The following is a 57671-nucleotide window of genomic DNA, read 5'->3' as shown; positions in this document are numbered from 1 at the left end:
GTTCCATGTGTCAAGGCAATAGAATGACAATCCATTGAAAAATAAGTCTCTCCAGTTTGTATCAAGAAGAGTTAATGCATACTGATAAGCGCCTTCATTGCCCTGCAATTTCATGAGGTAATACGATACAATGCGAAGTTCACGAATACTCCAGATACTCATATCCTGATTATTCTCCTTTGCATTTTTGATTACCTTCATGATGACTTCGTCAATCGTCTGTTGGGAAACTTTTACTGTTGTGTCTGTCATCATGCGCTCCTCAATTTCTTTTAAGGTACGCATGTCGCGGTTGATGGCCAACTCTGTCTGATGGTCAACAGCACGGTCTGCTTGCAAGTGGAAATCTTGCAAGATACCTTTATTGATATTTAAGAGTGCATATATATCTTCCATTATTTTTTCTTATTTATTAATCGCTTGTTAGCAATATCTTCCAACTGCTTTTCTGCGTTTGTTCTTACTCGAAACTCAACACGTCGAGACAGAAATTTATCTTCTTCACCATTTTTCTTGTAAATCAGATGGCTTGATGATAAGCCGTTGGCTGTTACGAGTTTCTTCATCCAGATAATATCATTTGGTGGCATCAAACTAAAACAATATTGGAGTACAGATCTTGTTCTGTCCTGTGACAACTCCATGTTTGAGTAGTAGCCTCCATTACTGTTTGTATGTCCCTCGATACGTATCTCAACGATGTTGTCGCGATATTCCGGGCGTTTGAGAACTGCGATATATCTAGGAAAGAAATCATTTAGAATCTCCTTGAATCTTGGCTTCAATTCCTGTTTGCCTTCATCAAACAACATCGATGGTTCTTGAAAACGTATGCACAGTGAAGAGTCGATGGTCGCCCTCCATGTTGCCAAATCATCTTTGAACTCCTTTTGGAGGTCTATATATAATTGCGTCTTGGTCTTATCGTATTTCTTAACGATTTCTTCATCTTGTTCTGCGTTTTTTTGCACCTGTAAAAGTGCACCCATCAGCAGCAGAATAAAAATGAATAGAAGACCAGCCATCAAATCGCCTGTAGAGAGAGAAAATGCATTTTCTTCTCTACCTTCGTATTCAATATGTCTTTTCTTCATTATTTCTTATAACGTGAAATTGTATCTGTCAACATTTCTGTAACCTCATTCTGTCGTTCGATAGTTGATGCCAAGGCACCTGTTGTCTGAGTGAGACTAGAAGTGTAGCTTGCAAGATACTTGTCTGTGGTATCTTTTACTGTTCGACTATATTCTGTCAAGCCACTTTGCAATTGTGAGAAGATAGAACCAAGTCCTTGTTTGATGAGATCGAACTTTTGTACATACTCATCTGACAATTGCCCAGAGTTTTTGAGCATTTCAGTAACTTGATCAATACCTTTTTGACTTGCAGTCTGGAGTTGAGCTAGTCTTGCAGCATAGTCATTTTGTCCCTTATTGAACAATTCGGTTGCAAGCTTCATATCACTACTGATAGTTCGAAGATTGCTGGTACTTACAGTGATTTCACCCTGAGCTTGTTTGAAACCATTCATAGTGCCGCTTACATACTCATTCATTTTTTCCAATCGCTCCAAACCCACATTGAAATTCTCAAGCAGCTTCTTTGTTTGAGAGGTTGTATCTTCCTGGAGAGCAATAAGGTCTGTTTGCTTGCTGTTGATGTCATCTGTGATACCTTTGACTGATTGCTGTACAGAGTTAGAAAGGGTAGAGATTGTACCTGTAAGGAATGATCCCATCTTTTCTGCAGCATCAGCAAGTTTGCTAACCATTTGATTGTTTTGCTCTTGTGATGATTGAGAGATACCTGACATGACTTCTTTGACCTCTGTGATAGCATTGCTGATAGCTCCTGTAGCATAAGTAATCTGCTCCTGCATCTGCTGCATAGCCGTTGAATTGGCATTAGCAGATGTGTTTGAAATCTCTGAAATGGCATGTTTGACTTCTTCGATAGTAACTTGCAGTGTAGCAGATATATTTTCCATGTTTTTAGGGAAATCTGCCATTGCTTGTGTTGCAGTGCTAAGCTGCATCGCAAGATTTTCGAGTTCTGATGTTGCAGACCCAGAAAGACCCGTACTAAACTCATTTAAGAGTGATTGCATGCTTTGCTTCAACTCATCTACCACATTCTGCATCATATCGGTAGCTGGAGATGAAACCGTATCTGCCATCTTATCGATATGTTCTACAACAGCCTTGGTGGTGGCATCAACACTTTCCATAAGTGGTACAATCTTTTGTTGCATCTGTCGTGAGAGCGTCTCATCAAAGCCCTGGTTTAGTTCCATTGCCAAATCGGTAGAGAATGACATGAGAGCTTTTGATTGCTTAGTATTCTCAGTAAGAATCTCACGTATAGCATTACCTATTGTGACATTTTGACCTTCTGCATTGGTATAAGTAAGTTTATTAGCTATTTCTAATGCCTGCTGCTGAAGATCATTTTTCAAAGCTTTGTATAACTGGTTGACTATATTCTGTTGATTAATATTTGCTAACACGAGGTCATCTATATAATACTCGGAATCCAACTTGTCTGTTAGTTCTTTGACATCTTTATATAGTCTATGTCTTAATGCTTTATCAGCGGCTGTAAATAAAATAGAGAATGTCATTCCGAGCAACGATGTCAAGAACGCTGTACCCATACCAGCCAATAACCCTTGAATACTTTCATTGATTCTTTCTGTATTGCTACTATCAAAACCTTTAATACCCAATGTCAAACCAAGGAACGTACCAAGGAGACCTAAACCAACGAGAGTTCCTGCTGCAGTGTCGAGCATTCGTAAGTTAAGTTTGTTATATTTACACACGCTATAGTCATTAATATACTCAGAGGCAGGAATGTTAGATTTCTTGCCATCGTGTGTCTCAATATTGATAGTTTTACTATAAGTCTCCGCAAGGGGAGCAATCTTAGTTTCTTTGAGAGAATCCAAGATATTGTCATTATTAAGGAGCTTTTTTATTGCTTCCTTAATATTGTACAACTTATACTCTTCCTTACAAAATAGCAGGAAGACGATTATAATGACTGCGGCCGAAGCCCATGTTGTAAAATCAGACATAGTCTATATCTTTCGTTTTAATATTCAAATATAATAATCTCTTTAATATTTACTTTGCACTCATCTTCATCGGTAATATACCGGTAATTACCAATAACATAGAGAGTTTGAATAAGTGCGTTCTGTATCGATAATACAATTGTTACTTTATTTTCTGTAAAATATCACCGAACTTTGCGTAGTTCACTATCACGCCATCGTCGAGGTCAAAACTGATGGCTTGCTCGGCTACTACTTGCAGGCGCTCGTGGTATTCACGGCACTCGTCTAGTTGCTTCTGCAGAGCCTGCAGCTGCTTGGTCTCCTTGGTAGAGAGTTCTGCACGGCGGGCATCGAGCTTGTCGATTTCAGCCTCCAGGTGTTCGATGTAAGGGAGAAGATACTTCGAGCGCACACGTTCTGCGGTGTAGGCATTCATGCGATGCATGTAGGCGATGACCTGGAAGGCACCCTTCTTGGATGAGAACAGCCAGTAGATTGGGCGGTTCTGATACATCTTCTTGTGGTCTTTCCAGAAGTCCTTTACGAAGTATTGCTCCAAGGTCTTGCCGAGGCATTTCTCCACATAGTTCAGGTTTGCCACATGATCTTCGTTGCCCAATGCCACACGGATGAAGTCAGCAAAGCGAGCAGAGGCGTTGTCAGAGAAGCCACAGTCGTTTGGCATGAGCGGCATGATTCCGTCGTCATCTATTTCCCATTGCTCACCGTTGTATTCGTAAGGAGCAATCTCCTCATCGGTCGGGTTAGGGTGGGCAATGTGGAGCCCCGGCTTGTCGAGGCGGTAGCGACCGAGCATACAACCCACAGCATAGCTGATGAGTTGCTTGGTCATTATATCCTCGTTCCAGGTAATGCCATTATCTGTTACATCAATCTCTCCCTGCTGAAGGATAGTGATTTCATTCAATGGAACATCAGGAGTCAGCTCGTCTTGCAGGCCATAGATGTCGATGAACTGGCGGTTGAGCTCTTCCTCGTTCTTATGCAGCTGCATAAACTTGCGCTCCCACTTCGTCTTGTATTGCTCCATGCGCCATTCCAGACTGCCTAACTGTGGGGCAGCAGGGGAGAGGCTGATATGTTCGCCTGTTTCCTCGAAATGTTTCTCCATCTTGTAATCGATGTTCTCCGTGTAGGTGGAGGTGTCGATGGATAAGAGCTCGTTGCGCTGGAAATCCCAGGAGGTTTCGTGAGCATCCCAGTCTTGCTTTGAAATATCAACATTTGAATGTGCAAGGAATGTAAGTTCAGAACTACTAGTTAATTTTATATATGGTAGTCTAACTACATATCCTGGAGCAAGACTCAATGTTGGATTGAGTATTGGCAGAAGATAAGATGTTATCTTGGAGTTCAAGAACCCAATTATGTGATAGTAATCTTCTGGATTCTTTGCAAATAAAGTTGGCGTTCCTGTACCACATATGCAATTTTCAATTTGTCTGAAAGCCTTATTTTCAGTACTTCCAGTGTATGACCATCCTATAGCCTTTTTGAAATATGAATCTTCGTCACCTCTTCTAATAGATTTGTTATAGAATTTGTCATCCCACAAATCCTTAAGTTTAAATACATAATCATTATTTCCATAATACTTACGATTTGTACCACCTTTTTGAAAAGTATGGAACTTCGCATATGGCTTTTGAGGCAAAAAAGAAATATCTTTAAAACAAACCTCATGCCAGTACTTTACAAAATAGTTGTCATCGCCAGATACAATGCCAGCTTTAGATATGGCAATATCATTTATCGACTGTTTACCAAATAGTTTAAGCCAGTTTATACTTAACCAATATGCTATTGGGCAACTTGGTATAGTGTCAAATTTAAGTTGATCTACGTTTCTATAGTGTCCATAATCATTTAAAAACAACTGTTCTTTTGCTGCACAATTATTTCCAGTTGATAATTTATAGTAATCCCCAGCATGATTTGGTCTGTTTTTTGAAATCACAAACGTTGTATTTTGGACTACTTCACCACTTAGTTCGTCAAAAGTATTTGGACCAAGATGAAGCATGTTGTCAATCTGAAAATTTTTAACCAAATACATTCTTAAAGCCTCAAAAGCATCAAGGAACATCCAGCTATGCATGTTAATCATAGACATTTTGGCGTTAATTTCAAGTCTATTGATTGCTACAAGCATAAATGTTGCAAACAAGTCCCACTTCCCTAATGCGTAATTGTCGTGAACATACTGTGTTATCAAATCGTTCATACCAGAACGTCCCATATAAGGAGGGTTCATTACCAGTGCATGATACTTTTCTGTCAAAGCAAGAATCAGTTTGAACGCAGGTATTTGAGTATGCACTTCCTCTGGTACAATCCCTTGATTGCACCAGTAATCGGTAGTCTGCTTGATAAGAAGGCGTGTACTTTCGCTGATGTCGAACTTCATGATGGATCCGAGCGAGTCTGAATCCTGCATAAGGTCAAAGCAGCCCATAATTTCTTCCTTCTGTTGATTGGTAGCCTCACCTTGGAAGTAGATGTGAAGCATGTCTTGAATAGGGCCTTGCGTCTCTCTGTTCCATGGCTTAGGCATCGTGAGCACATTAGGCATGCTATGTGCATCTGCAAAGGCGGCATCCTTCTGGCAAGCCTTCAGCAAAAGGGCAAACTGACTCAACTGCTTGGCACGGGTATCGAGGTCGATACCCGTGAGGTTGTGGCTAAAGATATTCTCTACAGCCTCTCCACGGCCATAGCCTTCGGCAATATAAAGGTCATAGAGTAGGTCGAAACATTCGTTGAGAATATGACCCGATCCGCAGGCTAGGTCTGCTACTTTTAAGTCCTCTAATTCGTTGTATTTCAGTAAAGCCTTATCGCTTGGCTTTTTTGAGGGTTCAACGAGATATTGCCACTTTTTTTGCAACTGTGTCTCGTATGGATTATTGTCCAGATAGATTCTGCCCACGGTGTTCTGCACCATGTACTTCACAATCCAGTTAGGGGTGAAGATCTGTGTGGCTGCAGGAATCTCGTCAGCCTCGAACTTGCCCTTCTTGGCAAACACTTCGTCCTTGCGCTCAGAGATATAGAACTGATAAAGCCATCCAATCAATTCAGGTGACTTGAAGTCTTCATCGGTGATAAATTCTGTATGGTTGAGCATATCTACGAAACCGCCTTCTGCCAGGATATTGTTTGGCAGAAGCAGCTCGGTGTAGTCGGCAATGCTGCCGAAACACTTGTTAATGATAGGGTTGTCGTGACACCAGGCTGTAATGAGGATGGCAAACTGCTCTGTCACCTTGGTGTCATCATCGAGGAGTTCCACGAGTCGCTGGCGCAACTCTTCACCCCCTACGTTTCCCCCGTTATCGGGGGACAGAAACATCTGCGGAATGCGTCCCTGGCGGGCTTCATCCACAATGACAGGAGTGCGTGCAGCATCAGCATACGCCAGAACCGGGCTGCAGAGATTGTTCTTCTGCAGGATTCGGATGGCACAGAGACGATTGAACCATGTGTATGCAGCTTCCTCATACACCTCGCTGATACCCTTCTGCTGAATACGGTTATAGAGGGACATCCACTGGTAGTAGAAGCCCTCTGTTTGTAACTGGTCATTCCAAAGTGAACCGCCCTGCATAAGCTGTGGACGATGCTCTTCAGCTACATTGCCTTTCTTGTCGAAGCCAAGCGTAGTAATCTTGGCAGCAATGCCGGCTTTCAATATATTTCGTGCTTCGGTAGCGAAGCGTTTGATTCTATTTGTGTCCATACTTAATCTTTAGAACATGGATTTTTATTTGATAATCATTACACCATCCTGGTCAACAAGCAGCTTTTCGAGCTGCTGGCGCAGACCTTCCAGGTAGCGTTCTATATCCTCTGCATTCGTAATAGGCAACTTTGTCTTAGTTTGCAAAGATGCCTTGCGGATGCGCTTGTCTGGAGTTTTTGGTGGTTCTGGTTTACCGTCTCCTTCACCTCCTGGAGGCAGAGGTGGGTTATAAGACATAATCTTATCCACCTGCTCCTGATAGAATGTATCTGTATTGACATTGTTCTGCAGTACCAGAATATTGGTAGGAGTGGTCTTGACACGGATAACTGTTTCACGGTCAGACAGTACACTCTCAGGAACATGCTGTTTCTCGGCCACCTGCTTCAGATAGTCGAACATATCATTATAGGCTGCTTTGATTTTCTCTCGGAGTTCATCACGTACACCATCCAATATGCCTGATAACTGGCGTTGCAGCTTGATGTAACCACGAAGACCAGAAATTGGCCATGGGTCGTTCTTCAACTTATTGAAGTCGGTGACTGCTCCCTGCATCTCCATTGGAACGAATGGGAAGTTATACTGGTTGTCATCCAAGAATTGGATAAGCTGCTTGTATGTATCAAGCTGGTCGTGAGTAAACTGCACCACTTCCTTGCACTTATCTATGAGTACCTTTGCTTCATCCTTTGCTGTAATGACGAGGTTGAAGAACTTCTGCGGATCACGCTCGTTAAGCCATGACTCGAAGAGGTCTATAGCCTCACGGATAGGCTGGCAGAACTGGTATCCTGCAATCTGCTGCTCAATATCCTTATAGCCCTTGATGAACTTGGCAAGGCTGCGGTCGCTCTCTATGTCTCGACAGGCACGGAAGAGCTGAGTGCTGTCTGTAGAACTTGGAACGGCAGAAATACCGAAAATCTCTTTCCATGCTGCAATGAAGTTCTGGATTACCTGCGGAGAGATGACCTTAGCCTGGCGCAATGTGAACTTGTTTGACTCGCTGACGATGCGGTTGGCAACTGTTGATGTCTCCACATTCGGATTGTTAGAGTAAGAGTAGTCACGATTATGACGACGTACCAACTCATTGATAATATAGAGTGTGCAGATGTTGTCCCATCCGTATGGAGCCTTTGCAAACTTGGCAAGCACATCAGAAACGTTTACCTCAGCAAACTGCTTGTTGAGATAAATCTCTACTTCGTGCTCTGCATCAGTAAGCACGGCATTCATGCCATCGTAGTCGCCAGGGTTGACATTTCTGAGAATTGCTTTCTTCAACTGTTCCGTGGTGCGAGGCATGCTTGGGTAATCCACCAGGTTTGCCTTGGTATAGATGCTGGAAAGATGTTTATCCATTGCTACACGATAGCGGTCATTGCCACGCTTCTGTCCCAGTTCGGCTTCATCTATCACGCTGAGGCCAGAGACGATAGGACAGGTATCGAGAATCTTCTCAAACTCCTTTCTGATGATTCCGTCGTAAAGTTCATTGGCACGTTTCTCAAACTCATCACGTGTCTTTTTGTTGTCCTCGCTTGTTACCGGAGTAGCCATGTATCGGTTTGCCTGGCAATACCAGTAGAAGGCATTATACAGACGCTTGTTGTCACGATATTGAGGACCCACATAGTAAACCATACGGTTCACATTGCTGTTCTGCAAAGCCAACTGCTCAGCACTTTCGTAGTCAGCATCCATTACGAACTCTACCTGCACATCTGGATTGTTGCTGAGGAAGGTGCGCTGTTTGATGGTAAGCCCCACGGAGAAACTGCGAGTCTTGTATTGCTCCTTGTTACGGAGTGCCGTGATGTAACGGTTGAAGATTTCCTTCAGCTGCTCTGCCTGGGTATTGTTGTCAACCACCTGGCTCTGAATGAGCTGAGCTACCTTCATTTCTTCTTCACTATAGAAGGCGTAGGTTTCAGGTGCGCCCTGCTTTCCCTGCTCACGACGGATGATGTTGTTGTCGCAAAGGAATTCTATTACCTTCTCTACCTCGTTCTTGATATTGAGGCGAGGAGTCTCCATATCGTTGATAAGGAGTGAGGTTACATTATCCAAGGTTGCAGGGAAGACCAGCTGGTCGGTCTGCGAAATATTACAGATCATGAAGAGCACGTTGGCTACTCTCACGGCAAGACGGGTGCGCTCAGGGCGGTCGGTCTGGTAGGTGCGAGCCATGCGCAAAGCATTATCCACAGCCTTCTGTCCACGAGCCTGCAATCCTTCTTCGAACATATTGTTATAGAGTTCGTCGAAAGAGATGAACTTGCCCAACTCTGCATCTGCATTCGTCTTGGCAGTAGAGTGAATCACCTTGATGATGCTTCGCTCGTTACCCTTTACCTCCTTGGCTACATAGCCGAGGTTGAGGAACGAGTTGAATACCTGCATAATCAGCTTGAACTGATAAGGCACGAAAGGGTAGTAGTCCACGAAATCATCTTGTGTTTCGTAGCTACTATATGATGTAGGCAGTTTGAACTGAAGGTCGAAACCTGCCTTATATTTATTGTAGAGGGCTGCAAGTTCTGGCTTCACTTCCTCTTTCTTGTCGAGAATACGCTTCTGGGTGATTACCTCTGGCTGTGTACCTTTCAGGGAAACCTTCACTTCGAAGCGTCCCTTAATCTTGCCTTCTTTATCCTTCTCTTCTGCAATATGACAGTCGTCCATTATCTCAGAAAGGTCTTGCTGGGCAGTACAAGCCACCCATACCTTGTTGTCGCAAGCCTCAGAGAGTTTGGTGATAATCTCCTGGAGGTTGAGATAACGGTCACGTTCCTTGTTGATGAACTGGCTCACCTCATCGGCAAGGAGAATCAGACGGTAGTCATCGCCCTTGTCCTTCAGGTAGGAAGCCAGTTCCATACCGAAGCGGTCGATGCTCATATTGGTGTCTCGCTTGATGATGCGCTCACGGATGCTATCTACAGAGAGGGTAGGGGCAAGCTCTTTGGCAATATCCAACACCCAATCCAGCTCGTTGTCAATCAGGTCGGCAGCCATACCTGGGTCGTTCCAGTCGCCACCTTCCTCGGCAATGCGCTCCTTGAAGGCTTCGAATACGCCCTTTTCGGCAAGAGGTTTTTCCAGGTTCTGTGCCAGGGTGATATTGAACTTATTGAATCCACGCTTGCCGTTGAACTCATTCCAGAATACGTGAAGGAAAGCCTTCTTCTTGTCTGTAGAGTTATCGTAACTGGTTTCCAGATTGAAGATGCAGGTGTCGATAGTGGCACGCTTCAACCAGTTGGCGATAGAGAGCAACTCATCGTAATCGAAATTGAGGTTGTGCTTCTCATCGAGTGGGTCGATGGCTTTTACGGCTGCCAGAAGACGGTTTACGGCTCTCTCACGGGTTGATGGAGTGATACAGTAGTCGAGATATTTCAGAAAGTGAGACTTACCCGAACCATAGTAACCGTCAATCCAGATACCCACATGGTCGTATGGTTTGTTGTTCTTGATGGCATCAAGTATGCGGAAGAGACCATTGATAATCTCATCCGTAAACACGTATTCCTGTATTTCTATTCGTTCTGTCTCTGGGTCAAACTTGGTAGCACTGACGGCAGGATTGACAGCACGGTTGATTGGCTTGCTATATAAATCTTTCAGTTTCATAAGTTACTCATTGATAAGTAGTGTTGCACGATAAGTGTGATTGTCTGGGAGTGTATCGAACAGACGGAAGGAGTTCTGGTCACGATGACCTGGGTAGAAGACGATAATCTTATACTTCCCGGTCTCGTTGTAGTCCTCATAGAGGGCAAGAAACTCGTTGACTCTCAGATATGGGAACATGCTGCCGATGCCATACAGGAAAACGTATGGACGGCGGTATTGATCCTTGATGGTGATATGGTCGATGATACGTTGATGAATGTACTGCACGAACTCAGGAGAATGGGCATTACGGGTCAGTGTGTCCTGGGTGTTCTTTGCCTTTGACGGATCTGCCTGCTCTTTCTCCAACTGGTATTTCAGCATGGATGGATGACGCAGGAACTTCTTCTGGTCGAGAAAGTTGCAAAACTCCTCAAACAGATTCAGTGTAAGCACATCCACATAGTTGACCGGGCGAATGAGATTCGCCTTGAACTCCTGTATCTGCCGACGGATGTCATACTCCTTCTCTGCCGGATATTGGTAGATGAAGAAGTTGTAGAACAGGTCGCCGTTCTCCGTGTCCTGGAAGCCAGGGCTGTTCAGTTTATCATCAAGTTCTTTTATCGTCATATCACATTGATTTCTTTATGTTATCTATTTCGTATGGCTGCAGGAGGCTGGCTTCCAAGAACCATGGTTCTCCCTTTGCCAAGTAGTAGTCGTAATTGTTGCAGACCAGGGAATGAAGACGGTTGTCATTGGTCAGCATTCCCACCTTTCTCAGGATAGTGAGGTATGCTCCAGCAACCTTCCCCTTTGTGGTGTCACTCCACGAGTCAACGAATTCGTCTTTTGCAGAGATTTCATTAAACTCCATCATGAGGTCTTCCTTGTCTATACTCTTCGAAATACTGTTCCACTTGCGCATGGTTACATTCACATGGAAGTCGAAACATATCTTGTATGTTTTGAGAATCACATAGAACAGTGCGATGACCTTATCACTATCACTCATTTCCTTGAAGTCATCCCAGAATGAAGGTGCCATGGTTTGATACCTGCGTCTGATTTCTGTTATGACCTTCTTCCTAGAAGTTTCTGCATTGATATGCAGCAGATTGTTGTTAACCTTTTCTTCTTGGAGCAGTTCTTCACTGTTCTCAGCCTGAAGTAAAGGCAACAGGGTGAGTGTCTCTTCGAAAAGAAAGCCCCCACCTGTCAATGCTGCTGTATATGGACTATTATTCTTATTCATTATTATTAAATACTTTTGCAAATGTAATACTAATCGGTGCAGTCTATCTGCATTTCATCATAATTCTGCAAATTACGACGTAGATTTGCCAATATCTCTTGTTTGAAAGGCTCTGGTCCGAGCACTTTAACGTCAAATCCAAACGAAAGTATCAATTGCGTAAACTCGTATGTAGGTCGTACTTCAACAGCCAGAATGCGATTTTCTGCATCTACTATTTCCTGCGAATGATGCAGGGGCTTGGACACGATATAGGGATATTGCTTTTTGGAGAATTGAAGCAGAACCCTAATCTTTTCAACGTCTGATGGCGGTATTGTCACACCGAACACATCATCGAAGTAGTGTTCAAAATCGACCTCTTTATTTGGTATGTATGCCACATCTTCCTCTACATTGAAGTTCTGTATTCGGTCGAGGGCATAGTTTGATATTCTGTCAGCCTCGGCATCATACGCCATAAGGAACCATCGGTTGTTGTATTGCTTGATGTACCAAGGATGCACAACAACGGTGTACTCCTCATCGCAATTCTTATAGTTGCGATACGTGATTCTTACAGCTTGATGGCTTGTAGCAGCATCTATGATGTCAGGCAGTAAGTTCAGTCCCCTGAGATAGGGGTTTTGTTCAAAGCCAATCATGTTCTCCTGCTTGCCTCTAAGTCCAAATCGCCATTCCAGATTGGAGATGACTTCATCCACCCATGCGTTGCTTGGCAATCCTCTGAAACGCCTGAGAGTGATGATAACAGAGCGAAGCTGTCGTGCTTCATCTTCTGTCAGTGGTTGGGCATTGATGGTAAAGTCAGGATCACGGTAACGATAATAAACCCTTCTGCCATCTTGCTTTCTTTCAAGCGGCACACTCCAGCCTGTTTCACTTTCCATAAATTTGATGTCCTCAAATATCTGTCGCCGACTCACTCCTCCTACGCCATTATAGTAGTAGATGGCCTCTTCGCACTTGTCGATGAGGTCTTCAATGTAGTATCGATGTCGTCTGTCTCGAAAGCATTTATCGAGAGTCTGGTAGCGTATAGCTGCATTCTTGTTTGTTGGCATACTGGGTTCCTTTTACATTATCGAATTAAATCATTGACTGTGACTCCAAGACACTTTGCAATCTCAACAAGATTCTCCAAATTCGGTTGTGCATTGTTGGTACACCACTTGGAGATCGTTGCTGGATCTTTACCTAATTGTTCAGCGAGCCATTTGTTGGTTCTCTTTTTTTCAGCTAGAACAACTTTCAGCCGGTTCAGGTCTTTATTTTCCATAATTGCTTATTTAATGTTTCTACATATGCAAAAGTAGTGTTTTTATTCGATATATCATAATAAAATTGGAAAAAAAGAGGTTTTACGCTCAAAAAAATGATAAAAACATCAATTTATGTCCAAGTATTTTGTATCTTTGCCCCAAAATTGGGTGTTTAAGGCATTCAAGAAGATTTTATCGATTTTTATTTTGAGATGCAGATAGGCTGCATAAATGAGATTTACCTTTGCCAAAGAATTGAGATTTTTAATAAACAATGATATGAAAAAAGCTCAAATAGAATATAATTCTAAAGGCAAAATTGCTTCATGGGATGCCAACAGATTAGTGAGGGAATATATAGGCATCGCCTGGATGACGAATGACACGATTCCTTTTCAAAACCTTCCTTGGGACAGCCAGGTAAGGATTCGTAGGGTAGCAGCTGTAATAAGTGGTTATCTCGATTACAATTTGAAAGAGTCGGATCCATTCGAAATCATCAGCCTTGTATTCTCAAATTTCGACAACAGAAAAGTTCTGTCGGAATCGAATATCGATGTGTCGGACTTTGAGCAACTCAAAAAGAAGCTCTGTGAAGTGTCCGATGAATCATGGCGAATGGAACATCTGCTGAAACAATTTCAGCTAAACGAGGACAGAGAGCAACTTCTGAATGTTCTTCTTCGTTATAGAATTGCTACGGAGGAATTGGAAAATACTTTCTCTGGTACTTTGGAAGCACGAACAGGAGCATACATTGGTACAAAGGCTCTTCAAGGTCTTTACAATTCCAAGCTCCAAGAGTGCAACAGGAGGGTAGATGATATGATAGTTCTGCTTTTAGGCAGTACTTTCAAAAGAACATTTACGGAACGAGAATTGATTGAGCATTACAACTATCCAACAACAACGGATGATGAATTGCTCGATTGGCAAACAGATAATTTATAAGTATGAATACAGAAGATAATGGAATACTCAGATAATAATAAACAAATAGCTCAGATTCTTTATGATAAGATGAAGACTTTGCCAATAGGCACAGAAATGTCCGTTTCGGAACTGAGTCTTATAGCATTGGAAGAATATCAAGCAGAAGATGGTTTTCCAATGTTTGATTTGTGGAATGTCATGAATGCTTTGCGCTATATGATGAATAAGGAAAGGAAATTGCGTATGGACTTCACTAAACATGATTTTCTTTGTGAAGGTCTTCCATTCAACATTCCATTTGTTCTGCTAAAATGGGGACAACGTATCTATACCAAAGAGACACGTATAGCAAGAAGTTTTGCTAAGGCAAACAGCTTGTATGGTGTTAAGTTTGTGTGCTATCTCGATGAAAAATGGGTGTTTCGCATTACAAATGAACCTGGATTGGTGGTTGATCCTGCATATCCTCCAAAATATATAATTGTTACAGAGGAAGGCGAAGTTCGATTCTCTACTCCAGAAGAAGGTAATGATGTTTATCAACTAACAAATGTTCTATAGCTTATGATTGGTGCGATAATTGGCGATTTGGCAGCATGGACGTATGAAAATGATAAAGATACGTTTTGGAAGCAACTCATTTCTGAAGATTGTGAGAAGATTGAGTTGTCGGTGTATGGTCATGCCTACTTCCGAGCTGCAAGCAGAAATGTTCTTTATGTCCCTGAGCAGGATGTAAGTATTATAAGAACAAGTGAAGATTTATCTTTTAGGGAGAAGTTAAAGGTAAATGGCCAATGGTTGATGTGGCAACTTATGTGTGCCTGGCACGATAATTTAGAAACACCAAGAGATTTGGAAGACATTTTTTCTACAGACAAGGAAGAAGGGTATGCTCGTATGTTTGTCATTGGTCTTATTAGATGTCTGAGAAAGGGAATGACAAAAAGTGAAGTTTATCATTCTGTTGATGCTTTTGAAAATCTTAGTAAATCTTGGGAATGGAAGTCTTACCAGCAGGAAGCAACTGAATGCAATAACAGATATAGTATTTTGTCTTGTGTGTTCCGTGCATGGGATTCGTTTTATCGTGGCTTTGACTTTACATCTTCGGTACATAATGCAATGAAATGGGAAGGTGACAGACATCTGATAGCCATTATTACTGCGTCTTTTGCAAGTGCGATGTATGGTTGCAAGTATAACCTTATCAAAAAGAAGTATGCAAAGGATGGAGAAATAACATATACTTTTGATTTGCTACAGATAGGAGAAAACTTTGGCTATCATCATGCTTTATGCAATGAACTTATTGGCGATTACTCTAAATACAGAACGTTTTATCCTAAAAACATGGCATTGACGAATGTAGAGCGTCATCATTGGAAAGATACAGCAAACCTTTATGAGTATATATTTTTCTCAGAAAGTCAGAAGCAATCGATTCTAATGTGTTCACCAACTGGATGGGACAACCGATATGGATTATATCTTGACGATGGTTGGATGTATGTGTACAGAAGTGGTTGCCTTATTGGTCGTTTCCAATTGAAAGAAAGATCTGAAAAGTGGCATATATCAAATACACAACTTTCAGGAGAACGTTCTTGGGCAGAATTTTGTAATGCTTTATCTTGTGCATTGAATGAAAGTTGTCATTTAATAAACCTCCCGATACTTGCTGAAATACAGACTCGTGCATCTATGTGTAAATACTACCAAGGCGAGAAGGATTGTCCGTCTGAATGGAAAGATACAACGAAAGGAAAATTTTGGTATGGGGAAATGAGATTTTGTACTGGTCGTATCAATATCAAAATGTGGTCTGAACTTGCAACTGAAACTATCGAAAGTTTAACGGGCGAGGCTCTGCAATTTGCTCAGTCAATGTCTGTTGAAAAATTAGGTATGGTTCTCTACATAGAAGCATTATTCCAAAAGTGGTGTCCTTACGATGATACCAAATGGATATTTGAGTATTAAGGAGTTTGTACATCTTCAAGTCTCATTATAAAATGCTCACATTGTGGGTCATTAAGAAATATACAATAGCGACCACCTTCCTGCTTGTGTGGACAACGGCACAGGATAAGGTGGCCGTCTAAAGCTTTACTATGCCAATCGTAACTATTAGCACAATCCTTACAATGGTAGATTGTTGCAGTTGCGATTGGCTTTATTTGTTTCTTTCTTGGTTTGGGCATAAATCAATCTTTATAATAGTGTTATCGGCGAAGACTTCTGGTTTCTTCTCTTTGTAGAAGAGTATCGCTCATAGCAAATGAAGCAGCTGTTCCACAGCCAAGTGCTTTGACAGCTGCCTTTGCGGTGTTGCCTGTATCTACTACATTGTCAATGAGATAAGGTGTACGATTCGAGGGTAAGTCTTTATATTTGTAGAACCCCATATCTTCGGCAGAAAGCGTCTGGCCTCTTTTCTTGGCATCATATTGTGAGCCTCGCTCTATGCCACGGAGGGCTTCAACGATAGGGAGATGAGTATATGACGAGATAGCCTTTGCCAACTGCATGGTCTGTTCGGCTTTGCCATGATGTCCTGGGATTGGAACGAGAACCGCATTTTGTGGTAACAGCTTTGCTATCTGGCGTGCAGCATAGTCTATTGCATCATTGTCTCCATCTTTCAGTTTATGAGCTACCCACCGGTTGATACCATCATAATATCTACCAGTGGATAGGAATGTAATACCGTCAGAAACGGTTTTGATTGGTTCGTTCTCTGTCATGGGATAAATAATAACATGAGTTCTGCATATCGTCTGCGCTCAATGGAAGGGATTCGTTTCCCTCGCCAATGGCAATGATTCACATAATCGTCTCTGATGTTCCGGTTGCCTACTTCGAGTTTCTTTAAAACAGAACTTTTAGGGTATTTGCCCTTATATCCAGTCACCTTGTATGGTCCGATGTTATAGGACAAAGCAGCAAGGAGTAGGGAGTCCTGACCATAGGAACGAAACATAGCACATAATTCTCTGAGGTCTTTACGAAGAAGTTGCTCTGCTTCATATGTTGACATATTAGCAGAGTAACGCTCTCCAGGTCTGAGCTTATGCCCATAACCAACATAAGGATAGTCCTTAGCTCGGTGCATGCCTTCATAGAATCTGATGCAGCATACCGCACGCTCGAAAGGTGGCAATTCAAAAATGGAAGCCGACGTTGATGCCGGTCCCTCTGTTGGCATTCGAGCCTGGACATTCGCAACCAGACTCAATGATATGAGCAGGAATAATATTATCTTTCTGAAAGTCATTTTATCTTGAATTTGTTTATCTCGTCAATCATATTCTTGACATCGAGGTTTACACTCACGAAATTCTGATACAGGATTCGCTCCTTGGCATCCTTGGATGGGAAGGTGTAGAACTTTGGTATCTTGAAGTTCGCATAGTCAGCTTCTTCCTCAGCAATCTTCTTCATATCGAAGTCCGTCTTGCAATAGAACTTAGAGGTCTGGAACTCTGCCGACTCCTGGATGTTCATGCTGTCGCCTCGCCCGGTCTTTGTCTTTATGAAGTCACGGGCAGACTGACCGCATATCCAACCTGTAGGCATGTCTGAGATTTTACTTGCAGGAACAAGGCTGTCCATGTTCTCATTGAGATTGATGGAGGTCTTGTCTCGGTCGATGGTCACACCTTTCTTTAATTGAACTACCTTGCCGAAGATGTCGTTGGAGAGCCATTCCAATGTCTCTTTTGCTCTTGCTGAACCACTCACTACGTTACCGACTGTGGTGATAACCTTCTGCATACCTACCTTGCCGTAGTCAGATTCAAGCTGTGGCAGCTCCTGAAAACCGAGAGCTACGCTAACTTTGTTGCTTCGGGCAGTACCGATAAGTCGGTCAATCTTGTGGAAGTAGAGCGTAGGCAACTCGTCCACGATGATGCTGACAGGAATATTCTTGCCCTGACCAGTGTTGACACGGGTAACAAGACGGTTCAGAATCAAAGCATTCAACGCACCAATGATACTTTCCATCTCTGGGTCGTTGGCTATGAGCAGATATGACGGATTCTTAGGATCAGACACCTTCAGGTCAAAATCATCACCATCCTTATGGAATATCCAATATGACTCCTTGGTAGCCAATCGAGAGGTATAGACACGGAGCGTACCTATCATACCTTCCAACTGTTCCATAGCCTTATTCTTCATGGCAGTCTGGAAAGGACCGAGGAGAGGAGCAACCTCTGGATCTGTTTCCAAAACCTCAAAGATTGTCTGGTAATCGAGATTAAGGAAAGAAAGGATATGGGGCATGTCACTGTACTTGCCCAACCAATACTCTGGTTCCACCTCTCTGCCGGTATGGTCGAAGACTCTGCCTGTAGGTTTCGGACGATGAGTCTTTGGTTCTGTTGTCATCTCTGCAATAAGAGGATTGCCGTTCTTGTCGTATGGCACCTTCTTGTAGTTGACAAAGAAATAGATACAAGCTGCCAGGAAGTTGACCGCTGATGTCTGGAAAAACTGGTCGCTACCGCCACCACCTTCCTTCTTGCCTTTCTGCAGAGACTCCAAAAGGGTTTCAGCCGTTTCACTGGCTGCAGCAAGATTGCCGATGTATTTTTGCTGAATAGGATTCACACGTCTGGAGTATTCCACATCCACAAAGTTGATGATGTTGAACTTGCATCCATGTGGCACCTTCCCGGCCTTCTGGTTTATCTTATAGTGATAATACAGCTTCTGCGCAAGCGTCGGAAACTTATAATCATAGACAACCATAGCAAAACCCTTGGCACTGTGCTGGCGGATGAACGGCTCGATGATGGAGAATGTCTTACCGGAACCAGGGGTGCCAACTACCCATGTTCCTCGGAAAGGGTTCACGATATTCACCCAACCTTTGCGAAACTTGCCCTTGTAGTAATAGCGCATCGGGATGTTTACGCTATACTTGTTCTCCTGCAGTTCCTGGCATTGCTCAAAAGACTCGTTCTCGAAGTTGAAACGGTCTTTGAGCAATCCTTCCTTCAGGTACTTTGAGATATTGTCAAGGGCAACATGGATGCAGATGGTACCAAGAATAGAGGTAGCCATGTAAAGCCAGATGTTCAGACTGATGGTATAGAACCTCATATCCATACGATGACCGAAAAGCCATACAGACAGTATGGTAACGAACAGTCCACCTACCAACGGATAGAACACCTGACGGCGAGCGTCAAACTCCAAATGTTTCTTGTTTCGGGTGCCAATGCAGGTGATACAAATAAGCACGATGGTAGCAATCTTGCTCCATACGAGGTTGCCATCCATATAGATGAACCACCGCTTTACACGGCTATGTATGTCACAAACAATGCCACCCCAATAGTCAAGCAACGCTGGGTCTATAGCATACTCAAAGAACTCCACTATCAATGATAAGTATATCAGACAGCGGAATATCTTATACATGGTCTGTAATTCTTTTGTTTCCTCCATGAAACCTTATTCTTGTGTTATAGTGAATATTTAATGCTAATTATATAAAGTGATGATAGGACGGACTTTATGTGCTTGCGTTTTTGGTGTTTCTTGAATTGCTCCTGAGGCTAACGAGTATAACCAGGCTTTGGCTGTTTCCTGGTCTTTAACCTCTGTCGATGTCCAATACCAACACTCATCCGGATTGTCTGGAATCACATCGCCTCCGCACTTGCGAATATACGTATTAACCGCACTACGTGCTTGATACAAGAGTTTTATCTGAGCAACTGAAGGGATGTAGGCACTCTGACCATATTGCCACATGTCAAAAACTGCTGAAGCTGCAGGCGAAGTTCCAGTGGAATACATAGCATGAGTATTGCCATTGCCATCAAATGCAGCAATATCAGCTGATGTGTTATGCTTCATTCCGAGAGAGTCAGAATAGGCAAACGGTTCAATGTCCTTTAGATAGACAGCATAGCCTGTGCCTTGTATGTTCTCGTTCTGATTCACATAGAACACCACAGCAATAGGAGTCTTGTTTTGGGACTTAACTTCCTCGAATCTTACGACTTTGCCATCTGTACAGAGGATATCGCAGGTCTTCATTGCCGTATCAGGAAAGTCTCGATGCTCATCGCATGAGGCAAATGCTACTGCCATGAGAGTAGTACAAATGATATTTAGTATCTTCATTGTTGCTATTTCTTTAATGTGGGTATCTTGAATCCTATCACGATGCCAGTGCGAAACAAGTCTTCCCGTTTGGGAAGAGTGAGGTCACATTTGGCTTGAACAAACAATCCCCATCCGTGACGAAGGGCAACGTTATGCTCGTAACCGACATGCAAGCCACCAACAAACTTGTCTGTGTCACTGCCAGCACTTGCGCCAATACGGAGGTTTCCGTAGTTGTTCCTTCCTCTTGCCACACAAGGCTTGTAGGCAGCACCTATTCCCCATGTACGGTAGTTGTTCCAAAATGACTCTGGACAGACGTGTCCGCATGATGCACATTCATCCCATTTGATGTAGCCGTTGATGAAGTACTCCCATGCATTGTGATAGCGTGTTTCATGTTCCCATGAGATTGTGGCATCCAAACCTCTCTGATACAAAGCACCTACACCTACGGATATGCGGTCGCTATGGCTCTGGGCGAATGATGAGACTGATACGCACAGTCCCATCATCAATGACAATATGTATTTCTTCATCGTCTTATTCCTCCATCATTAAATATGAATTGAATGAGTCGGCATACAGAACATCTTCGTAGTCTATATCCAGATTGATAGTTCTTCCGCTAATCTGCTTCTCTGAAATCTCGATAGTCAGCACCTTGTCGTTAGGGAATGTCATCTTTTTGAGCACAAGAACGTTTCTATAACCATACTTGAAAGTCTTGGACTGGTCAAGCACCATAGCTGGCGTAAGCTCAATCATCTGGGCATTAGTTGCCTTGGAAACCTTCTTGTCATTCAGTTTGATACGCATCTCATCAATGTCAAAGCGGATATTGGTACGGTTCTCAATGCTGAAATCAATGAAGAAGTATTCTCCAACAGAGTAGATGTTGTTCAACCTCATGGTCATTCTGTGCTGCTTGGTGCTCACGTTTCGTATTCTTGCCGGTGAGTTCCATATCTTTCGGGCATATCTGGTCATATCCTCAGTACTCATTGATACAGAAGGATTATGGTATGGAATCTTCTCAGAGGCAAGAATCTGTTTGTCTGTGACTGCTTCCTGCATTCGTGTAGTGTATATCAGAGCATACTGGGTTCTGTAACGCTCGGTAACTATCGTCACTATAGCAAGGATGTCACCATCGGCATGTACGGCTGCACCTTCCTTGGGTTTCAGACGGATGGTATTGTTGATTGGCTGGTCGCCGACCACTGCATCCGTAGAAATATCAACGAAGCGTACTGGCTCAGAGGCGGTAATGACTGTTGTGACATTCTCATTGATGGTTAGCTGCTCCATTTCCTGATACGTCTGTTGTGCCATGGATGGGAGAGAGGCTAATGCGCATACTACCAATGCGCAGAATTTCTTGATAGTCTTCATATTCGTATATGTTTATTATTTATCTTTCTGGTTTGAACGTGAATTGATGAGATACACAAAGGTTCCATATTTCAGCTTGGCTGAGTTCTTCTTGATGGCCTTGCTGATGGCGTTGCTTGTCTTCTGAACGGCATTGGTAACGGCTTGTGCACCCCAGGATGCCAGATTGCCACCTCCAGTAGATGTACTGTTGGTAAGGGTTGAAGTATTGCTCAAAGCACCGCTACCAACATCTTTTGTGGTCTCTCTGAACTGGCTGCTTGGTACATATAATCCTTCAAGTCCGTCGGTATCATAGAGCGAAAGGTTTACCTTGACGATGTCATCATCTACCATGATACTCTTGACTGTGCCCTTGACACGCTGTGAACCGAAGCCGCTCATGGTGGCATAGATGTAGGAGCCTTTATGAATGACCGTTTCATTGATGACAATATCATCGAGCAGACGAAGTCGTACTCTTGATCCATCCACCGCCTTGATGTTCTCGTCTATGATAGCCTTGATAAGTCCAGCTTCCTTGTCATTATCACACAGGGTGTTGAAGTAGTCGGAAGTAACCTTGACCTTCTTGACGACCTCATGCGGTTCATCATCGGTCTTCTTCTTTTCCGGAATTTCAACCTTTCCTTCCTTGACATCGCCCGTTTTGGCAGTTACTTCGGCCTGCATGGATGGGGTAGAGACCTGCTGAGCCTGAATCCTTGCCTGGGCAATGGCTCGATTGAGTTCTTCCATCGCCTCCTGCTCACGCTGTTTGCCACGAGCTAAGCGATCATTTTCTGCAGAATTGTTGCCTTTGGCGATTTCCTGGCCTTTCTGTGCGCTCTCCTGTAGCTGCCTTTGCATCTCAGAGAGTTTCTCGGCTTCCTGGGCTTCCACCTGTTTACGTTCTTCATCTGAGTACTTTGTATCATACTCTTCCTTGGTATCTTCTTCATTGCGTTCAATGTTTCCTACTGCTGAATAATCGTCTATCTTACCGTATGATTTGAGCATACTCTCATACTTGTTACCAATACCGTCTCCCTTCATTTTGGCATCAGGCAGGTCTGGATTAAGATACTCGGTCGTAGTGAGACCATCAGGAATCTCAGCCTTCTCCGTATGAAAGAGGTCAATGACGAAGTAGCCGACAAACAACAGAGGGAAGTAAATGATAAGCGGTATCATATACTTGGGCTGTTTCCAGTTAATCTTTTTCAATGCGTCCATCGTTATCTATCTTTTCGTTATTATTCTTTTGATTATCTCTATTCATGGCAGGATGCGTGGTGTAGGCATTTTCAACAGCTTTCCAGACTTTGCTGTGTCGCAGACGCAACATCTGCTCTTGCCTTTCCGTAGCACTTTGTCTTGACTGTTGATGACTATACACCACTACCAACCTGTAGATGTTCAGACCAAAACAGAAGATTATGAAACCAAATACAAGGTAGAGGAACAACAGTTTATGGTCATTAGCAAACAGTTGTACCTTGGCTGCAAGCACATCAAGCTTCATCGTCTTGGCAAACTTGCGTCCTGCCTGCACCTCAGTCTCATATCTCTGACGATATTGAGGATCATCTTTGTCTGGCATCTTTTCACCGATAAATATATTCTTCCATCCCATATCAATATGTCAGTTTGGTCTTTTGTTCTATATCCTTATTGAGAAGGGTTCTCCAGTTGGTGATGAGCAAACCATGTGGGTTATTGTCGGTTCGGGGAACACGCTTCAAATGACCTGCCGTCACAAGTTCTCTGGTAAGAATGCTTGTGCGTCGCTCAATACGCTGTCTGCCATAGTAGGTGAACTCCATCTTCTCCTTGTCGAACTTGATACTGTCACAGAAGATACTGAATACGGCACTCGTACCCATGATGTTTGAGTAGAAGCCTTTCTCCTTTAATGTATTGTACTGCGCAAGACCCGTTTCATCGACCAGATACATGGCTTTATCCATTGTATATTTGATGTACTTGTCATCTGGCGCAAGAGTGAAGAAGTAATGGTGGAACATCTCCACATGACTCTTTGCTTCCACATCGAGCGTTTCTTCCATGGTGCTGCGCTGTACGAGAATAGGAACATTGCCATCCAACACGTACACTTTCTGATGAGCATCTGAAACCATTTGCTTGGCTGTCCAAATGCTGGAGATACAGATGATGATGCAGCCCACAAGGAAGAGTGAGCAGATAATCATCACCAACTTGATTTTGTTTTCGAGATTCTTTATTACCATACCTTATTATATATGTATTATTTGCTGTTTACATCACTTTACTAATCATGCCCTGGGTTGAAATCTTGGCTTGCTGTGCCACACCTTCACCGAAGTTTCGGGTAGAGAATGCTGTGTCGCCCTCAGGAATCATCCATGCAGCAAGGTCTGGAACGAGGTTCAGACATTTTAATGCTACAATGCTTGCTGCCATCAGATAACCGGCTGAGAAGAACGAGTTCTGCAGATATGCTGCCATCGTCTGCTCACTTTCCGTAATGGCTGTAAGGTTCTCCACCTGAATGCAGAGCACTATATCAAAGAGTAAAAGGACATAAAAGCCCACGAAGTATAGCATTGCTCCATAGAAATGTACCGTGAGATAACGTATCAGCCACTTTGCCCAGGCTCCTTCCCATTTCGGCAAGAGAGAGAATGCCCATTGTATCGGACCGAATATCGTCAGCATACCCAGGAGTATCTGTTGGCAATAGATAGTTGCCCACCAGCCTATACGGAAGACTATCAATGCTATGAGCATAATCACCTTGTCTATGCCTACCACCGCACCAGCTGTGAGTGATGTGAACCAGAGCTTCGAAGCATCAGTTTCCATGTTTGTCACTTCATCCACACCAGCCTGTTCCATGGTGGACTCTATTAGGTTTGGATCCGATGTGCCAGAATGGGCTACGTCAGCCTGGGCTTGTAATGAGTTATAAAGAGTATCACGTGTATAGATGAGCTCCTGGACTTCTTCAAACTTATCCTCAATCTGTGCGGACTCAGCTTCATACAAGTCGTGGGTGTATGAACCTATGCAGTTAGGGATATAGGAGAGAAAGTCAAGTACACACCAGCTGCTGCCGTTGTTTGTAATGCCGGTATCTGCAGGTGGGTACCACCAACAGAGGATGACACTGACCACAAGAGGCTTGAACAGCTTCATGATGTCTATCGGCTCATGCTTTACCATCATCTTGTAGGCCATACTGCCAGCTACGACTATCGAGAACAGCGCAGCCAGAGCCATACACATCTGCAATATCCACCAAAACGGACCTTGTGAGCCTGTGAACGTGGCATCACAAAGGAACTCGTTGGTCTGGAAAATCACATCATCAATCTCCTGTTCGAGGATCTTGATACCGAAATCGGAAAGGATGTTTGAATCTGCCATGTTTTATTGTCTTACTATGTTATTTTCGTCGGAGTCATCAGTTCCTGAGCCTCCGGAGTTATTTCCTATATTCTTTTTGCCTGCTTCACGCCATCGGCTGATTGCTGATGATGCGTGGCTGGCCACATTGTTTCTTCTTTCAAGTCGAGCAGCAAGCAAGGAGGAGGTCTTTCTCTTGTTGCTTAGTTGGACTAAAAAGGAGATAAGTGTCTCATTCTGTTTGGTAATGTCATCATAGATGGCAAGATACTGCTGCTTGCGCTGGGCATTAGGCATATAGGCATCCTGCATCTCCTTGATGGCGGTCTTATACATCTTGTAGTATTCTGTCCATCGTGTTTTGTCAGAAACAGAACCACCAGCGCTTACTATTCGGTCAATATTCGCCTGAAAGTCCGAGAGCTTGGAGTTGATCTTGTTTCCTTCTGCAAGCCAGGCAATGTCAATCTGCCGGTCTGCAATGTTGAGTGCTTCGATTTCTGCTCGTTGGGTAAGGGAAGCTTTGATGCTGTCTGCAACATCCACCTGCTGGTATGCAGAGACTCCTGCCATGGTTCTGAAAAACTGCTTGTTCTTTTTTGCTGCAGACTTCTGATAGCTGTTGTGTAAGGCATCATAATAGAATGCAGGAGTGAGACCACCGGTACCAATCTCCTGAACCGTAATCTGATTCATCTTGGCTGCATCATGGTTGTAACTCACATAGCCTTGGGCTGATGCGTCAAAGCATAACGTCAAGCCACATAGACAAAGTGCTGTCCGTGAAGAGATTAAATGTTTCATATTCATTGAGTTTTTATTTATAATCCTAATAGCCTAAATATCCTGCGCCTCTCCATCGTCCAAAGGCATCACTTATGATTTCCTCCTTGCTCTTGGCACGGTACACCTGCTTTTTCCAATAGCCTATTCTCACTTGGATATATCTCCATGTTTCAAAGTATGCCTTGTTGAGATGCTTGTTGATGTTGTCGAGCGAGTTGTTGATGTTTGTAAGAATGAGAAGCAAGTCTGACGTTGAACATGCCGCAGCTCCAGTAGCATATAGCAGCAAATCACTTACAGACCTATAGAGATTGTCGCCTTCATCTGCAATCTTAGCCAAAGCCTTGGTGTTGATGGTGATGATCAGCGTATCGGTACTCATGATGTTTCCTCTTTCCAGGCATTTCTTCCTGAAATCATTTAGCATCTTTCTATAGTCACCGACTTTGTCACTCACATTCTCATAGGTGCTGTACACATTGAGACTGGTGCGGAGTGACTGGTACAGAATGTCAATCACATCAAATGCCCTGGTGTACTTATCCAGTTCCTTGTTGATGTCTCTGAAGCCTAAGTTGGCATCGCCGCTATAGTCATGCAGCAGTTTATTGCTTGCCTCCAAGGTGGAACGCACAAGCAGCAGACTGCGCTGTTGCTTGTGATCTTTGATATAGGCCTCGATAGAAACTGCATCAAAACCCACCTGAGCCTTTGCTACCGAAGGCAAAAGAGTAAACAGACAAATGAGTATTGTCAATATCTTGCTATTCACTGTTTTCTTCTTCATCGTCATCATATTTTCCGTTATAACTATCTGAATGTCCGCTATCAGCTGCATGTCGCAACCATCGTTTCCTGCACTTTTCTATGAGCGTCAGTCTTCTGCCTTGCTCGTCATTCAGTGGGGGAGCGACACTCCTCAGAATGTCTATGATGGAATGCTTGTAATGCATCATCTTCTCCAATGACACCAGATCGGCAAATATCTTGGTGAGACGGCTGTCTATCTGACGTGCAATCTCCAGTCGGTCACTTGACCAGAGCAAATGATAAGTATCATCCGTATTGTCTGATTCCACAGGGCTACTCTTGGCATATTCAACCGTAGGGTCACAGTCTGGATAGTCACGGGCTATCTCAGCAAGTTTGGCATTCACTTCGGCTGCTTTCTCCTCATCGGTTTTAGCAGGATCGAGGTTTACTACAGCCACAACTTGCGTATCGCTATATTCCGTGGTCAGAGTCCATGAAATCTGCACGATGGCACGGTGTATCTTGATGCCCATGAAGTACTTAGGCTTTCTTGCTATTGAAACTGTTGCCTTGAAAGTAATGACACCATTGATATTCGGCATGGAAGCAGTACGAACGAAAGTATTACCTTCCCAAGCCCCCGAACCATTCCAACTGAGATTATAGGCAGTCTTGCAATCTTGCATGATGGCCGGAATGCGGTAATAATCGTCTGTCACGGCATTTTCTCCATCAATAGCCTCTTGCTTTGCCTTTTGGTACTGGGCAAGTTCTGATTCGGCTTTGCTCTTATCTGACTTCAATGCTGTTATACGGTCTTTGTTGGCATTGTACTGTTGACGATACCTCGCTGCATCATTCACATTTGAATTCTTGATTCTTCTCAGAAGTTCCGTATTCTCTGCCTCCAAGTTTGTGATTTCAGACTGTAGAGAAGCTATTTTCCTCTCTGTTTCAGCAATTTTGGAATCAATCTCAGAAGTGTTGACGCTTTCATGAGTGACACTCGTGGCCATGGCACACTGCTTGGTGTGACCATTCACGCTACCTCCGCAACTCGAACACTTGTATTGGGTTGATGCTTCACCAAGTTTGGTACCGCCATGGCAGGTAACACTGATAGTTGCTGTTTCACATCCTGCAATCTTCTTGGCATCGGTTGTCTGATAGTATCTCTTTGCATCACTTGAAAGATAGTAGGTGTAACCTTCCTCGTTATCATTGAGTTCTTTCAGTCGTGCATTCAATCCGGCTTTGAACGTGTTCATGTCCATTGTGTAGGAATCAAAGACATCCTCAAAGGCAACTTCCTTTTTGTACCAGCTCTTTGAAACATGAATCTCGTAAGCATAGGCTTTAGCATATTGACCACTTTTCTTCTTGCTGAGAATATAGCCTGACATATAGTAGGTTATGCTATAATTGAAGCCGTCGTTTGAGTTGTTATGCTGCAGAACATCACTTCGACTCCATCCAGCATGGCTTTCTGAGTTTCTCAATGCTGCTTCTCTTTCTGCCGATGTTGGAGTATAGTTTTTGTCCTTTGTGCTGATACGATACCAGTGATCACCTTTGATGATGGCATCATTGTCTGTAGGTGGATAGTAGTCGCACAGCTTCACATTACCGGCATCAACTCTATAGATATACCATCGCTGGGTGTAGTATTGTCCCATTCCTTCACGGGCATAGTCTGTTACCCAAGAGGTCAGATTGTAGTTCGATAAAGAGAAGAGATTTGCAATGCTGTCCCTTCCTCCAACAAACTGCAAGAGCGTATTGCCTGCATTTGCAGACAGACTGTTGTAGAGTCCATACACATTTTCTGCAATCTCAATGACGCTGCTTGTCTTATCCATCATCGTACCACTGAAACTACTGTTGCCAAGGATTGAGCCTACAGCATTACCAGCTCCAGCAGAAGCAAGGTTGACTCCCATGGCATACAGGTTGTCTATGTCTTCCTTCAGATTCTCCTTCGTAAAGTTGGAACCGAACCCGGAAAAGTTGTCAAACATCGCTTCCCAATCCACGTTGCCCAACTCCGAGAGTTTCAGAATAGCCGCCAATTCCTGGTTGATCTCCAGAAATGCAATATCCTTGAACGAGAGGGTGCTGTTGGTGACGATTGACTCAAACTGATAGCAGAGAGTCTTGGTCTCTTCACATACCTTATATAAATAGCTTCCCCAGTAGAGAGCATTCTGTGGACTTTTAAGCATCATTCCAGCTACAGTCCATATCTTCGGCATGATCTTGGCCGACACCATGTTGTAGATACGGCGGTAATAGTAGTTCTCCGTCGAACTTGTCCATAGTCCCAGATGGGTGAGGGCTTTGCGGTCAAGGAACTTGGATGTGAAGATTCCTGCCGCTGCCACCTCTGCCGCCTGATAGTGTTCACGTATCTTGGCTACCTGTTCGGCATAATACGCCTCAGTAGCTGCCTCTGTTGCAAAAGCGGCTGTCATTGCTTCTACAGTGCGCTTGTCATAGTTAACACTGTAGTACTGTGCCATCGTAGGTACTACGGCACAGAGATTGAGAGTAAGTATTATCAGATAGCGTTTCATTGTTTGAATATTATCGTTTATGACTTGTTACATATACTCATCAAATTTCCTCTTGGGTTTGAGGTTCAGCACATGACCAGTCTGGTTCACCTTCTGGGCAAATGGCAGGGATTTGGTGATTCCTGACAGTTCCCAATCTCGGCAATAGGCTTCGATGGCATGCTGATGGTCGCATTTCAACTCTTTCTTGTAGAGTTTCAGAGCTTCCTTTTCTGCTCGCTCGGTGGTATAAGTCATATAGCACTCATGAGGTTCTTCTACACCAAACACGCCTCCAACACTTCCTCTGCGGATAAAGACTTCTCGGAAGAAGCTTCTGCCTTCCTTGTTTTCAAGGCGGTTGATGGTGAAGATCTTCTTGCAGTCCACATCTGTCAAACCCAGGATTGCCTTGATTTCGTCGAAGCGTTCTCGGAACTTGCTCTGGTCAAGCAGCATCACCACATCAGAGTTGTTGATGATAGCCTCTTTCACGATAGGACTTCCAACAATGTCCTGGATCTCCTGAGTAACCACACCCACCGAAGCCCAGAACTTACGAGCTGTCTTGTAGAGGTATTTGATGTACTCTGCCATCATTGGCGAAGCAATGGCTTTCCAAGCCTCTTCAATGACAAGCACCTTGCGGTTCTTCTTGATACGCATCTTCTGGATGAAAACGTCCATGATAATAAGTGTAACAAGAGGGAAAAGGAGAGGGTCATCCTTGATGGAGTCAATCTCAAAGACGATGAAGGTCTCATCAAACAGCTTTGTGTCGAGGTTCTCATTGAGTGTAAGCTCATGACTACCACCCTTGTAGAAGTCCTTCAGCAGATAGTTGTAGGATGCAAGGTCGATTCCTGCCAGGTTGTTCTCCTTTATAATCTGAGGAATACGGACTGTACTGTACTCATAGAATGTGTTGAACGACAGGTTCTCTATTTGTTTCTTCATGAAGTATTCATCGAAGTATTCCGTGATAACCTGCTCTATGAGACGGTCTTCCGTCTTGGTGACTTCACCTTGGGTTCCTTTCCAGATGAGCATGACCAGATTTTTCAGGAAGCCTATCTTCTCGATGTTCAACTCCTCACGCTTGATGGCAAAAGGGTTCATTGTGATAGGATGCTCGTCTGTATAGCTGATGTACTTGCCACCGACATACTCACAGAGTCCTTCGTATGAATTACCGGTATCAACCATCACTACGTCGGTGTTCTGTTCCCACATCTGACGGACTACACTATTCATGTGGAAGGACTTACCACTTCCCGAAGGACCGAGGCAGAAGAAATTGGAGTTGTCCGTTATCTTGTTCTTTCCTTCCTTACCGCTGATGTCGATTGCCACTGGCACACCTTGGCGGTCTGTATAGTAAATCTTCAACGGCGTTTCCTCACTATGTTGAATGCGCTCTTTGTACATGAGACAGGCTGCTGCATCACTGAGAGTCAGGAATCGGTCATACTCTGGGTTGGTGGAGTAGCAATTACCAGGGAATGAGTTGACAAAAAGCTCCAGCTGGTTGTAGGCTCTTTTGCTGATATGAATGCCCAATCGGCCAAAGGAGTTCTCCAGATGGTTGGTACATTTCTGAATATCAGCATCTATAGGTACTTCAACGACAAGGTTGAAGTGAGCATATACCAACTGTTTGTTTTCTCTTGCTATCACATCCTGCACCTTCTTGATGTCCTCCACGGCTATCTGGTTGCTTGGATTTGGCATACTGGCATGACGGTTTTTCTTCTTGTCGAGTAGGGAGAGTTCTCTTTTCTGGTTAGGAATGAAGAACATCTGGTTATACACAACTACATCGGCAGATGGGATGCTGTCAACCAATGATACCATATCCACTGGCATTGAAACATTATTCACCTCAATGTTTGTGAAAGGACGGACTATAGATGGTGTGCTGACACAGTCAACATCAACAAGACTATAGACCTTGCATCGTTTGTTGCCCATACAGATAGACTCTTCATCGACTTTGAAGTTGGTCATAGACACAACCTTGTCATTGAAGTTCATGGAGAAATAGCGGTCAACGTATTCACGAGCCGTATTTCCGTCCAGGTAGGAGGCTTCCACTCCGGAGTCTTTCAACTGGTCTTTGACTTTTCGGATCTTCACCACAAAGTCACGCCATTTCTTGCTGTCAAAAGAGAAAATACGACTTTTCTTATTCTCCTGGGTGATAATCAGATAAGTCTGGCTATCGGTATAGGAACGTCCATTGAAATAATTGAAGTAAGACTCCGACAAAAACTCATGGTTGTCATTGCTCTCATCCTGGAACTGCTTGCGCACGAAGACATCCTGCTTATGAATGGCATAGCCTTCACCGAGGGTCTGGGCAAGTGCGGTGACAAGATGATTGAACTCATAATAGCTGTCTATGTTTGCAGAATACTTCTGCACCGGGTTCTCCATCTTCAAGATGGCAGAATATTCGCCAGTCTTGGTGTAGAGCACGCCAATGCCATCCACATCCTCAACAGAGAAGTAGATGTCCTGAAAGATCTTCTTGCGTTTTCCTCCTGTTCCAAAGGCAGAGACTGAGATAGCCATGCCTATGAGTATTGCTACAAATGCTATGATTACATATATGATCATTGTTATTTGCTCTTTTATCAAATGAAGATAGGCTCATCCTTGCGAGAGGGTGAGCCTACCGATTTACACTATTCAGATTTCAACATACTTGCTCATTTGTTTACGTTTGAATTTTGTTTGATTACATTCTATGCGAACAAGCATAGATGAACACACCATGCTCTTCCTTCTTGGTATGCAACCCTTTCTTCTGTTTGAAGAAGATGAGGGCAGCTCCCGAACAGAGGGAAACTGCAAGAACCACAAGACCAACCACAAAGCCGAGAATGCAATATGCTATGATAAAGCCGAGGATGGCTCCACCAACGGCACAGGCAGCCCAGGTGATATAGCGTCCCTGGAACCCCATGAATTCAAGGGGCTTCTGGAGTCCCTTGAACATGGGATAGCTTACGTACTGATTTTCGTTCACTTCTCCTGACATGATGTATTCTTTAATGCTTGAACGATAGATTAGAGGCCGAAGAATAAAGGCAGAGCCTGGGCTGCAGCAACGAGGAAGATACATGCGCCAACAACCATCATGATCTTCTTCTTGACATCCTGCTCCTCATTGTTCATAGCGATGTAAACGCTGATAGCACCCACAACGGCAACTACACCGGCAATGGCGTAGCAGAGCTTAACCACAAAAGGTACATACTTGGCAATCTCCTCCGTCACAGTTGCGAGGGCATCTGTTCCGGCAGTGTAATCACCAGCTGCGTTCTGTGCATAGGTCGCCAATGTTCCACAGAAAAGGAGCATGGCGAGCGTCTTCATACGCTTGGCACTGAAATGTTTTTTTGCGAAATTCTTGATTTTCTTCATTTGATTTCTTTTGATGTTACTTAAAAAAATTACACTCATTTATCTCTCCTGCAGGTTGAGATGTTTTGTTATCCTATCTTTTTACCTTATACTATATTATAACCGAAGAATGCAGGGAACAGGATAGTTGTACCTATCATGAAAAGGCAGGCTCCAATCAGCATCATGATGGATTTGGTTACGTCACCTTCGCCCGTATTCATCTTTATATAGATTTGTAAAGCTCCTATGATGGCTACGATGGCAGCTATGGCATACACCAGATAGACTACATAGAGCATCATTGTTACCGTAAAGTCATGAGCATTGCTCAGTGCGTCTGCTCCCCAGCTGTAATCGACACCACCGCATTTGGCAGATGCCAACATTGGCTGGAAGAGCATGACACCTATTAACATTATGGCAAACAAAAGATTGTGTTTACAGCTTATCTCTGGCATTCTTCTTTTCTATTTTTCGGGTGTTGTGCTTATTGTTGAGATTCTGCATAAACTCATCTGAGAGGTAACTGCATTGTGGCACTGGATCTATGTGCTCCAAAATCTCATCGTTCTTCTCGTTGAGTTCTTCGCTGGTCACGGTATGTGACTGTGGCTGCTGCGATTGCTCTTCACCAGAAGGAGGTTGCGGATAGGGTACGTTTCCTGTCGGGTTGACAACTCTGAGTCCATCATCCGTGATTTGCTCCGTGAAGGTCATGTCACCCTCGTCAGGACCCTCGTTGCGTTCTTCGATTGCAACTGGCTGTTCCTCATTGGTCAAATCACCTACATCATAGGTCTCTTCTTCTGTTTTCTTTTCATCCTTCTTTCCATGTAGGTCTAATGTGATCATTACTGCAAAGTACACTACATACACAAAAGTGAGGACGAGCGCAAAAATTACGAATCCTGACATTTTTAATCTGAATTTTATTTGTTATTTTTATTATTATCATACTCGGAACTTACATCCGACGAGTCGGCGTATTTCCCAAAAACAGTGCAAAGGAACATATATTTGTGCGATAAATGAAAAAACAGAGCTAAAACCGTTTCAGTCTTAACACAGATTATAAAAGAAGTATGATAATATTTTAATAATCATACTATAAAATAACAAGAGGGCATATAAAACAAAAAAGGAGACCCTCTCGAAAGAGAACCTCCTGATTGGTCAGTGATATGGCATTTGGGACATTATTTGGGTGGTTTGATGATACCATTGATTACATCATTAACATCTTTGTAATTGACATATCGATGGGATTCATCTACTACCTTATCCTGATAAGCAGCTTTTATCTTCTCTACAGTCTTTGCACCTGCATCATCGTTGTCCAGATAACAATGTATCAGAGTGTATTCCTGCAGGTATGGCAGCAGAACCTTGATGTTACTGACAGAGTTGAGAACGAGATAGTCGCATTCATGTGGCAGACAAATCTCATTGTCTGTTATCCATTTCTTGATACTGGCATATGTCAGCATATCAAAGAAACCTTCAAAGATACAACATTCTTTGTGTAGCTCGTTGTTTGGTCTGATGATTGAAATCGACTTTTTGCCAATGCTTCGTTTGCTGTATTTGTTCCTTGCTTCCATTCCACCCTCGATATTCTCAAAGGCTATGGCATAGTAACTCTTGTCATAGATACGATAATGTACTTCCTTGCAATACTCCTTGGCTATGTCATAGTCTATTCGTCTCTGCAAAATGTAGTCTCTGAGATAAGGATGACTGAGCCCAACAATACGCTCAATGATGGTGTTGGCTTCTTTTGCCTTCTCTCGCTGGTCAGCTTGGTCTTGTTTCCAGGCTTCCTTTCTCTCATTTTCCTTTCTTTGGGCTTCATAATCCTCTGAATATTGTAGATGGTGTTCTTTTATCTTCTGTTCCAGATAGGTCAGAACTTCATGATTGTTCCAGGAAGGATTCATTTTCTGAACCAGATTGATGAGATTGCCACCTTCGCCAGCTCCAAAGTCATTCCATAGATTCTTCTTGGGACTGACATTGAATGAAGGCGATGCCTCAGTCCTAAAAGGAGACAGATACCAATAGTTCTCCTTTAATATATAGACATGATGATAGCCCTGTGATTCAAGGAACTGCACAATGCTGACTGATTTGATTTCTTCTATAGTCATGTTGTTACATATTTTATGGGCACATATTAGTTTAATATATATATACCCGGTTAAACTTAAACTTATAAACTTACTTGGACGGAAACAGAGTAGGGTGATAATGGTAGCCGTCTTTCTCTTTTGTTATCAACTTTCGTTCATTGAAAATCTTTAGCATCTCCTTCACGGCATTATCACCACGTTTGTAACCTTCTTCGGCATAAGCTTCACCCAGAGCCTTTACCAAATCGACGTATCTCTGTGGGGTACTCTTGGAGAAAATCTTTTGAAGTACCATCGTATGAACATCGTCAGGCAGAGAGGTGAGCGGCTTGTCTTTGGGCTTGACAACAGTGACGTGATAACCGACATCAAGGACAGGCAGAGAGTTATCGTCAATGTGGAATGCCCAGCTCGAAAACTCTTTGTCTCGCATGTGCATGGGTCTTACCTCACTGATATTGGCATCCTGCTTGTTCTTGCTGATAATCAGCACCGTTTCTGCCTTATTCTCCAACTCAGTACCAATATGGCCACGAGTGTTGTTGTCATTCTTGTTAAGGTGGAGCACGCAATGGATATGCAGATCATACTTGCTCGTCCATGCCATCAGCATCGTCATTACGTCTGTTGACTCCTTGGCATTGTTGATGTCGTACATGAGATCTCGCAAACCATCGATAATGACAAGTCCCACACCATCAAATGTTCTTAGCGCATAATCTATGAGGGCTATGCGTAGAGTAGGAGTGAACTCCCTTAGTCCATAGAATTTGATGCGCTTGTCTTCCTTGTTAAGGCTGAGTCCTGCCAATCGGTAGATTCGCTCAACAACATTGTGGCAATGATAGCGACTCTGCTCCGTATCGAAATAGAGGATCTGTCTCTTTCCTTCAGGAAAACTTGCCCGGTAGTTGAGCACAGTGGAATTGGTTAACGCTGCTGCTACCATCGCCGTGATGTTGAACGTCTTTTTACTCTTTGCCTTACCAGTTGATGCGCTGAAATTTCCGAAAGTGGCAATGGTACAGTCACCGACCCATAACACCTGGGGTGGTACGGGCGGTTTTTCTGAAGCTTTTATCTCTCCTTGTCTGAGATAGCTTTCCAGTTCACTGTCGTTGAAAGCGCTCTTGCACAGCATGCCTACTTCCAGGGAACCTGCTGCAGACTCTTCTTTCTCACTTTTACTGTTTCTTCCTCTTGCCATTGCTTCTTTCATTTTGATTTCTACACTTTGAGGGGTCAATCACTATCTCAGACTTTTCCAAGAGAGCCGTCAGTTGGACATCAGAATAAACTCTGGTCTTGTTTTTCTTTCTGTCTTTCATAACGCTTCTCTATTTGTTGGCGCTGTCCTTTCGTGCCGGGGTGATATGGTTGTTGCGCATCCATTTCAAAAGTTCCTTCTTGTCGAAATAGATGGTTTTGCCCTGTGGCTTGTAGTGAGGGATCTCCATGTTCATGGTGAGCTTGTATATCTGAGACTGAGAAACGCCAAGATATTCCGCAACCTCGGTGGTGGTGAGCATTTCTTTGTTTGAGAAATATCTTTCCTCAATCTTTGAAAGACGCTCGTTAAGTGCCTCAGGTTCTACCGAAGTGAGTTCCTTTACTCTCATTTCCAAAAGTTCTACTCTCTTGGCAAGTATGTTCATGTCAATTTTACTATTTCCCATTTTCTTATTACTTTTAATGTTAGACAATAAGGGGGCTACCCCCGAAACTGAATCGATTCGGGGGCAAAATTACCCCAATAAAATCTAATACAACTGACCTTACTCCTGACACTCGGAAGTGTCAGGGGGGATGTAAGGAGATTTTTCTTTTCAGTTGTTTAACTTACTTTACTTCATCGCATTTCTTTCAGTTGTTTTGCAAAATCCAGAAACTCCCCACTTGGGAACTTTGCAGATGAAGCCTTCAGTTCACTGAGTCGGCTGCTGATAGCACCTCGCTTGGATGCCTTTCCCGTACTCTTAGGGGTGAGTAGCTGATTGTCCGCAATAAGTGATACCCAGTTGTGGGGAATCATCTTCTCGATAGACAAAGCATACAGCAATTGAAGTACCTGTCGCATGTTGACTACAACCAGAGATTCTTCCAACGCACATTTGAAGAATCCGTCCATCGTTTCATCATCGATACCATCTACAAAGAAATTCGACTCATTGGCGAATTTCGTAATGAGTCGAATCTGTTCTGGAGTGAATGAAGCAAGAATACGAGGGCTTTCAACCACAACTTCAATGTGGTTGAACTCATAAACCATTGTCTCAAAGTCTCCTTTCTCAAATGAGGACTTGGTGAAGTACTTAGTGACAAGGTCTTTTCTGGTTGTAAGCAACTCATACAAGCTGAATACATGCTTGAAATGGTTGCGGACGATCAGCTCCTCGGAAGAGAAGACCGGCAGGTGATAGCTAACAAAGTCGTTGACATATCTGTCATACAACTTGCCATCATTAAGGATTTCCGACTTGTACTGCTCGTAAGCAGTACGATAGAGTGTCCAAAGCTCATCTTTGGAAAGCTCAATCTCTTGTTTTGGACAATGATCTGAGCATTGTAAACACAAAAAGAGAGAGCACAGAGGAATTGTTCTTCTGACTCATATTACTTTTTGTTAATGAATAAATTTGAAATACGCCTGCTTAATGAAGCAGGCGGAAATGTGTATTTAACTTGACGTATATTTGCTATGTAAGTCATCATTTCAGTGCAAAGATACACTAAAATTGTGCAGTCTATCTGCATTCAGTATAAAAAATAACATCAGTATGATTATTTAGACTGTTCTCAAAAGAAAAGCCCACATTAGGGAATATCCAATGTAGGCTTCTGAATCTTAGGCACTTATCTGTCCTATAAAGTTCTTTGTCTTGGCCTTTTGCTGAGTATCTGATTAATCTCCATGGTGCTGATTGGAGCCTCTATCTTGCAGCCAGATTCTAACCATTTGATAAGGTCATCCCTAAAGAAGGTGTATTTCTTACCCTTCTGATTGACAGGGATTTCTCCGTTCTGTATGTAAGTGTACATAGTGGATTTCTTGATTTTAAGAAATTCACAAGCTTCCTTCACATCCATTGGAATATGATCTGACACGGAAGGTCTTTTAGTCCTGCGTACTTCTTCTCGAATCAGTTCCATAGACTGGTCAAGAAGATCGAATCTTTTTAGAATCTCTGACAATACTTCTGGTATGTCATTAAATGTTATTTGTCTTTCTTCGTTCTGCATATTGAAAACTTTCTTTATTTCTGATGATGAAATTGATAATCATTGTAATCGGGTACATCTATCTCTATTACGCATTTGCCCTTCTGTCTCAATGTACGTCTCATGCTTTCCACTTCAACATCCTGGAGTTCGGTAGGGAAACACAGCTTGATGAAGGTTGCTCGTTTCTGACCGCTCCAGCCAAGGCGTTCTCCAATATTCCAGGAGTAATGCCTGATGTCGAGAGTATTCAAGGTTCCATTTGTTTTCACAGGAACAATACATGATTCAGGGATGTCGTACAGTTTGATGTTCTGACACAGTATCTCCAAGTACTCATCTGTCATATATGGAGAAAGAATTGAGTAAGTGTAGTCTTTGACCGCATCATATTTAGAACTTTCAAGACTATACTGCCTGTTGCGATAGCGTTCACGCATTTCTTCCGCTTTCTCTACATCCGATATGGATGATTCGCTTGAAGAAACAGTATTGTTTATCACGATGTCTCTCACCGCTTGCGGCTTACGTAAGCAAATGAAGGCGCAGACGATGATAGCAAATGATATATAGTAGAATATCATCGGCAAAGAGAAACCGAAATCAGAGTCCGGAACCGTCACCATCAGGTTAGCAATCGCTCCATGTATTCTTGGAGCGACTACTACCATAATGATGGTGAGCATATTTGAAATGAGGAGAATCAAGAAGTTCTCTTTTAACTTTTTAATCATTGCAATTGTTACTTTTTGGAGTTTTTGTGACTGCAAAGATATAGAGAATCTTGCTATTTTCTACTATTTCGTATCAACAAAATGCTTCTCTTAAACACTATTTATTATTCTGTGTTTCAATGCTTTAAACGATATTTTATTTTCTCTTATTTGCCGTATTATAATCTTATTTTCTCTTATTTGCTTTTGGGCACATCTTGCTTTCTGTTGGCTTCGCATCGTCTTTCACGTTCGTTAACGTAATTCTGCCTGCTGCCTCACGTGTTTTTGGATTTGCGTGAGAAGCGTAGATCTGCGTTGTGCTGACATTCTTATGGTTGAGCAGATGCTGAACGGTATAGATGTCTGTACCAAGTTCGAGCTGCAACGAGGCATACGTATGACGGAAGCAATGGAAGGTGATATGCTTTTCGATACCGCACTCTTTTAGCCAGTTCTGCATCACACCATACGTCATAGTACGTTTGAAACCTTGGAAGATATATGTTCTGTTGGTTTTGGGATGGATTAGAGCATATGCATCATCACCAATTGGAACCTGGGTTTGGCATTTTGTCTTCACGCAAATGAAATCCAGATAATATCCACCATCAGCATAGCTACGGATGTTTTCCCATTTCAATCTCAGGATGTCGCTGATACGGAGACCAGTCAGACAAGAGAACAAAGCTGCCTTTCGAACCACCGGAATAGAACATTCTGTGTTGTACATTCTTCTAACTTCCTCCAGGGTGAGACTTTGCTTCACTGGTGTGGTACATGAAATGTTTTCCAAAAGGCTGGCAAGATCATCTGTCAACCTACGCTCACGGTATGCCTTTGTCAAGACCTGCTTGAACACATTCCAATAGGCTGATGCCGTATTTCTGGAAATAGACTTCTTGATAACATGTCCACCTCTTGATGAAACTTTGGTATCAAGGAGATATTCCATATACTTGTTACAGTAAAGTACATCAAGCATCTCAAATGTACATTTGCCTTTACTGAATTTCTCGAAATGCTTATAGGCTGCATCACACTTCACGTAGTTGCGATTGACCATATTTCTGAAATATTCGAGAAAGTCCTCCTTCAATCTGTCACGGTTGAAGAAATCGTATTTCTCATCGAGAACATCAATGTACACCTTACAACGAATAGCTTCTGCCTTGGCGAGAATCTTGTCATTGTAGAGCTTCTCCTGCTTGTTGGCAGGATCGGCATAAATGTACATGCCAAGTGAGCGACGGCGTATCAACTCCATCGTCTCCGGGTCTCTATATCCTGGCCAGAAGTCCAGGAAAAGTGACTTTGTTCCGTTGCGTCTGTCACGCATACGGAGCTTAACGGTTTTACATACTTGCATAATATATCTGATTTTTGTATTAATAAAATTCGTTTGCAAAATTCTTAAATGATACTATATTGACAGCAGTAAAGAGAAAGTAAATCATACTATTCAGTATAATCTGTTTTCAAATCATCATTTTTGAAACGTTTTTCCATGAGTCTGTCGAATTCTTCTTTTCTAAAGAACATGAATTGCCCCTTCTTTACTTTAGTGACTTTGTAATGCTTGACGTAATAATGAACAATATCCTTTGTCATTCCATACTTCTTCATTGCTTCTTCTACGGAATAGTATCGTTCTCTTCCTTCGAAATATCCAGTCTTCAGCGCCTGGATGTGCTGCTTTGAATAGTAGGTTACTCCATATTCAACTTTTGAAGGTATCTTATGCCTGTGGATGAATGAACGTACTGCATCATGCGTCATCTTGTAGGTATCTCTCATCTCTTCAGGAGTAATCCAGTCATTTATATCCGCATACTTATGCTTCTGATTGTATAGGATGTCAATGGCATTCTTCTCATAGAAGTTGAAATTTTTAAGAGCTATTTTAGGAGTTTTGTTCTCTCTTGTCATCACACCGACATGCTTGATGGTAATCTTGAACATTTCTGCCACTTCCTCAGTAGAGTAATATCCTTCTGGAGTAGGAGGACATGCTCTCTCCTGTGCCTTTGCTTGGAAGATGACACGTTCTGTTCCATCCAGGTTCTCCACTTTTTTGGTGTTGCCCATTCGCTGTTGAGTAATCTTGTCGAAGTCGGTTCTATAGATCATCGTGAACTTACCTCGCTTCTCTGTCCTTACATCATAATTTTTAAGAGTGTAGCTAATCTGATCCTTTGTTAAGCCATACTTTTCTGAAATCTCTTCGTAAGTGTACCAGTCCGGATCTACCTCATTGCCTTTTTGCTTGATACTATCGATATGTATCTTTGAGTAATAGGCTTTACCATTTCTGTTTACCCTTGGTACCTTGTGATAGGTTACAAAACTCATAGCGTTAGTTCGAGTCATACCATACATCTCCATCACCTGATCCATTGTATAGTAGTTGTCGAGATCGATTTCTTCAAGAAGGTCTGCAAACTTTGCATCAACTGCCTTTTTACTGAAGAAGGTGTTACGTCCTACATAGACTTTTGGAATACCCAAACGGTCACAGCGTCCCCATACGGCCTTGCGACCGATATTATATTTCTCCATGATTTCACGCAAAGTATAATACTCCTGGTCATCTTTGCGTTTATAGCTTTTCTTCTTGTATGCACCAGCTTCCTCAAAGTACTTATCAAGATCTTCACGACGAACATATGTCTTACGTCGTAGTCTGACAGCTTTGAGTGTTCCAGAGTAAAAGCATCGATACACAGTAGTAACACTAACACCAAGAAGAAATGCGACATCTGAAGGTGTCAAGAAAGGTCGAGAAGCGATTTCCAGACTTTGCAAATTCTGAGCATCGTCCTTCTTACTTTCTCTTGCTTTTTTCTTTTTCTCAGCTTCTTTCTTCCGATGTACAACACGAGCACACCTCTTGGAGCAATACTTATTTGTGATTTTGGTAGCAATGAACTCTTCACCACATACCTCACATTTTCTTAAAATTCTCATTTTTGCTTGCTATTTAGTACCCTATGAGACCCCCTAATTCTTTTGCAGCAATTTTCACGTTTTTGCAGCAATTTTCATGATGGTGTCCAACATGAGAAATGTCGGTCACTGGAAAGGTTTGCAGATTTTGCAATTAGTGTCCAAAAATAGAATTTTGGCTTTCCATTTGATCACAGAATTGAGGGCCACGAATGAAATTTGAGCCAAAAATACACCAAAATATTGGTTTCTACAAATTACAAATGGAATGTGTTAAGACGAAAAAAGCCACCTAAATAGGTGGCTTGCAAGCAGTTATAAAAATGTTCGTTTTAGAGCTGTCCAGGGGGTTACTTTCCCACGCACCATACGTAACCAACTGAATATCAAGTTGTTTAACGTAGTACTGAGCCATATGAAAGCCGGGGTAAAATATAAGGTTTTTTATCTCCTTAATTATCTGATATTCAGTGCTTTTTAGTCCTACTTTCCTACTTTTTTCAAGTATCTTTTTAAGCCCTTTTCTACGCCTTCACTTTCCGATGCAGAAGTGCTTGAAGATATTGTTCAATGTCTCCTGGCTACTTATCTGTCCGCCAGTGATTTCGCCCAGCTCCTCCAATACCATCTTCAAATCTTCGGCAATGATGTCGCCGCTCATTCCCATTTCCATCGACTCCAATACTCGGGAGAGGGAATCATGGGCACGGATGAGGGCTTCGTAGTGGCGGGCACTCGTTATGATGACGTCGTTCTCGGTAATCTCAGGAATATCAGCAGCTTTTACTAATGCCTGCTCCAGGGATGAAACGTTCTCGCCTGTGCGGGCACTGATGAAGAGTGGGGATTCTGATTCGCTGGAATCTGAACCGCAGGAATGAGTGAACTTATCGAATGCAAGCTTTTCATCCTCCAGCTTATCCATCTTATTGAATACTACCAGCAGCTTCTTGCCCTGGTTCTTCAGCTTCATCTCCTCGATTTCTGAGACTGACGGCTGCTTATCTAATAGCCAGATTACTATCTTCGCCTCTTCCATCTTCTGGAAAGTGCGCTCTATTCCGATGTTTTCTACCACATCATCCGTCTTGCGGATTCCTGCCGTATCTATGAAGCGGAAGGTGATTCCGTCGATGAGGGTGGTGTCTTCGATTACATCTCGGGTGGTTCCGTGAATGTCGCTCACGATTGCCTTCTCCTCGTGGAGCAGACGGTTGAGCAGGGTGCTCTTGCCCACATTCGTCTTGCCTACGATGGCTACGGCTACTCCCTGCTTCAGGGCGTTGCCGGTCTCGAAGGAGTGGGCGAGGGTGGTAATCTTGTGATTGATTTCTTCGGCTAGTGCCTGGAGTTCGCGGCGGTCGGCAAACTCCAGTTCTTCGTGGTCGCTGAAGTCGAGCTCCAACTCCAGGAGCGAAGTCATCTTTAATAATTTTTCGCGCAGCAGGGAGAGTTCGTTGCTGAAATGACCCTTCAGTTGGCTGAGCGCCATCTTGTGGGTTGCCTTGTTGGTAGAGGCGATGAGATCAGCTACGGCTTCTGCCTGGGAGAGGTCCATCTTGCCGTTGAGATAGGCACGACGGGTGTATTCGCCCGGTTCTGCCTGGCGACATCCTACCTCCGTAAAGCGATGGAGGACCTGCTGAAGAATGTACCGGCTGCCATGACAGGAAATCTCGGTGGAGTTCTCGCCTGTATAACTGTGGGGTGCACGGAACACGCTCACCAGTACATCATCGATGGTGTTGCCATCCTTATCCTTGATTTCGCCATAATGCAGAGTGTAGGGCTTGGCTTCTTCCAGGGATTTGCCGTTGGCAGACTGGAAGATTTTGTCGGTGAGGGTAATGGCGTCGGAGCCACTGAGTCGGATGATTCCGATGGCGCCGCCAGCTGGGGTTGCCAGGGCGCAGATACATTCTTCTTGATTCTTCATTCTTTCTTGTTTATTTTAAACTGAACTTTCGCATATGGGGAAGTTAAGTGAAGTTAGGGAAGTTAGAAGGAAGTTAAGGGACAAATGTCCTACGTTTTACGCTAGAAGACTATTGTCCCTTAACTTCCCGAACGACCGTAGGGAGTGATAACTTCTTTAACTTCAATCAATTCCCTCACTTGCGAAACTTGAATTTTAAAGCTTTTGCCCTTTCAGGGCGACAGAGTTGTTTGCTGTTTTAACCCAGGGCGTTGCCCTGGGCTAGGAGCTTCTGCCCCTTCAGGGCGTATTGCTGCAATGAGTTTTTGCCTTTCAGGGCATTAGCGTCCCGCCGGATTTGCAATCCGGCGTTTAAAAATATCCTAACCTATTTAGGTTCTGCGGATTTGTAATCCGCAGCAAAGGAGTATGCTTTCCTTTTGTTGGGGGATTACAAATCCCCAAGGTTTTAATAGGTCGAACCTTTTTTACGGCGGATTTCAAATCTGCCGGGACGCCTAGCGGGGGTTCGAGAGCTTTTGCTCTTTATCTTTCCTTCGGGCGGTGACCGTTGGTTCAGGGCGTATTGCTGCAATGAACTAGATTCTATCGAGCACAACCTTGATGAGATTGTCGATGGTGCTCTTATAGCCTGTGTTGGCACTGAGGGCTCGACGGTTGGCGATGACCATGCAGCAGGTTAATGCCTTGTGGCCGAGGAGGAGAGAAAGACCGGCAAGGGCTGAACTCTCCATCTCGAAGTTGTTGACGCGCAAGCCTTTATACTCGAATTCCTCAATCTTTGCGTTAAGCTCCGGGTCGGCGAGTGGGGCACGGAGTTCTCTGCCCTGAGGACCGTAGAAACCGCCGCAGGCGATGGTGATTCCGCGAACCATGTCGTCGCCGGCAATCTGATTGAGCAGCTCCGGGTCGTTGTCTACACAGTATGGATTTCCTATCTGGTCGTTCCACTTCACCTGACGCTTGAACTCAGCCTCTGTCTCGAGGTCGCAGATTTCATTGCGGCGGGCATAGAAGTTGATGAGTCCGTCGAAACCGATGCTCTTCTGTGAAGCGACAAAGGTTCCGGCAGGACAGTTGAGCTGCAAGCCTCCACAGGTTCCGATGCGTACGAGGGTGAGGGTGGTGTGCTCCGGTTTTTCGGTGCGGGTAGCGAAGTCGATGTTTTTCAGTGCATCCAGCTCGTTGACCACGATATCGATATTGTCGCATCCGATTCCGGTGCTCTGCACGGTGATTCTCTTGCCTTTATATGTACCGGTGATGGCGTGGAATTCGCGGCTTGAAACCACGCATTCCTTCTCCTCGAAATGGGATGCTACGAGAGCTACGCGACCTGGGTCGCCTACGAGAATTACTTTATCCGCCACCTGTTCCGGGCGTAAATGGAGGTGGAAGCAACTTCCATCTTCATTGATGATCAATTCTGATTCTGCAAAATATTTGCTCATAATTTAAATTGTTTTGATTGTTAGTAACTGTTTCTTTCCTTTATGTAAAATGCAAAGATAGTATTATTTTCTGGAATGTGCAAAGGTTTTTACGGTTTTTAAACTATTATTTTTGAGAAATATTAAGAAGAGTTAAAATAAAGAAGAGAGATGCAAGGATTTCCCGACTGCTGCATTTTACTAGCAGACGAAATTTAAAAGAAGAGATTATGAAAAAGAATAACATGATGAAGTCTGCCGTGCTGATGATGCTGGCAGCTATGGCTATCAACTCTTGCTCTACAAGCAAAAACGTGAATAAGGAAATCAAGGACGAGAACCAGGTGGCTCGCCCTAGCAAAGATATGGATATGGACGAACAATATCTGACTCTCTCGGATGCTCAGCTCGACATTCTGCAGAAGAACAACAAGTTTGCCTTTAACCTCTTTCAGAAGGTTTCGGGAATGGACTCGAAGGTGGTTTCGCCTATGAGCGTTTCCTATCTCATGGGTATGTTGGCAAACGGTGCTGACGGTGAAACTCAGCAGGAAATCATGAAGGCGATTGGCTGCGACGGGGTGAGCGTGAAGGAGCTGAACGAGCTTTACAAGTCGCTGATCATGAGTGCTGGAAAGTTGGACAGACAGACCGACGTGAACATCGCTAACTACGTGGCTGTCAACAAGAAATATCAGTTGGATAAAGATTTCGTGAAGGCTGTTTCTGACAATTATCAGGCTGGAATCGAGAGCCTCGACTTCAATTCACAGAAGTCAGCTGACCGCATCAACTCCTGGTGCGAGAAGCAGACAAAGGGAATGATTCCGAAGTTCATCGACCGCATGGAGCCTAGTGCAGTTTCCTATCTGCTGAACGCCATTTACTTCAAGGGCACCTGGATGAAGGAGTTTGACAAGAATGACACGAAGCTGGAGTATTTCCGTGGTTATACGCGCGATATCCAGAAGGTGGAGATGATGCATCAGAAAGAGAAATTCGACTATTATGAGAATGAAACCTTCAAGGCGGTGCAGCTGCTCTACGGCAACGGAACCTACTGCATGACCGTCATGCTGCCTAACGAGGGCAAGAGCATCGACGAGATGATGAAGGGTATGGATGCAGGAAAATTCAGGACAATGATGGGAAATATGGAGGTGTGCGAGGTAGACTTGAAATTGCCTAAGTTTACCACAGAAATAGAATTGCCGCTCAACGACATCATCAGTCAGCTGGGTGCGCCATCTATCTTCAACCCGTCGAAGGCAGATTTCAGCCGTTTCGCCAAGGGCGATTTCTTCGTGAGCCAGATGCTGCAGAAGGCTAAGATAGAGGTGACCGAAACGGGAACCAAGGCTGCTGCCGTTACCGGAGCCATCATGCTTACAGCCTTGGCGCCAAGAGAAGAGCGCCATGTGGTTTTCCATGCTGACTGTCCGTTCGTCTATACGATTACTGACAGACAGACCGGTAGCATCCTCTTCATGGGACAGTTTACGGGAAAATAAAATAAGAAAATTACACGAGAAATAAATATAGTTGAAGGGGGAAAAGCTCATTTCTAAATCCAGAGCTTTTCCCCCATTTTCTTATTCTTTTCGTAAAAACTTGCTTGCTATTTTATCTTTTCCAGATATCCGGCAGCTCGCTTATCGCCCAGCTCTTCTGCCTTTTTCAGATTCTTGATGGCTTCTGCCTTCATGTTCTTCTCCTTATAGAGCAGACCGAGGAGGAGGTAACCGTCAGCATATTCAGGGGCTAACTCAATGCAGCGGGATGCGGCACTGATTCCCTCATCATAACGCTTTACTCGCAAATCCAGACTTGCCCACTCGGCAAAGAAGGTTGGCTCCTTTGGCGCAAGATAGCAGGTTCGGGCAATGTCTAACAGCGCCGGCTGCCACATTCTCAGCTTGGTTTCGCACTGATAGCGGGCATAGAAGAAGGCTGGATCTACCGGGCGCGCAATGCTGTCGTACATGTTGAAGTCCTGAACGGCACGGCGATACTGCCCCTTGCCTGCCAGATATTGACCACGAGCCAGATAGTATGGACCCGCCATGTTGGTGCGGGCTCCCACGCTGACGGCACTGTCGAGCAGCATTTCAATCTCAGAATCAGGAGCTTTCAGCCTTGTCTTTGCCTGCGCAGCCTCCAGATAGAGCTCACCGCTATTGATAGGAGTCTTGGTCAGGTCGAGGAAGATATTGGCTGCATCTGCATAATCGCCCTTAGTGAAGAGGATTCGGGCTTCCTGATGCTTGTAGACCGGCTGAGCCTTGATGGCGTAAGCCTGGCGAGCCTCGTCAAGCGCCTTGTCCAGTGTCCAGGCTGTATAAACGGAATCGCCCTTATAGATTATCTTCTGATAGATGATGTCAGAATAATCCGAATGAGCCTCATCCTTGGCAGCAGACTTCTTAATGCCGGTTTCCATCATTCGGGCAGCCTCTTCATACTTGCTGTCGTTCACCAGGCTGAGCGCCTTTTCCTTATATCCGAAGGCAGATGTAGGGAATTTCTCGATGAATTCGTCAGCATACTTGTCATAATCCTGCATGTTCAGCTGACCCTTCTTCAGGGTCATCATGGTCATGGCTTCCTCCTCTGTATCAGGCAGGGCTGTGCGGATGGAAGTCTCTCTCAGGGCGGCATCGAGCGATGAAAGACCGGAAACTTTCAGCTGACTGGCGTAGTTGGCGTCAATCGCTGTGGTCTGACCGTTGCTGTGCATCAGTCCTATCACCTGTCCGTTCTTGTTGACGAAAGGACAGCCTACCGCATTCTCAGGAACTCCCGTAGAGAAGATGTAGTAGTTGTAGGATGTAAGGAATTTCTCTACACTCGTGATGCTTTCCTGCTGGAATGGCGACTTCTTGATAGAGTAGGGAACGAGCCACACTTTCTGTCCGGCTTCCGTCTCCTTTGCAGCGATGGTAGCTGCAGCCGTATTCGCCTTGATTCTGAATTTGGCAACATCATAAAGCTCATCAGCTCCCATGATGGCGTCAACTTCATACGATTTTCCCGTGGCATCGACCACACTGGCCTTGGTGGCTCCCACGAAAGGCTTGAAAGTACTGATGGCAGTACCCTTGTTATCAATAAACACTCCCTGTGTAGATGATATGATGGCGCCGTCCTTATTGAATGTAGTCAAGGTGAAGACGCTTTTGGCAACCTTCTGTACAGAGCCAGGTTGCGCAAGGACACTCGATGCTCCCAGCATCAGAGTCAAAATTATTATATTGATTCTTTTCATATCTATTATTTGGCATGTTTGTTTATCAACTCCCTGGCATTAGCCAGTGCCGCCTGGCTGATGTCGCTTCCGCTGAGCATCTGGGCGATTTCTTCCACCCTCTGTTCAGGAGTCAGTTCCCGCATCTGCGAGATGGTTCCGGTCTGGGTTTCCTCCTTCATCACCTTATAATGATGGCTGCCCATGGCTGCTATCTGAGGCAGGTGGGTGATGGAGATGACCTGACGGTTCAGGTTGCCCATCTCGGTCATGATTTCTGCCATCTTCTCGGCAATCTTTCCGCTGACTCCCGTATCGATTTCGTCGAAGATGATGGTTGGCAGTTTGACAGCGCCGCTGATCATCGCCTTGAGCGAGAGCATCACGCGGGCTATTTCGCCACCGGACGCTACCTGGCTGATAGGCTGGAGAGGGGTGCTGCGGTTGGCGCTGAAGAGGAAACTTACCTTGTCAGCACCGTCCCTGCTGAGCGGTTTCTCGGCAAATTCTATCTCGAACCGGACGTTAGGAATACCGAGCGGGATGAGACGGTTCTTCATCTCCGTCTCGATTGCCTTGGCGGCTTTCTTGCGCAGATTCGTCAGTGCATAGGCTGCCGACAATGCCTTGAGCTGCTTGTCGGTTACTTCCTTCTGCATGAGCCTGATGTCCTCATCGCCATTGTCGATATGGTCAAGCTGCTGAGTCAGACGTTCGCGGGTTTCGATGAGTTCCTCTACGGTCTCTACATGGAATTTCTGCAGCAATGCGTTGAGCTTATCCAGTCGGGAATTGAGCTGTTCCAGGCGGGCTGGGTCGAAATCTATCCGATCCAGGCTTCGGCCGATTTCCTGCGCAATGTCCTTCAGTTCGATGTAGCTGGAATCCAGGCGGTCGGAAAGTTCAGCCACTTCGGGGTAGACCTCCCTGATGTCGCTGATGCTGTTGCTGGCATTGCGCAGCAGCTGCAGGATGCTTCCCTCATCGCCCGAAAGCGAATGGTCGGCTTCGTAGAGAGCTGATTTGATTTCTTCCGAATGGTTCAGGGTCGCTGATTCCTGCTCCAGTTGCTCAAGTTCGCCTGCTTCCAGATGCGCCTCGTCGAGTTCCTTATACTGGAATCGCATGAACTCCTCGTTCTCACGGTTTCTGTTGAGTTCCTGTTCCAGCCGTTCCAACTCAGCCTGGGCTGAGCGATATTGCTGATAGGCAGCCTGGTAGGTCTTGATCTGAGCTGCGTCCTTAGCCAGGATGTCTACCACGTTGAGCTGGAAATCTTCCTTCTGCAGCAGCAGGTTCTGATGCTGCGAATGAATGTCCACCAGCTGTTCGCCCAGTTCTCTCATCTTGGTCAGGGGAACCGGAGTGTCATTGATGAAAGCCCTGCTCTTGCCGGCACTGGTCAGTTCACGGCGGATGATGGTGTCTTCTGCATCAAAATCGATGTCGTTGTCGTCGAAGAAACCCTTCATGTCGTATCTGGAGAGGTCGAAATGAGCCTCAATCACGCAACGGTCCTTGCCCGACTTGATGGCCTTGCTGTCGGCACGGTTGCCCAGCAGCAGGCCGATGGCTCCGAGGATGATGCTTTTGCCTGCACCCGTTTCGCCAGTGATGACAGAGAAGCCTGGATGTAGTCTTATATCCAGTTCGTCTATAAGCGTAAAGTTTCTAATATACAGTTGCTTGAGCATAATTCATTAAATCTTTTTTCTAACCCTGGCAGAAAGCCGGGGCTTTATTCCTTTATCTTGTCCCAGAAAGCGCTTTGAGACGGGTTGATGCTGAAGAGAAGTTCGTAGATGGCTTCCTTCTCCTTCTGGGTTCCATGACCCTTGTAGATGTTGGCAAGCTCATCCTTCTTGTAATCAGTCCATATCTGCGGCAGCAGACTGAGCGGACGGTTTTCCCTCGCCTTCCGGAGAAGGGTGGTAAGAGCCGTAGTAATCTCGCCCCGGCCTCGTTCCACGTTGCTTGCCATTTCGTCCAGCCCCTTGCGGTAATAATCATACTGCAGCTGGCGGTAGGGTTCCATGGCGCCGTCCAGATAATCGGAGATGATGGCAAAGCGGTTCTTGGAATCGGCAAATGCCTTCCATCCCGGATAATCGAGGTTCTGGGCGTTGTTGGCAAGGTTCATGCATCTTTGAAGCACATCTTCGCCACCCTTGGGCGCAAACGTGTCGAGGTCAAGACCTATGATGAGATAGGCATAATAGGCGCAGAGAGCCGTCAGCTGATTGTCTATCTGCTGCTCGTTGAACTCCAGCTGGTCGAACTCGGCAAACTTGAACGTGAAGTTCTGGTCCACATTATTATATATGGTGGTGGTGTAGGCCGAATTATAGACCGGTCGGTTAGCCTGGATAAGCGCCTTGCATGTAAACATGTTTGCATCTTTATCATACTTGCTTACCGTAATGTTGAAATTACAGACGATGCGCTCTTTCCTGGCAAACTGCAGATGGGTCCATTGGCGGTCGTTGAGAAACTGCTCCAGGGTCTGCTGCAGGTTTTCGAAGACGCTCTTGTCCGTGCCCGAAATCTGGGCGTGGTTGATCGTGACCTTGGCCTGGAGCTCCTGCGCAGAAACTGTCTGTACGGTACAGAACAGAATCCATACCATACAGACAGCTTTCATCCACCTACAGGATTTTTGCCAATTCGTTGATGATGTCTTTAGCCACCTCAGTCTTTGGTTTCTTCTCATATTCTTTCTTGCCCTTTTCTGAGATAATCGTTATCTGATTGTCGTCCGTGCGGAATGTGGTTCCCGGATTGCGGGTGGAGTTGAGCACGATGAAGTCGGCATTCTTCTTCTGTCTCTTCTTCTGTGCGTTGGCTTCCTCGTCGTTGGTTTCCAGGGCGAAAGCCACGATTCGCTGGTTCTTCTGCTTCATCTGTCCCAGGGCAGCAGCAATATCGTGCGTAGGCACGAGGCGCAATTCCAGGTCGTCCTTCTCACGCTTGATTTTCCTGTCGGCAACGGCATTCGGCTTGAAGTCGGCAACGGCAGCACAGAGGATGGCTGCATCTGCCTGCTGGAAAGCCAGGGTAGAGGCCTGATACATCTCTTCGCAGCTCTCCACATCGATGCGGTTGATTCCGGGACTGCACGAGAGCGCTACGGGACCGGAGATGAGGGTTACGTTGGCGCCACGGCGCAGGCATTCCTCAGCCAGGGCGAATCCCATCTTGCCGGAAGAATAATTGCCGATGAAGCGCACCGGGTCTATCTTCTCATAGGTGGGTCCGGCAGTAATCATCACGTTCTTGCCCTTCAGGTCTTCCTGCTCGCTGAAGAATCGTTCCAGATACTCCACGATGATGTCGGGTTCTTCCATGCGTCCCTTGCCTTCCAGTCCGCTGGCAAGGAATCCCACTTCCGGTTCTATGATATGATTTCCATAGCCCAGGAGGGTCTTCATGTTAGCCTGGGTGGATGGATGCTTGTACATGTCCAGGTCCATGGCTGGTGCAATGAAGACCGGCGCTTTCATGGAGAGGTAGGTGGTGATGAGCATGTTGTCGGCAATGCCGTGAGCCATCTTACCCATCGTAGAGGCGGTGCAGGGAGCAATGAGCATGGCGTCTGCCCAGAGTCCGAGGTCAACATGAGAGTTCCATGTTCCGTCGCGCTGCGAGAAGAACTCGCTCACCACGGGCTTATGGGTGAGGGCAGAGAGGGTGATGGGAGTGATGAACTCCTTGCCGGCTGGCGTGATGACCACCTGCACCTCAGCGCCTTTCTTGATGAGCCCGCGGATGATGAGACAGGACTTATAGGCTGCAATGGAGCCCGTAATGCCCAGTACTATTTTCTTTCCTTTCAACATTCTCCTATTTCCCCATACGCTTATTGTATTCACGGAGGCGAATACGGGTAAGTACCTGCTTGGTATTGTTGGTAAAGTCGCTGCCCAGAACCCATGTGAAGTAGCCTGGGTCGCGGGTCAGGATTTCGCCAACGTCCCAGCCTTTGTATTTGCCGAAGTTGAAGACCTCATGCTTCAGAGGCTCGCCCTTCTCATCGGTCATTACATTGCCGTCAGCATCCTTCACTTCCTGCCATACGATGCGGCCAGCAAAGTCTACATTGTCGTTCTGCTTGGAGAAGGCAGCCAGCTCGTCCATGTCGTTGTTGAGCACGCGCTCCGGTTCGTCCTGAACGCCTGGAGCATATTTGTCGAGCTCAGCCATCAGCACGCGGTAGGTGGCTTCTGTATCCTGGTCAGCTCTATGAGCCTCGAAATCTTCTTCCATCTTTCTTCCGCAGAAGAACTTGTAGGCAGCAGCCAGGTTTCTGCGCTCCATCTTCATGAAGATGGTCTGAGCGTCGATGAGGCGGCACTTGCTGAAGTCGAAGTCGATTCCGGCACGGAGGAATTCCTCTGCGAGCATCGGAATATCGAAATGGTTGGAATTGTAGCCGGCAAAGTCGCAGCCGGCAAACTCCTTGTCGAGTGTGGCAGCCAGCTGCTTGAAGGTAGGAGCGTCCTTGACGTCTTCGTTGCTGATGCCTGTGAGGGCTACGACCTCTGCAGGAATCTCCTTCTCCGGATTGACAAAGAGGTTCTTTCTTGTCTCTGTTCCGTCCGGACTTACCTTGATGTATGATATCTGAATGATTCTGTCCTTCACCATGTCCAGGCCTGTTGTTTCAAGGTCGAACACGATTAAAGGCTTCTTTAAGTTGAGTTTCATTTTTCTATTAAAAATATTTGTCTGACGATTCAGTTAAGCCTACTGCTCCTTAGTCATTCAGGAGCATAGGCATGATGAGCATGAGGACATCCTCGTTTTCAGTCTGCTCTGCAGGAACGATGATTCCGGCACGGCTAGGGTCAGCGAGCTGGAGGATGATGTTGTCGCTATTGATATTGCTGAGCACTTCGTTCAGGCTGCTGCCCTTGAAACCGATGTTGATTGGCGAACCCACATACTCGCATGACATCTGCTCGCGGGCTGATGTAGAGAAGTCCATATCCTCAGAAGAAACCTCCATTCTGCCTGATTCGATGCTGAAACGAACCAGCTGGCTGCTCTCGCTGGCGAAAGGCATTACGCGGCGCAAGGCGCTGATGAGAGCCCTGCGGTCTACGGTTACCTCGTTAGGATTGTTAGGAATCACGGAGTTGTAGTTAGGATAGCGACCGTCAATGAGTCTGCATCTCATCTCGCCGTCAGCGAAAAGGATTTCGGCACTGCGGTCATCAAACTTGATTTCCACGTCATCGCTGTCTCTTGTCAGGATAGCCTTGAGCAGGGAAGCTGGCTTCTTAGGAAGGATGAAAGAAGCTGGAGTCTCACTCTTGATGGTGTAGTTTCTGTTGCGCACCAGCTTATGGCCGTCGCTGGCAACGATGGCGAGAGCATCGGCAGTGAGGTCGAAATAAATACCGTTCATTACAGGGCGCAATTCATCGTTTGCCGTAGCGAAGAGAGAACGTGAGATGTTGTCAATCAGCACGTTTGTAGGAAGGGCTATGAAATGAGAAGCCTCGTTCATGCTCTGTGTGCGAGGGTAATCTTCCGCATTCTGACCGGTGAAGTTGTAAAGACCGTTCTGGTAAACGATTTTGATAGCAAAGGTCTCCGTGTCAACATCAAAGTTGAGAGGCTGCTCAGGCAATTCCTTGAGCGCATCGAGGATAACTCTGTTAGGTACGCAGAATTCGCCTTCGCCGTCATTGTCTGCCAGTTCGATGGTGCTCTTGATGATATTGTCACTATCGCTGGCAGTAACTGTCATTTCACCATTTGCTACCTGGAAAAGGAAACAATCAAGGATAGGCAAGGAATTCTTGCTGCTGATTACCTTGGCTAGCATGTTGAGCTTGTTGCTCAATGCAGAACTTGAAACTGTAAATCTCATGAGTATTTATTTTAAATTAATTTTTTATTTTTCTTATTCACCTATTTAATTTAGCATAATCGCTTAATTGAGCACAAAAATACAAAAAATATTGTTCATACACAAAAATAATTGGATAAAAGTTTGAGTTTTAGAACTATTTTTAGTAATTTCGCAGTCAGAATCGTTTGAATCTATAAAAACTTTAAAATATTAATATGGAATTACAAGGAAAGGTTATTGCCGTTTTACCAGAAAGAAGCGGCGTTTCTCAGAGAGGCGAGTGGAAGGCTCAGTCTTATGTTATCGAAACTCACGAAGCATATCCTAAGAAGTTGTGCTTTGATGTTTTTGGCGCAGACCGTATGGCTCAGTTCAATATTCAGAGTGGTGAAGAGATTTTGGTTTCCTTCGATATTGATGCTCACGAGTATCAGGGTCGTTGGTTCAACAGTATCCGCGCATGGAACGTGCAGCGCGTAGATCCTAACGCTGTTGGCGCAATGGGTGGAATGCAGCCTGGTGCTTCAGCATTCCCTCCTATGGGTGCAGCTCCTGCTCAGCCAGCTCCTGCAGCTGCTCCTGCAGCAGGTGCTACTGCTCCATTCCCTCCAGCTCAGCCAGCAGCTCCTGCAGCAGGTGGAAGCGCTGACGATCTTCCATTCTAAGCTGAAATACAGCATTGGAAAACAGTTGAGGGTGTGTCATCATCTTGTTGATGGCACACCCTCATTTTTTTGTTTCTTTTTCCGTTTTCTCACGGAACATTTTTTCTGAAAATTCTATTCTACTCTTCTCCGCTTCTCGAAAAAGCTTTTAGAGGCGGCAAAGAACAGAACGACGGCTGCGGCATTTTCGATGGCTACCATCCAGAAGGTTCCGTTGTAGCTGAAATGCTCTGCCACAACACCACCGAGCAGACAGCCGATTCCGAATCCCAAATCCCAACCCGTAAGAATACTGCTGTTGGCTGTGCCTCGCTGGTCGTGGCGCGCCACATTGATAAACATATTCAGGAAGGCAGGATAGAGATGACCGTTGCCCAGACCGATGAGTGCGGCTGAGAGGTAATAGGCTACTGGATGCTTGATGGAGACGAAGATGATGAAGCCCACCAGCGAAATCAGCATTCCTTCGGCTGCATTCTGCGTTAACTTGCCTTTGCTCAGTGCCTTACGACCCTGCAAGCGGGAGAGGAACAAGCCCATCGAAAGAATGGCAAAATAGGTTCCCGTTCCGCCCGTAATACCGAGTTCTTCCTTGCTGTAGATGGCAAGATAGTTGCTCAGAACACCCCAGCAGAAACCAAACATGCAGATGTTGATGGCGAGCAGCCAGGCACGGGTCAGGAAGAATCGGTCCAGGGACAGCTTCTCCTTGTTCTTCACAATCTCCTTCTCCGGCAGATGAACCGTTCCGGCAATCACCACCGAAGCGATGGCTACGATGAAGGCAATCCAGAACAGCACCATGTAACTGCCCACCATATTATGGAGATAGATTCCGACAGACGGAGCTATTGCCATGGCGAAATTGTTGCTCAGTCCGTAGAGGCCAATGCCTTCGTTGCGGCGGCTGGCAGGCAGGACATCAATGGCGCAGGTACTGTTGGCAACGGTTACGGCGCCAAACGGTCCGCCATGCAGGGTTCGGCAGATGGCAAACATCAGGATGGTGCTGGCAGCAATGTATCCTGCAAAGAAGATGGCGAAGGATGCCAGGCAGATCATCAATACTTTCTTACGAGAGAACCCGTCTACCACATAGCCGCTGAAGGGGCGGACGATGAGGGCTGCCACAGTATATCCGCTCAGTACAATGCCGATTACATCCTTCGTTGTCCCGAAGGTCTCACTCAGATAGAGCGGGAGCAACGGGGTGAGAAGATAGAAGGCGAAGTAGAGCAAGAAATTGGTCGTCATCACCTTCACATAGTTAGCATTCCAAAGTTTCTCTTTCATCTCTTGTTGCATTCTTGTTTCTTGTTCAGAACAAAAGTTTCTTGTTGCGTTCAACTATTAAATCTTGCCCTCCAGCCAGGCGTCAATCAGGCGGCGGGCAATGGATAATTTCTCAGGAAGGATAGGGAGGTTGTCCTTGCTAAACCACTTGCCGCGAGAGAGTTCCTCTTTCTGCAGGTGGATTTCTCCATCCACATATTCTGCCGTATAGCCCACCATCAGTCCACTTGGATAAGGCCATGGCTGGGAACTGAAATACTTCACGTTCCGGATGGTAAGTCCCGTCTCTTCCATCACCTCGCGATGCACGGCTTCTTCCAGGCTTTCGCCCGTCTCTACGAATCCAGCTACGAGAGAATCGAAGTTGCCCTTGAAGTTGCGGGCATGAACGAGAAGAACCTGATCGCCCTTCTTGATGAGCACGATGATGGCGGTGGCGAGAGATGGCCAGACCTGCTTGCCGCACTGGGTGCATTTCTTGCTGATGTCGGTTGTCATCTGCATCGGAGCGCCGCAGACGCCGCAGAAATGGGTGTTCATGTCCCAGTAGTTCAGTTCCTGGCACTTGCCTGCCTTCTGATAAAGCTCAGGTGTGAGCTTATAGAAACTGGGGCGCAGACCGCACATCACGAACTTCGGATGGTCTGTGACGGGTTCCGGAATGGTGAAGGTTTTCACCTCCGTTCCGTCCTCCATCGGAGTGATGTTGAGGATGTGGGTCCAAGGCTTTGTCTCTATCGGACATTCCTCACTACATGGAATCATATAGGTTCCGTCTTCTCTCTTCTCCAGCAAGAGGTCACTCTTGCAAAATATAAACCAATACTTCATAATATATTTTTTCTCAAGTTTTGCAAGTTAGTCCCACACGCTCTGAACCAACGGTCACCGCGTGTGGGAAGAAACTTGCGAAAGTTCAGTTATGAGCCCACTTTAAAAAGGGGCATATTTTGAATCCAGCATGACCAGTGTGGTCATTCTGAGTGAAACATAGCAATTGGCTCCGCTGGTGAATATCTGTCGAGAAATCGCTTTGAAAGAGCCGAAAGCTTCTCTGATAGGCCCGAAAAGGGCAAATATCGATCTTTGAAATGTTGAAATCTGGAATATTACCATCCTTCGGAGATTCATCCACATACATCTGCTATATGCATGCATACGATGTTTGAGCAAGCCCCTGTATCGGGTCTTGCCATTACGTGTATGAAAACTGTATTGGAACATGGCTGCTTCAACGTTATTCCGTTTATGCTGCTCCTCCAAAGGAAGGCTTTCTATCTGCTTCCTTAGCTGATAGGCTTTAATGTCTTTGTCTTCAAAGTAACGCCAACCGGTTTTGTTGTTCCATGGGATTCTCCAACGTTTTCTGGAGCCCTGCTTTGTGACGGCTTTGACGGCCTCATAGGTGTTGCCAGTAGCAATCTCCCTGACGGTCAGACCATCCTCGTCATGTGGTATCAGTTCCCATCTGCATCCACCTTGCATCTTGCCAGTCTTGAGCTGCATGGCATTGTGGTTCTTTGCAAACTCTCGATTGTCTGGACTTTGATAGGCACCATCTGCATACAGGTCTTCAATCGTAGAATCCGTGACACGTTCACTGTTTTCCACAGCCTCCTGAAGGAAATGGCAGTCTGCAAATACTGCAGTTTCAACCTGAACGGAAGTGATGATGTTAGGCTTGCCTTCCTCTACAGTCTCTGTGATGTTGGTCACATAGCCTTGCACCTTCTGGTCGTTCTTGGCACGATAGGTTGCATCAGGATCGTTAGGATTCTGAAGACTGTCTGCCTTTACCTCCTTCTTGTCTCGAAGTACAGCCTTTCCGTCCATTACGACATACTGTTCTTCAAACAGACGCAGAAGAAGATCATGTGCAGGAGAAGTAGCTGGAAAAACTGCCAGCATCTCCATGATGAAATTACCAATTCTGGCAAGATTGCTCTGAA

General features: G+C 44.8%; 51 protein-coding genes (1 of these 51 running past the window's edge). 5 read left to right on the top strand and 46 right to left on the bottom strand.

The window, feature by feature from the left end:
• The 9 genes from ACTQ53_RS05400 to ACTQ53_RS05360 all read right to left on the bottom strand — a co-directional run.
• Nucleotides 1-396, bottom strand: partial view of an EH signature domain-containing protein gene (locus ACTQ53_RS05400; RefSeq protein ID WP_441932345.1) — the 5' portion only. Its footprint begins 1545 nt before the window's first position; only the first 396 of its 1941 coding nucleotides appear in the window; its start codon is at nt 394-396; its stop codon lies off the left edge, out of view.
• On the bottom strand, nt 396-1094 hold the full coding sequence (locus ACTQ53_RS05395; protein ID WP_296974697.1) for an OmpA family protein: 699 nt from the start codon (nt 1092-1094) through the stop codon (nt 396-398). Before ACTQ53_RS05395 ends, ACTQ53_RS05400 begins: the two co-directional genes overlap by 1 nt.
• The gene (locus tag ACTQ53_RS05390) at nt 1094-3076 is read right to left on the bottom strand and encodes a MotA/TolQ/ExbB proton channel family protein (RefSeq protein ID WP_441932343.1); all 1983 of its coding nucleotides are present in this window, start codon (nt 3074-3076) and stop codon (nt 1094-1096) included. The genes ACTQ53_RS05395 and ACTQ53_RS05390 overlap by 1 nt, the downstream gene beginning before the upstream one ends.
• A gap of 142 nt (nt 3077-3218) precedes the next feature.
• On the bottom strand, nt 3219-6818 hold the full coding sequence (gene pglX / locus ACTQ53_RS05385; protein WP_441932341.1) for a BREX-1 system adenine-specific DNA-methyltransferase PglX: 3600 nt from the start codon (nt 6816-6818) through the stop codon (nt 3219-3221).
• A gap of 24 nt (nt 6819-6842) precedes the next feature.
• Nucleotides 6843-10463 carry a BREX system P-loop protein BrxC gene (brxC, locus tag ACTQ53_RS05380; RefSeq protein ID WP_441932339.1) on the bottom strand — a complete coding sequence of 1207 codons (3621 nt, stop codon included), beginning with the start codon at nt 10461-10463 and terminating at the stop codon, nt 6843-6845.
• Nucleotides 10464-10466: 3 nt separating this feature from the next.
• The gene (locus ACTQ53_RS05375) at nt 10467-11078 is read right to left on the bottom strand and encodes a DUF1788 domain-containing protein (RefSeq protein WP_264904323.1); all 612 of its coding nucleotides are present in this window, start codon (nt 11076-11078) and stop codon (nt 10467-10469) included.
• Between the two features lies 1 nt (nt 11079).
• On the bottom strand, nt 11080-11703 hold the full coding sequence (locus ACTQ53_RS05370; protein ID WP_441932336.1) for a BrxA family protein: 624 nt from the start codon (nt 11701-11703) through the stop codon (nt 11080-11082).
• Nucleotides 11704-11732: 29 nt separating this feature from the next.
• Nucleotides 11733-12767: a helix-turn-helix transcriptional regulator gene (locus ACTQ53_RS05365; protein WP_441932335.1), complete on the bottom strand. Its 1035-nt coding sequence runs from the start codon at nt 12765-12767 to the stop codon at nt 11733-11735.
• Between the two features lie 17 nt (nt 12768-12784).
• A complete protein-coding gene (locus ACTQ53_RS05360) occupies nt 12785-12982 on the bottom strand; it encodes a helix-turn-helix transcriptional regulator (protein ID WP_094881851.1) in 198 nt (65 codons plus the stop codon).
• A gap of 262 nt (nt 12983-13244) precedes the next feature.
• Here ACTQ53_RS05360 and ACTQ53_RS05355 point away from each other — a divergent pair, with 262 nt between their 5' ends.
• The 3 genes from ACTQ53_RS05355 to ACTQ53_RS05345 are packed head-to-tail and all read left to right on the top strand — an operon-like array spanning nt 13245 to nt 15881.
• A complete protein-coding gene (locus ACTQ53_RS05355) occupies nt 13245-13916 on the top strand; it encodes a hypothetical protein (protein ID WP_441932334.1) in 672 nt (223 codons plus the stop codon).
• 18 nt (nt 13917-13934) lie between these two features.
• Nucleotides 13935-14459 (top strand): hypothetical protein, encoded by a 525-nt coding sequence (locus ACTQ53_RS05350; protein ID WP_441932333.1) that lies wholly within the window; start codon nt 13935-13937, stop codon nt 14457-14459.
• Between the two features lie 3 nt (nt 14460-14462).
• Entirely contained in the window at nt 14463-15881 is a 1419-nt protein-coding gene (locus ACTQ53_RS05345; RefSeq protein ID WP_441932332.1) for a hypothetical protein, read from the top strand.
• A gap of 242 nt (nt 15882-16123) precedes the next feature.
• Here ACTQ53_RS05345 and ACTQ53_RS05340 read toward each other — a convergent pair whose 3' ends face one another.
• From ACTQ53_RS05340 to ACTQ53_RS05205, 28 genes are all read right to left on the bottom strand, one after another.
• Nucleotides 16124-16645, bottom strand: a complete 522-nt coding sequence (locus tag ACTQ53_RS05340; RefSeq protein ID WP_441932331.1) for a phosphoribosyltransferase — start codon at nt 16643-16645, stop codon at nt 16124-16126.
• Nucleotides 16642-17175: a glycoside hydrolase family protein gene (locus tag ACTQ53_RS05335; protein ID WP_441932329.1), complete on the bottom strand. Its 534-nt coding sequence runs from the start codon at nt 17173-17175 to the stop codon at nt 16642-16644. The genes ACTQ53_RS05340 and ACTQ53_RS05335 overlap by 4 nt, the downstream gene beginning before the upstream one ends.
• The gene (locus ACTQ53_RS05330) at nt 17172-19358 is read right to left on the bottom strand and encodes a type IV secretory system conjugative DNA transfer family protein (protein ID WP_441932327.1); all 2187 of its coding nucleotides are present in this window, start codon (nt 19356-19358) and stop codon (nt 17172-17174) included. The genes ACTQ53_RS05335 and ACTQ53_RS05330 overlap by 4 nt, the downstream gene beginning before the upstream one ends.
• Nucleotides 19359-19394: 36 nt before the next feature.
• Nucleotides 19395-20042 carry a DUF1566 domain-containing protein gene (locus tag ACTQ53_RS05325; protein WP_441932326.1) on the bottom strand — a complete coding sequence of 216 codons (648 nt, stop codon included), beginning with the start codon at nt 20040-20042 and terminating at the stop codon, nt 19395-19397.
• Between the two features lie 5 nt (nt 20043-20047).
• Nucleotides 20048-20563, bottom strand: coding sequence for a hypothetical protein (locus tag ACTQ53_RS05320; protein WP_153113199.1), 516 nt, complete (start codon nt 20561-20563; stop codon nt 20048-20050).
• 4 nt (nt 20564-20567) lie between these two features.
• Nucleotides 20568-21419, bottom strand: coding sequence for a conjugative transposon protein TraN (gene traN / locus ACTQ53_RS05315; RefSeq protein WP_441932324.1), 852 nt, complete (start codon nt 21417-21419; stop codon nt 20568-20570).
• A 15-nt stretch (nt 21420-21434) separates the two neighbouring features.
• Nucleotides 21435-22634 (bottom strand): conjugative transposon protein TraM, encoded by a 1200-nt coding sequence (gene traM / locus ACTQ53_RS05310; protein ID WP_203041465.1) that lies wholly within the window; start codon nt 22632-22634, stop codon nt 21435-21437.
• Complete coding sequence (locus ACTQ53_RS05305) at nt 22612-23034, bottom strand: hypothetical protein (RefSeq protein WP_441932322.1); 423 nt, start codon at nt 23032-23034, stop codon at nt 22612-22614. Before ACTQ53_RS05305 ends, traM begins: the two co-directional genes overlap by 23 nt.
• A 1-nt stretch (nt 23035) precedes the next feature.
• On the bottom strand, nt 23036-23650 hold the full coding sequence (traK, locus tag ACTQ53_RS05300) for a conjugative transposon protein TraK (protein WP_118079520.1): 615 nt from the start codon (nt 23648-23650) through the stop codon (nt 23036-23038).
• 28 nt (nt 23651-23678) lie between these two features.
• Nucleotides 23679-24809 carry a hypothetical protein gene (locus ACTQ53_RS05295; RefSeq protein WP_118191485.1) on the bottom strand — a complete coding sequence of 377 codons (1131 nt, stop codon included), beginning with the start codon at nt 24807-24809 and terminating at the stop codon, nt 23679-23681.
• Between the two features lie 3 nt (nt 24810-24812).
• Nucleotides 24813-25592: a DUF5045 domain-containing protein gene (locus tag ACTQ53_RS05290; protein ID WP_441932320.1), complete on the bottom strand. Its 780-nt coding sequence runs from the start codon at nt 25590-25592 to the stop codon at nt 24813-24815.
• A gap of 25 nt (nt 25593-25617) precedes the next feature.
• Nucleotides 25618-26361, bottom strand: coding sequence for a hypothetical protein (locus tag ACTQ53_RS05285; RefSeq protein WP_295400006.1), 744 nt, complete (start codon nt 26359-26361; stop codon nt 25618-25620).
• Nucleotides 26339-28900, bottom strand: coding sequence for a hypothetical protein (locus ACTQ53_RS05280; RefSeq protein WP_441932318.1), 2562 nt, complete (start codon nt 28898-28900; stop codon nt 26339-26341). Before ACTQ53_RS05280 ends, ACTQ53_RS05285 begins: the two co-directional genes overlap by 23 nt.
• A 27-nt stretch (nt 28901-28927) precedes the next feature.
• Entirely contained in the window at nt 28928-31498 is a 2571-nt protein-coding gene (locus ACTQ53_RS05275) for a TraG family conjugative transposon ATPase (RefSeq protein ID WP_441932317.1), read from the bottom strand.
• A 121-nt stretch (nt 31499-31619) separates the two neighbouring features.
• Nucleotides 31620-31922, bottom strand: a complete 303-nt coding sequence (locus tag ACTQ53_RS05270; protein ID WP_228113653.1) for a DUF4133 domain-containing protein — start codon at nt 31920-31922, stop codon at nt 31620-31622.
• Between the two features lie 29 nt (nt 31923-31951).
• Nucleotides 31952-32308, bottom strand: coding sequence for a DUF4134 domain-containing protein (locus tag ACTQ53_RS05265; RefSeq protein WP_334667567.1), 357 nt, complete (start codon nt 32306-32308; stop codon nt 31952-31954).
• An 86-nt stretch (nt 32309-32394) separates the two neighbouring features.
• Nucleotides 32395-32706: a DUF4134 domain-containing protein gene (locus tag ACTQ53_RS05260; RefSeq protein WP_181976460.1), complete on the bottom strand. Its 312-nt coding sequence runs from the start codon at nt 32704-32706 to the stop codon at nt 32395-32397.
• 22 nt (nt 32707-32728) lie between these two features.
• Complete coding sequence (locus ACTQ53_RS05255) at nt 32729-33142, bottom strand: hypothetical protein (protein ID WP_238405100.1); 414 nt, start codon at nt 33140-33142, stop codon at nt 32729-32731.
• 344 nt (nt 33143-33486) lie between these two features.
• Entirely contained in the window at nt 33487-34437 is a 951-nt protein-coding gene (locus ACTQ53_RS05250) for a toprim domain-containing protein (protein ID WP_264904285.1), read from the bottom strand.
• A 70-nt stretch (nt 34438-34507) separates the two neighbouring features.
• Nucleotides 34508-35626, bottom strand: coding sequence for an AAA family ATPase (locus ACTQ53_RS05245; RefSeq protein WP_217745580.1), 1119 nt, complete (start codon nt 35624-35626; stop codon nt 34508-34510).
• 130 nt (nt 35627-35756) lie between these two features.
• Nucleotides 35757-36095: a helix-turn-helix domain-containing protein gene (locus ACTQ53_RS05240; RefSeq protein ID WP_094881200.1), complete on the bottom strand. Its 339-nt coding sequence runs from the start codon at nt 36093-36095 to the stop codon at nt 35757-35759.
• 173 nt (nt 36096-36268) lie between these two features.
• A complete protein-coding gene (locus ACTQ53_RS05235; RefSeq protein ID WP_441932314.1) occupies nt 36269-36994 on the bottom strand; it encodes a hypothetical protein in 726 nt (241 codons plus the stop codon).
• A gap of 287 nt (nt 36995-37281) precedes the next feature.
• Entirely contained in the window at nt 37282-37659 is a 378-nt protein-coding gene (locus tag ACTQ53_RS05230; protein WP_118115494.1) for a helix-turn-helix domain-containing protein, read from the bottom strand.
• A gap of 14 nt (nt 37660-37673) precedes the next feature.
• Complete coding sequence (locus ACTQ53_RS05225; protein ID WP_118115492.1) at nt 37674-38372, bottom strand: hypothetical protein; 699 nt, start codon at nt 38370-38372, stop codon at nt 37674-37676.
• A 166-nt stretch (nt 38373-38538) separates the two neighbouring features.
• Nucleotides 38539-39720, bottom strand: a complete 1182-nt coding sequence (locus ACTQ53_RS05220; RefSeq protein ID WP_287597620.1) for a site-specific integrase — start codon at nt 39718-39720, stop codon at nt 38539-38541.
• 89 nt (nt 39721-39809) lie between these two features.
• A complete protein-coding gene (locus ACTQ53_RS05215) occupies nt 39810-41318 on the bottom strand; it encodes a helix-turn-helix domain-containing protein (protein WP_441932313.1) in 1509 nt (502 codons plus the stop codon).
• Between the two features lie 511 nt (nt 41319-41829).
• Nucleotides 41830-43233 carry a tRNA uridine-5-carboxymethylaminomethyl(34) synthesis GTPase MnmE gene (mnmE, locus tag ACTQ53_RS05210; RefSeq protein ID WP_441932311.1) on the bottom strand — a complete coding sequence of 468 codons (1404 nt, stop codon included), beginning with the start codon at nt 43231-43233 and terminating at the stop codon, nt 41830-41832.
• Between the two features lie 578 nt (nt 43234-43811).
• Nucleotides 43812-44684 carry a nucleoside phosphorylase gene (locus ACTQ53_RS05205; protein ID WP_441932310.1) on the bottom strand — a complete coding sequence of 291 codons (873 nt, stop codon included), beginning with the start codon at nt 44682-44684 and terminating at the stop codon, nt 43812-43814.
• 209 nt (nt 44685-44893) lie between these two features.
• Here ACTQ53_RS05205 and ACTQ53_RS05200 point away from each other — a divergent pair, with 209 nt between their 5' ends.
• Nucleotides 44894-46174, top strand: a complete 1281-nt coding sequence (locus ACTQ53_RS05200; protein ID WP_441932308.1) for a serpin family protein — start codon at nt 44894-44896, stop codon at nt 46172-46174.
• A gap of 107 nt (nt 46175-46281) precedes the next feature.
• Here ACTQ53_RS05200 and ACTQ53_RS05195 read toward each other — a convergent pair whose 3' ends face one another.
• Genes ACTQ53_RS05195 through dnaN form a run of 6 tightly spaced genes read right to left on the bottom strand, consistent with a single transcriptional unit; the run spans nt 46282 to nt 53782 of the window.
• The gene (locus ACTQ53_RS05195) at nt 46282-47928 is read right to left on the bottom strand and encodes a tetratricopeptide repeat protein (RefSeq protein WP_441932307.1); all 1647 of its coding nucleotides are present in this window, start codon (nt 47926-47928) and stop codon (nt 46282-46284) included.
• A 5-nt stretch (nt 47929-47933) separates the two neighbouring features.
• Nucleotides 47934-49601 (bottom strand): DNA repair protein RecN, encoded by a 1668-nt coding sequence (gene recN, locus ACTQ53_RS05190; protein ID WP_441932306.1) that lies wholly within the window; start codon nt 49599-49601, stop codon nt 47934-47936.
• Between the two features lie 44 nt (nt 49602-49645).
• A complete protein-coding gene (locus ACTQ53_RS05185) occupies nt 49646-50548 on the bottom strand; it encodes a type IX secretion system protein PorD (protein ID WP_228117768.1) in 903 nt (300 codons plus the stop codon).
• 4 nt (nt 50549-50552) lie between these two features.
• Nucleotides 50553-51743, bottom strand: a complete 1191-nt coding sequence (gene coaBC, locus ACTQ53_RS05180) for a bifunctional phosphopantothenoylcysteine decarboxylase/phosphopantothenate--cysteine ligase CoaBC (protein ID WP_294970484.1) — start codon at nt 51741-51743, stop codon at nt 50553-50555.
• A gap of 4 nt (nt 51744-51747) precedes the next feature.
• On the bottom strand, nt 51748-52611 hold the full coding sequence (locus tag ACTQ53_RS05175; protein ID WP_294970486.1) for a 3'-5' exonuclease: 864 nt from the start codon (nt 52609-52611) through the stop codon (nt 51748-51750).
• A 49-nt stretch (nt 52612-52660) separates the two neighbouring features.
• Complete coding sequence (dnaN, locus tag ACTQ53_RS05170) at nt 52661-53782, bottom strand: DNA polymerase III subunit beta (protein WP_441932305.1); 1122 nt, start codon at nt 53780-53782, stop codon at nt 52661-52663.
• Nucleotides 53783-53979: 197 nt separating this feature from the next.
• Between dnaN and ACTQ53_RS05165 the strand changes: the two genes are divergently transcribed.
• A complete protein-coding gene (locus tag ACTQ53_RS05165; protein ID WP_293630174.1) occupies nt 53980-54429 on the top strand; it encodes a DUF3127 domain-containing protein in 450 nt (149 codons plus the stop codon).
• A 114-nt stretch (nt 54430-54543) separates the two neighbouring features.
• Here ACTQ53_RS05165 and ACTQ53_RS05160 read toward each other — a convergent pair whose 3' ends face one another.
• The 3 genes from ACTQ53_RS05160 to ACTQ53_RS05150 form a co-directional block, all read right to left on the bottom strand.
• Complete coding sequence (locus ACTQ53_RS05160; protein ID WP_441932304.1) at nt 54544-55734, bottom strand: MFS transporter; 1191 nt, start codon at nt 55732-55734, stop codon at nt 54544-54546.
• A 45-nt stretch (nt 55735-55779) separates the two neighbouring features.
• Nucleotides 55780-56556 (bottom strand): NAD(+) diphosphatase, encoded by a 777-nt coding sequence (nudC, locus tag ACTQ53_RS05155; protein ID WP_441932377.1) that lies wholly within the window; start codon nt 56554-56556, stop codon nt 55780-55782.
• A 99-nt stretch (nt 56557-56655) separates the two neighbouring features.
• Nucleotides 56656-57671: transposase (locus tag ACTQ53_RS05150; RefSeq protein WP_441932303.1), on the bottom strand; the 1016-nt coding region annotated here is incomplete at its 5' end.

It is taken from the genome of Prevotella sp. Sow4_E9_plate (genome assembly GCF_052116205.1).
Lineage (GTDB): Bacteria > Bacteroidota > Bacteroidia > Bacteroidales > Bacteroidaceae > Prevotella.
This window is presented reverse-complemented; position numbering and strand designations above follow the sequence as displayed.

Excerpts from the sequence above, each read along its gene's own strand:
- ACTQ53_RS05175 (WP_294970486.1), bottom strand. The coding sequence starts at position 52,611 with ATGAAACTCAACTTAAAGAAGCCTTTAATCGTGTTCGACCTTGAAACA.
- ACTQ53_RS05215 (WP_441932313.1), bottom strand. The coding sequence starts at position 41,318 with ATGAGAATTTTAAGAAAATGTGAGGTATGTGGTGAAGAGTTCATTGCT.
- ACTQ53_RS05345 (WP_441932332.1), top strand. The coding sequence starts at position 14,463 with ATGATTGGTGCGATAATTGGCGATTTGGCAGCATGGACGTATGAAAAT.
- traN (WP_441932324.1), bottom strand. The coding sequence starts at position 21,419 with ATGAAGACTATCAAGAAATTCTGCGCATTGGTAGTATGCGCATTAGCC.
- ACTQ53_RS05365 (WP_441932335.1), bottom strand. The coding sequence starts at position 12,767 with ATGCCAACAAACAAGAATGCAGCTATACGCTACCAGACTCTCGATAAA.
- ACTQ53_RS05390 (WP_441932343.1), bottom strand. The coding sequence starts at position 3,076 with ATGTCTGATTTTACAACATGGGCTTCGGCCGCAGTCATTATAATCGTC.
- traM (WP_203041465.1), bottom strand. The coding sequence starts at position 22,634 with ATGGACGCATTGAAAAAGATTAACTGGAAACAGCCCAAGTATATGATA.
- ACTQ53_RS05295 (WP_118191485.1), bottom strand. The coding sequence starts at position 24,809 with ATGGCAGATTCAAACATCCTTTCCGATTTCGGTATCAAGATCCTCGAA.
- ACTQ53_RS05270 (WP_228113653.1), bottom strand. The coding sequence starts at position 31,922 with ATGTCAGGAGAAGTGAACGAAAATCAGTACGTAAGCTATCCCATGTTC.
- ACTQ53_RS05325 (WP_441932326.1), bottom strand. The coding sequence starts at position 20,042 with ATGAAGATACTAAATATCATTTGTACTACTCTCATGGCAGTAGCATTT.
- ACTQ53_RS05255 (WP_238405100.1), bottom strand. The coding sequence starts at position 33,142 with ATGATCACATTAGACCTACATGGAAAGAAGGATGAAAAGAAAACAGAA.
- ACTQ53_RS05340 (WP_441932331.1), bottom strand. The coding sequence starts at position 16,645 with ATGACAGAGAACGAACCAATCAAAACCGTTTCTGACGGTATTACATTC.
- ACTQ53_RS05375 (WP_264904323.1), bottom strand. The coding sequence starts at position 11,078 with ATGACGATAAAAGAACTTGATGATAAACTGAACAGCCCTGGCTTCCAG.
- ACTQ53_RS05245 (WP_217745580.1), bottom strand. The coding sequence starts at position 35,626 with ATGGCAAGAGGAAGAAACAGTAAAAGTGAGAAAGAAGAGTCTGCAGCA.
- ACTQ53_RS05220 (WP_287597620.1), bottom strand. The coding sequence starts at position 39,720 with ATGCAAGTATGTAAAACCGTTAAGCTCCGTATGCGTGACAGACGCAAC.
- ACTQ53_RS05320 (WP_153113199.1), bottom strand. The coding sequence starts at position 20,563 with ATGAAGAAATACATATTGTCATTGATGATGGGACTGTGCGTATCAGTC.
- ACTQ53_RS05230 (WP_118115494.1), bottom strand. The coding sequence starts at position 37,659 with ATGCAGAACGAAGAAAGACAAATAACATTTAATGACATACCAGAAGTA.
- ACTQ53_RS05185 (WP_228117768.1), bottom strand. The coding sequence starts at position 50,548 with ATGAAAGCTGTCTGTATGGTATGGATTCTGTTCTGTACCGTACAGACA.
- ACTQ53_RS05275 (WP_441932317.1), bottom strand. The coding sequence starts at position 31,498 with ATGATCATATATGTAATCATAGCATTTGTAGCAATACTCATAGGCATG.
- ACTQ53_RS05285 (WP_295400006.1), bottom strand. The coding sequence starts at position 26,361 with ATGAAGAAGAAAACAGTGAATAGCAAGATATTGACAATACTCATTTGT.
- ACTQ53_RS05160 (WP_441932304.1), bottom strand. The coding sequence starts at position 55,734 with ATGCAACAAGAGATGAAAGAGAAACTTTGGAATGCTAACTATGTGAAG.
- dnaN (WP_441932305.1), bottom strand. The coding sequence starts at position 53,782 with ATGAGATTTACAGTTTCAAGTTCTGCATTGAGCAACAAGCTCAACATG.
- ACTQ53_RS05370 (WP_441932336.1), bottom strand. The coding sequence starts at position 11,703 with ATGAATAAGAATAATAGTCCATATACAGCAGCATTGACAGGTGGGGGC.
- ACTQ53_RS05205 (WP_441932310.1), bottom strand. The coding sequence starts at position 44,684 with ATGAGCAAATATTTTGCAGAATCAGAATTGATCATCAATGAAGATGGA.
- traK (WP_118079520.1), bottom strand. The coding sequence starts at position 23,650 with ATGGTAATAAAGAATCTCGAAAACAAAATCAAGTTGGTGATGATTATC.
- ACTQ53_RS05225 (WP_118115492.1), bottom strand. The coding sequence starts at position 38,372 with ATGATTAAAAAGTTAAAAGAGAACTTCTTGATTCTCCTCATTTCAAAT.
- ACTQ53_RS05395 (WP_296974697.1), bottom strand. The coding sequence starts at position 1,094 with ATGAAGAAAAGACATATTGAATACGAAGGTAGAGAAGAAAATGCATTT.
- ACTQ53_RS05280 (WP_441932318.1), bottom strand. The coding sequence starts at position 28,900 with ATGAAACGCTATCTGATAATACTTACTCTCAATCTCTGTGCCGTAGTA.
- recN (WP_441932306.1), bottom strand. The coding sequence starts at position 49,601 with ATGCTCAAGCAACTGTATATTAGAAACTTTACGCTTATAGACGAACTG.
- ACTQ53_RS05240 (WP_094881200.1), bottom strand. The coding sequence starts at position 36,095 with ATGGGAAATAGTAAAATTGACATGAACATACTTGCCAAGAGAGTAGAA.
- ACTQ53_RS05165 (WP_293630174.1), top strand. The coding sequence starts at position 53,980 with ATGGAATTACAAGGAAAGGTTATTGCCGTTTTACCAGAAAGAAGCGGC.
- mnmE (WP_441932311.1), bottom strand. The coding sequence starts at position 43,233 with ATGAAGAATCAAGAAGAATGTATCTGCGCCCTGGCAACCCCAGCTGGC.
- coaBC (WP_294970484.1), bottom strand. The coding sequence starts at position 51,743 with ATGTTGAAAGGAAAGAAAATAGTACTGGGCATTACGGGCTCCATTGCA.
- brxC (WP_441932339.1), bottom strand. The coding sequence starts at position 10,463 with ATGAAACTGAAAGATTTATATAGCAAGCCAATCAACCGTGCTGTCAAT.
- ACTQ53_RS05305 (WP_441932322.1), bottom strand. The coding sequence starts at position 23,034 with ATGGGATGGAAGAATATATTTATCGGTGAAAAGATGCCAGACAAAGAT.
- ACTQ53_RS05350 (WP_441932333.1), top strand. The coding sequence starts at position 13,935 with ATGGAATACTCAGATAATAATAAACAAATAGCTCAGATTCTTTATGAT.
- ACTQ53_RS05200 (WP_441932308.1), top strand. The coding sequence starts at position 44,894 with ATGAAAAAGAATAACATGATGAAGTCTGCCGTGCTGATGATGCTGGCA.
- ACTQ53_RS05355 (WP_441932334.1), top strand. The coding sequence starts at position 13,245 with ATGAAAAAAGCTCAAATAGAATATAATTCTAAAGGCAAAATTGCTTCA.
- pglX (WP_441932341.1), bottom strand. The coding sequence starts at position 6,818 with ATGGACACAAATAGAATCAAACGCTTCGCTACCGAAGCACGAAATATA.
- ACTQ53_RS05335 (WP_441932329.1), bottom strand. The coding sequence starts at position 17,175 with ATGACTTTCAGAAAGATAATATTATTCCTGCTCATATCATTGAGTCTG.
- ACTQ53_RS05195 (WP_441932307.1), bottom strand. The coding sequence starts at position 47,928 with ATGAAAAGAATCAATATAATAATTTTGACTCTGATGCTGGGAGCATCG.
- ACTQ53_RS05250 (WP_264904285.1), bottom strand. The coding sequence starts at position 34,437 with ATGACTATAGAAGAAATCAAATCAGTCAGCATTGTGCAGTTCCTTGAA.
- ACTQ53_RS05260 (WP_181976460.1), bottom strand. The coding sequence starts at position 32,706 with ATGTTAATAGGTGTCATGCTCTTCCAGCCAATGTTGGCATCTGCCAAA.
- ACTQ53_RS05265 (WP_334667567.1), bottom strand. The coding sequence starts at position 32,308 with ATGAAGAAAATCAAGAATTTCGCAAAAAAACATTTCAGTGCCAAGCGT.
- ACTQ53_RS05290 (WP_441932320.1), bottom strand. The coding sequence starts at position 25,592 with ATGAAACATTTAATCTCTTCACGGACAGCACTTTGTCTATGTGGCTTG.
- ACTQ53_RS05360 (WP_094881851.1), bottom strand. The coding sequence starts at position 12,982 with ATGGAAAATAAAGACCTGAACCGGCTGAAAGTTGTTCTAGCTGAAAAA.
- ACTQ53_RS05330 (WP_441932327.1), bottom strand. The coding sequence starts at position 19,358 with ATGGAGGAAACAAAAGAATTACAGACCATGTATAAGATATTCCGCTGT.